33 protein-coding genes (1 of these 33 cut by a window edge) are annotated in these 45,615 nt (G+C 70.3%); 23 read left to right on the top strand and 10 right to left on the bottom strand.

The genetic code is table 11. The features are described 5' to 3' along the window. Positions 1-65: 65 nt before the first annotated feature. Positions 66-1,073: a LacI family DNA-binding transcriptional regulator gene (locus RS82_RS03860; RefSeq protein WP_045297034.1), complete on the bottom strand. Its 1,008-nt coding sequence runs from the start codon at positions 1,071-1,073 to the stop codon at positions 66-68. 119 nt (positions 1,074-1,192) lie between these two features. On the opposite strand from RS82_RS03860, the gene RS82_RS03855 reads away from it, so the two are divergent. Next, positions 1,193-2,548 (top strand): cryptochrome/photolyase family protein, encoded by a 1,356-nt coding sequence (locus RS82_RS03855; RefSeq protein WP_045297032.1) that lies wholly within the window; start codon positions 1,193-1,195, stop codon positions 2,546-2,548. A 21-nt stretch (positions 2,549-2,569) separates the two neighbouring features. Here the strand turns inward: RS82_RS03855 and RS82_RS03850 are convergent, their stop codons facing one another. Then, complete coding sequence (locus RS82_RS03850; protein ID WP_045297031.1) at positions 2,570-3,556, bottom strand: aldo/keto reductase; 987 nt, start codon at positions 3,554-3,556, stop codon at positions 2,570-2,572. Between the two features lie 118 nt (positions 3,557-3,674). On the opposite strand from RS82_RS03850, the gene RS82_RS03845 reads away from it, so the two are divergent. Then, entirely contained in the window at positions 3,675-4,316 is a 642-nt protein-coding gene (locus RS82_RS03845; protein ID WP_045297030.1) for an NADPH-dependent F420 reductase, read from the top strand. A 168-nt stretch (positions 4,317-4,484) separates the two neighbouring features. After that, positions 4,485-5,549 (top strand): LLM class flavin-dependent oxidoreductase, encoded by a 1,065-nt coding sequence (locus RS82_RS03840; RefSeq protein ID WP_045297029.1) that lies wholly within the window; start codon positions 4,485-4,487, stop codon positions 5,547-5,549. 15 nt (positions 5,550-5,564) lie between these two features. Here RS82_RS03840 and pheA read toward each other — a convergent pair whose 3' ends face one another. Next, a complete protein-coding gene (gene pheA / locus RS82_RS03835) occupies positions 5,565-6,545 on the bottom strand; it encodes a prephenate dehydratase (RefSeq protein ID WP_045297028.1) in 981 nt (326 codons plus the stop codon). A gap of 193 nt (positions 6,546-6,738) precedes the next feature. Here pheA and pgm point away from each other — a divergent pair, with 193 nt between their 5' ends. Next, the gene (gene pgm, locus RS82_RS03830) at positions 6,739-8,382 is read left to right on the top strand and encodes a phosphoglucomutase (alpha-D-glucose-1,6-bisphosphate-dependent) (protein WP_045297027.1); all 1,644 of its coding nucleotides are present in this window, start codon (positions 6,739-6,741) and stop codon (positions 8,380-8,382) included. Between the two features lie 90 nt (positions 8,383-8,472). Here pgm and RS82_RS03825 read toward each other — a convergent pair whose 3' ends face one another. Continuing rightward, the gene (locus RS82_RS03825) at positions 8,473-8,754 is read right to left on the bottom strand and encodes a GlsB/YeaQ/YmgE family stress response membrane protein (protein WP_045297025.1); all 282 of its coding nucleotides are present in this window, start codon (positions 8,752-8,754) and stop codon (positions 8,473-8,475) included. Positions 8,755-8,938: 184 nt separating this feature from the next. Here RS82_RS03825 and RS82_RS03820 point away from each other — a divergent pair, with 184 nt between their 5' ends. Further along, entirely contained in the window at positions 8,939-9,853 is a 915-nt protein-coding gene (locus tag RS82_RS03820; protein ID WP_211255852.1) for a DUF6807 domain-containing protein, read from the top strand. A gap of 163 nt (positions 9,854-10,016) precedes the next feature. Here the strand turns inward: RS82_RS03820 and RS82_RS03815 are convergent, their stop codons facing one another. Genes RS82_RS03815 through RS82_RS03805 form a run of 3 tightly spaced genes read right to left on the bottom strand, consistent with a single transcriptional unit; the run spans position 10,017 to position 16,989 of the window. Beyond that, entirely contained in the window at positions 10,017-12,566 is a 2,550-nt protein-coding gene (locus tag RS82_RS03815) for a glycoside hydrolase family 3 C-terminal domain-containing protein (protein ID WP_084695441.1), read from the bottom strand. Continuing rightward, positions 12,563-14,944 carry an alpha-xylosidase gene (yicI, locus tag RS82_RS03810; RefSeq protein WP_045297022.1) on the bottom strand — a complete coding sequence of 794 codons (2,382 nt, stop codon included), beginning with the start codon at positions 14,942-14,944 and terminating at the stop codon, positions 12,563-12,565. The genes RS82_RS03815 and yicI overlap by 4 nt, the downstream gene beginning before the upstream one ends. Beyond that, on the bottom strand, positions 14,941-16,989 hold the full coding sequence (locus RS82_RS03805) for a beta-galactosidase (RefSeq protein ID WP_045297020.1): 2,049 nt from the start codon (positions 16,987-16,989) through the stop codon (positions 14,941-14,943). Before RS82_RS03805 ends, yicI begins: the two co-directional genes overlap by 4 nt. Positions 16,990-17,104: 115 nt before the next feature. Here RS82_RS03805 and RS82_RS03800 point away from each other — a divergent pair, with 115 nt between their 5' ends. From RS82_RS03800 to RS82_RS03790, 3 genes are read left to right on the top strand one after another with little or no spacing between them, the layout of a single operon-like run. Continuing rightward, a complete protein-coding gene (locus RS82_RS03800) occupies positions 17,105-19,762 on the top strand; it encodes a glycosyl hydrolase family 95 catalytic domain-containing protein (RefSeq protein WP_157005375.1) in 2,658 nt (885 codons plus the stop codon). After that, positions 19,756-20,751, top strand: a complete 996-nt coding sequence (locus RS82_RS03795; protein WP_045297017.1) for a LacI family DNA-binding transcriptional regulator — start codon at positions 19,756-19,758, stop codon at positions 20,749-20,751. The genes RS82_RS03800 and RS82_RS03795 overlap by 7 nt, the downstream gene beginning before the upstream one ends. A 7-nt stretch (positions 20,752-20,758) precedes the next feature. Beyond that, a complete protein-coding gene (locus RS82_RS03790; RefSeq protein WP_045297015.1) occupies positions 20,759-21,364 on the top strand; it encodes a YesL family protein in 606 nt (201 codons plus the stop codon). Between the two features lie 206 nt (positions 21,365-21,570). On the opposite strand, the gene RS82_RS03785 is transcribed toward RS82_RS03790, so the two are convergent. The 3 genes from RS82_RS03785 to RS82_RS03775 are packed head-to-tail and all read right to left on the bottom strand — an operon-like array spanning position 21,571 to position 25,335. Further along, positions 21,571-23,322 (bottom strand): type 2 periplasmic-binding domain-containing protein, encoded by a 1,752-nt coding sequence (locus tag RS82_RS03785; protein ID WP_045297013.1) that lies wholly within the window; start codon positions 23,320-23,322, stop codon positions 21,571-21,573. A 43-nt stretch (positions 23,323-23,365) separates the two neighbouring features. Continuing rightward, complete coding sequence (locus RS82_RS03780) at positions 23,366-24,322, bottom strand: carbohydrate ABC transporter permease (protein ID WP_211255851.1); 957 nt, start codon at positions 24,320-24,322, stop codon at positions 23,366-23,368. 11 nt (positions 24,323-24,333) lie between these two features. Next, the gene (locus tag RS82_RS03775; RefSeq protein ID WP_211255850.1) at positions 24,334-25,335 is read right to left on the bottom strand and encodes an ABC transporter permease; all 1,002 of its coding nucleotides are present in this window, start codon (positions 25,333-25,335) and stop codon (positions 24,334-24,336) included. Between the two features lie 329 nt (positions 25,336-25,664). Between RS82_RS03775 and RS82_RS03770 the strand changes: the two genes are divergently transcribed. The 15 genes from RS82_RS03770 to RS82_RS03700 form a co-directional block, all read left to right on the top strand. Beyond that, positions 25,665-26,675: a LacI family DNA-binding transcriptional regulator gene (locus tag RS82_RS03770; RefSeq protein ID WP_045297011.1), complete on the top strand. Its 1,011-nt coding sequence runs from the start codon at positions 25,665-25,667 to the stop codon at positions 26,673-26,675. After that, positions 26,672-28,459, top strand: coding sequence for an ABC transporter ATP-binding protein (locus RS82_RS03765; RefSeq protein WP_045297010.1), 1,788 nt, complete (start codon positions 26,672-26,674; stop codon positions 28,457-28,459). Before RS82_RS03770 ends, RS82_RS03765 begins: the two co-directional genes overlap by 4 nt. 271 nt (positions 28,460-28,730) lie before the next feature. Continuing rightward, positions 28,731-29,825, top strand: a complete 1,095-nt coding sequence (locus RS82_RS03760) for a Gfo/Idh/MocA family protein (RefSeq protein WP_045297008.1) — start codon at positions 28,731-28,733, stop codon at positions 29,823-29,825. Continuing rightward, entirely contained in the window at positions 29,822-30,790 is a 969-nt protein-coding gene (locus RS82_RS03755; protein ID WP_045297007.1) for a glycoside hydrolase family protein, read from the top strand. Before RS82_RS03760 ends, RS82_RS03755 begins: the two co-directional genes overlap by 4 nt. Positions 30,791-31,156: 366 nt before the next feature. Further along, on the top strand, positions 31,157-32,461 hold the full coding sequence (locus RS82_RS03750; protein WP_045297006.1) for an ABC transporter substrate-binding protein: 1,305 nt from the start codon (positions 31,157-31,159) through the stop codon (positions 32,459-32,461). Positions 32,462-32,536: 75 nt separating this feature from the next. After that, the gene (locus tag RS82_RS03745; protein ID WP_045297005.1) at positions 32,537-33,532 is read left to right on the top strand and encodes a carbohydrate ABC transporter permease; all 996 of its coding nucleotides are present in this window, start codon (positions 32,537-32,539) and stop codon (positions 33,530-33,532) included. Beyond that, the gene (locus tag RS82_RS03740) at positions 33,529-34,452 is read left to right on the top strand and encodes a carbohydrate ABC transporter permease (RefSeq protein ID WP_045297004.1); all 924 of its coding nucleotides are present in this window, start codon (positions 33,529-33,531) and stop codon (positions 34,450-34,452) included. The genes RS82_RS03745 and RS82_RS03740 overlap by 4 nt, the downstream gene beginning before the upstream one ends. Positions 34,453-34,496: 44 nt before the next feature. Beyond that, positions 34,497-35,144, top strand: coding sequence for a DUF624 domain-containing protein (locus RS82_RS03735; RefSeq protein ID WP_052676678.1), 648 nt, complete (start codon positions 34,497-34,499; stop codon positions 35,142-35,144). A 47-nt stretch (positions 35,145-35,191) separates the two neighbouring features. Then, positions 35,192-37,270 (top strand): beta-galactosidase, encoded by a 2,079-nt coding sequence (locus RS82_RS03730; RefSeq protein WP_052676677.1) that lies wholly within the window; start codon positions 35,192-35,194, stop codon positions 37,268-37,270. Positions 37,271-37,302: 32 nt separating this feature from the next. Next, positions 37,303-38,586: an ABC transporter substrate-binding protein gene (locus RS82_RS03725; protein ID WP_045297003.1), complete on the top strand. Its 1,284-nt coding sequence runs from the start codon at positions 37,303-37,305 to the stop codon at positions 38,584-38,586. Between the two features lie 83 nt (positions 38,587-38,669). Then, on the top strand, positions 38,670-40,193 hold the full coding sequence (arfA, locus tag RS82_RS03720) for an arabinosylfuranosidase ArfA (RefSeq protein ID WP_045297001.1): 1,524 nt from the start codon (positions 38,670-38,672) through the stop codon (positions 40,191-40,193). A gap of 162 nt (positions 40,194-40,355) precedes the next feature. Continuing rightward, positions 40,356-42,650, top strand: coding sequence for a beta-galactosidase (locus tag RS82_RS03715; RefSeq protein ID WP_157005354.1), 2,295 nt, complete (start codon positions 40,356-40,358; stop codon positions 42,648-42,650). Positions 42,651-42,678: 28 nt separating this feature from the next. Further along, a complete protein-coding gene (locus RS82_RS03710; RefSeq protein WP_045296998.1) occupies positions 42,679-44,040 on the top strand; it encodes an alpha-galactosidase in 1,362 nt (453 codons plus the stop codon). A 141-nt stretch (positions 44,041-44,181) separates the two neighbouring features. Further along, complete coding sequence (locus RS82_RS03705) at positions 44,182-45,384, top strand: Gfo/Idh/MocA family protein (RefSeq protein ID WP_211255849.1); 1,203 nt, start codon at positions 44,182-44,184, stop codon at positions 45,382-45,384. An 11-nt stretch (positions 45,385-45,395) separates the two neighbouring features. Next, positions 45,396-45,615: the 5' portion of a dihydrodipicolinate synthase family protein gene (locus RS82_RS03700; protein WP_045296997.1), read on the top strand. It continues 998 nt past the right edge of the window; the window shows 220 of its 1,218 coding nt (coding positions 1-220); the start codon lies at positions 45,396-45,398; the stop codon falls past the right edge of the window.

Raw genomic sequence — 45,615 nt, 5'->3', positions numbered from 1 at the left:
CTCGCGGAGCCGATCGTCGAGCGATGCGAGCGAATGGTGCAGCCACCACCGTGCGGGGCCGGAGGTCAGGCGGCGGCGGGGCCTGTCGAGGCGCGGAGCACCAGCTCGGGCTCGAAGAGGAGCTCGTCTCCGGCCTCCGTCGTGCCGGCGATCTGCGAGAGGAGCAGGTCGATGACGGTGCGGCCCATCGACTCGATCGGCTGGCGGACCGTCGTCAGCGGAGGCTCGGTGCAGCTCATGAGGAACGAGTCGTCGAAGCCGACGACGCTGACGTCGGCGGGCACCCTGAGGCCCGCGCGCCTGGCGGCCCGCACGGCGCCGAGGGCGAGCGGGTCGCTCGCGCACACGATCGCGGTCGCACCGGCCGCGAAGAGGCGGGATGCCCCGGCCTGACCGGATTCCAGCGAGTACAGCCCGCGCACCACCAGCGAGTCGTCCAGCGGCGAGCCGAGGCGCTCGAGCAGCGGGCGCGCGGCGGCGAGCTTGCGCTGCGACGGGATGTGGTCGAGCGGTCCGAGGAGCAGGCCGATGCGGCGGTGACCCAGCTGATGCAGGTGCTGGATCGCCTGCTCCGCGGCGGCCGCGTCGTCCGTCGAGACGGTGGCGAAGTCGAGCGAGCCGATGCGGGCGTTCACCAGCACCGTCGGCAGGTTCACCTGCCGGATCCTGTCGTAATGCTCGTGCGGGGCATCCGCCTGGCTGTAATTGCCGCCGAGGAAGATCACTCCCGAGACCTGCTGCTGCAGGAGGAGGTCGACGTAGTCCGACTCGGTGATGCCGCCCGCGTTCTGGGTGCACAGCAGCGGCGTGTAGCCGTTCTGCGTGAGCCCGCCGCCGATGATCTCGGCGAGCGCGGGGAAGATCGGGTTCTGCAGCTCGGGGAGCACGAGGCCCACGAGACGCGCGCGCTCGCCGCGCAGCTTGGTCGGCCGCTCGTAGCCGAGCACGTCGAGCGCGGTGAGCACGGCCTGGCGCGTCGCCTCCGAGACGCCCGGCTTGTCGTTGAGCACACGACTGACGGTGGCTTCGCTGACACCGACCTTGCGCGCCACTTCGGCGAGACGCTTCGACATGCGCTCAGTGTACGCAAGAACTTGCAGGATCGCGCAAGTCAGTGCAAGCGCCCGCGTCGAACGTGTCGACGGGCTGTCAAGCCCCGTTCGTGCACGCGTGCGCCCGGCAGGATGGGTCCATGGCCCGACCGTCGATCGTGTGGTTCCGCGATGATCTCCGTCTCGCCGACAATCCTGCGCTGCGCGCGGCGATCGACCGCGGCGAGCCCCTCATCCTGCTGTACGTGCTCGACGAGGAGTCCCCCGGAATCCGCCCGCTCGGCGGCGCCGCACGGTGGTGGCTGCACCATTCGCTCGCATCGCTCGACGATCGGCTCCGCGAGCGCGGCGCGACCCTCGTCCTGCGCCGCGGCCCCGCTGAGCGCGTGGTGCGTGAACTGGTGACGGATGCCTCGGCCGGAGCCGTGTTCTGGAACCGGCGCTACGGCGGCCCCGAGCGCGAGGTCGACGCCGCGCTCAAGGCCGGGCTGCGCGAGGAGGGCGTCGAGGTCGCCTCCTTCGCCGGCTCTCTGCTCTTCGAGCCGTGGACCGTGAAGACCGGCGCCGGGACGCACTTCTCGGTGTTCACGCCGTTCTGGCGCGCGTGCCTGGCGCTGCCGGCGCCGCGCGTACCGCTGCCGGAGCCGCGCGAGGTCGACGGCGTGCGCGGGGGTGCAGCATCCGATTCCCTCGACGATTGGGGACTGCTCCCCCGCCACCCGGACTGGGCGAGCGGGTTGCGCGACACGTGGGAGCCGGGCGAGGCCGCCGCACGACGGCGGCTGCGTGAATTCCTCGACGACGACCTCGCCGCGTACGACCGGGCGCGCGACGAGCCGGCGGCCGGCGCGACGTCGCTGCTGTCGCCGCGACTTCGGTGGGGCGAGGTGAGCCCGCACACCGTGTGGCACGAGACGGTCGAGGCCGGTCACGGCGGGCGCTTCCTCTCGGAGCTCGGCTGGCGCGAGTTCGCATGGCACACGCTGTTCCACTTCCCGCAGCTCGCGACGAAGAACCTGCGGCCCGAGTTCGACGCGTTCCCGTGGCCCCGGCTCGAGCCGACGCACCTCGCGGCGTGGCAGCGGGGGCGCACCGGCGTCCCGCTCGTCGACGCGGGCATGCGGGAGCTCTGGAGGACCGGCTACATGCACAACCGGGTGCGCATGGTGGCGGCATCCTTCCTCGTGAAGAACCTGCTGATCGACTGGCGGCGCGGCGAGGAGTGGTTCTGGGACACGCTCGTCGATGCCGACGAGGCGAACAACCCGTTCAACTGGCAGTGGGTCGCCGGCTCGGGCGCCGATGCCGCACCGTACTTCCGGATCTTCAACCCGCAGCTGCAGGCGAAGAAGTTCGACGCCGACGGGCACTACCAGCGCGCGTGGGCTCCCGAGTCGCTGCGCGACGATGGGCCCGAGCCTCTCGTCGATCTCGGCGAGACCCGCAAGGCGGCGCTCGCTGCGTACGAGCACGTCAAGCGGGCCGCGCGCTCCTGAGCGCACGACCCGCTCGATGCGTCACCAGGCGTAGGCCTCCGGCGCCTGCCCGCCCGGCCCGGGGAACAGCTGGTCGAGGGCCGCGAGATCGTCGTCGCTCAAGTGGATGTCCAGCGCCGACACGGCCGACTCGAGCTGGGCGACCGTGCGGGGTCCGATGATCGGGCCGGTCACACCGGGCTGGTGCAGCAGCCAGGCGAGGCCCAAGGCCGACGGCGTCCAGCCGCGTTCCCGGGCGAACCGCTCGTACGACTGCAGCTGGTCGCGGCGCTGCTCGCGCTGCGACGTGATGCGTTCGGATCCGGACCGGGCTGCGGCATCCGTCGATCCGCCGCTGAGAAGTCCGCCCGCGAGCGGCGACCAGGGCAGGATGCCGAGGCCGTAGTTCTGCGCCGCCGGGATCACCTCGAGCTCGATCGAGCGCTGCGTGAGGTTGTACAGCGACTGCTCGCTCACGAGCCCGAGGAAGTGGCGCCGGGCCGCGATCTCGTTGGCCTGGGCGATGTTCCACGCCGCGAAGTTCGAGCTTCCGGTGTAGACGACCTCGCCCTTCGCGACGAGCACCTCCATCGACTGCCAGAGCTCCTGCCACGAGATGTGCCGGTCGATGTGGTGGAACTGGTACAGGTCGATGCGGTCGGTCTGCAGGCGCTTGAGCGACCCGATCGCCTCGCGCCGCACCTGCCACGCGGACGCGCCGCGGGCGTTGACCACGTCGCCGTCGGCGGTCGGATCGACCATCGGCGAGTGCACCTTGGTGGCGAGCACCACGTCGTCACGGACGCCGGGACGGGCGGCGAACCAGCGCCCGATGATCTCTTCGGTGGCGCCGCGGCCGCCCGAGCCGCCGTAGCCGTTGGCGGTGTCGATGAAGTTGACGCCGAGCTCCAGTGCGCGGTCGAGGATGGCGAACGAGTCCTCCTCCGAGGTGCGGTCGCCGAAGTTCATGGTTCCGAGCACGATCCGCGAGACGGAGGTGCCGGTTCGTCCGAGGTGGGTGTAGTCCATGCCCACATCGTCACACGGACGCACGCTGCGGCGGGCCGAATCACGAAAACGTTTCCTGGATGTCCTCCGATGACAGGAATGCGGAATGGGATGCTGCGCCCCGCGGTTGCGGGTCGACATGACCACGATCGGAATCATCGGTGCAGGACACATCGGCAGCGCGCTCGCGCGGGCATTCTCGGGACTCGGCTACGACGTCGTGATCTCGAACTCACGCGGACCCGAGAGCCTCGCGGGGCTCGTCGACGAGCTGGGGCCGAAGGTGAGCGCGGCGACCGCCGCCGACGCGGCCGCGGCCGCCGACATCGCGGTGGTGACCGTGCCGCTGAAGGCCCTGAAGGACGTGCCGGTCGAACCGCTCGCCGGGAAGATCGTGCTCGACACGAACAACTACTACTTCGAGCGCGACGGCCACATCGACGCCCTCGACCGCGGAGAGACGACGACCTCGGGGCTCCTCCAGCAGCACCTGCCGACCTCGAAGGTCGTGAAGGCGTTCAACCACCTGTACGCGTCCGACATCAATGCCGGCGGCCTCGCTGCGGGCGACCCGCAGCGCCGTGCACTCGGCACCGCGAGCGACGACGACGAGGCGATCGAGTTCGTCACCGGCGTCTACGACGCGCTCGGCTTCGACACTGTGAGCGCGGGTCCGCTGAGCGAATCGTGGCGCCTCGAGCGCGACCGCCCGGCCTACGTCGTCGCGCAGACCGCCGACGAGCTTCGCGACAGCCTCGCGAAGGCCAACCGCCTCCCGTAGCCGGTGTCTGCGGATCCGGAATTCGGACTTTCCGCCGCTTTCCGGCGCTCGGGGCGGTCGTTGCTCCGGAGACGGGAATGCTGTCCGAATTCCGGATCCGCGCGCTGACGGCGAAGAGACCGGCCGGATGCGGAATGCGGATGCCGGGGCGCGGGGTTGCAGAAGACGATGAGCACTGCGACCCCTGCCCCGGCCCTGTCCGTTCTCGACCTCGTTCCGGTGCGCACCGGGCAGACCAGCGCGCAGGCGGTCGCGGCATCCCTCTCCCTCGTGGACGCGGCGGATCGGCTCGGCTATCGCCGGTACTGGTTCGCCGAGCACCACAACATGCCGGCCGTCGCCTCGACGACGCCGCCGGTGCTCGCGGCGGCGGCCGCCGCGCGGACGTCGCGCATCCGGCTCGGGTCGGGCGGCGTGATGCTGCCGAACCACTCTCCGCTCGTCGTCGCCGAACAGTTCGCGGCGCTCGAGGCACTCGCGCCGGGGCGCATCGACCTCGGCCTCGGACGGGCGCCGGGGTCGGATCCGGTCATCACGCAGCTGCTGCGCCAGAGCGGCACGACGAGCGACGTCGAACGTTTCCCCGACCACGTGCGCGACATCCTCTCCCTGGTCGCCCCGGACGGCGCCTCGCTGCGCTTCACGTCCGGCGGGACCTACGACGTGCGCGCGACGCCCGCCGCGACGACGACTCCCGAGGTGTGGCTGCTCGGGTCGAGCGACTACTCCGCACAGCTCGCCGCGTCGCTGGGCCTGCCGTACGTGTTCGCGAACCACTTCTCGGGCGAGGGCCTCGAGCGCGCGCTCGATCTCTACCGCTCGGCGTTCGTGCCGTCCGAGTCGCTCGCCGCCCCGCGCACCTTCCTCACCGCGAACGTGCTCGTAGCCCCGACGCACGACGAGGCCGAGGCCCGCGCCCTGCCCAACCTCCGCATGACGGCGCGCCTGCGCACCAACAAGCCGCTCGTGCCGCTCGAGACCGTCGAGCACGCGCTCGCCAACGCGGCCGACTTCGCCGGCCTCGGCGACACCTTCATGGCCTCGGCCCGCGCGAAGTGGTTCGTCGGCACAGCCGGGGCCGTGGCATCCGATCTCCGCTCCTTCGCCGCGAAGCACGGTGTCGACGAGGTGATGATCTCCCCGATCGCCGGATCGTACGAGGACGAGCCGATGGATGCCGCGCCCGGCCGCCTGCACACCCTCGAGCTGCTGGCGGGCGAGCTCGGCCTCTGACCCCGGCGGGGCTCGTCAGTCCTGCACTTCCGGCTCTCCGGAGATGAGTCCCCGCAGCCAGTCGCGCGCCTCCACGAAGACGTCGTCGGCGTAGCGCTCCGGGTAGCGCACGACGGCGCGATCGGCGCGCGGGTACGACCCGAGGAACGTCACGCGGGGGCTGAAGCGGCGCAGGCCCATCAGGGCGTCGGCCATGCGCTCGTCCTCGAGGTGCCCGTCGGCGTCGACGACGAACCGATAGCGGCCGAGCTCGTCGCCGATCGGACGCGAGGCCAGCAGCGACAGGTTGATGCCGCGGGTGGCGAACTGCTCGAGCATCTCGAGCAGGGCGCCGGGGTGATCGTCGGGCAGCTCGACGATGAGCGAGGTCTTGTCCGCGCCGGTCGGCGGCGGCGGCACGACGGTGCGGCTCACAAGCACGAACCGGGTCACCGCGTTGGGGTTGTCGCCGATGTTCGAGGCCAGCAGCTCGAGCTGGTGATGCTCGAGGATCCCGGGAGGCGCGATCGCCGCATCCGCGTCGCTCGATCCGTCCAGCAGGCCCATCGCACTCGCCACGTTGCTCGCGGCCGGCACGTGAGCGTGAGCGGGCAGCGCGGCCGAGAGCCATTGCAGGCACTGCGCGTACGCGACGGGGTGCGCGGCGATGAGCGAGATGTCCTCCAGTCGCGCGCCGGGGCGTCCGACGAGGACGAATTCGACAGGCACGAGGTACTCGCCGACGATGCGAAGCCCCGGCACCGTCGCGAGGGCGTCCTGCGCGGTCGAGACTCCGCCGTCGACGGAGTTCTCGATCGCGATCATCGCGGCGTCGGAGCGGCCCTCGACGACGTCGGCGAGCGCCTCCCCCACGTTGCGCACCGGGCGCCACTCGTGGCCGCGCGCCTCCGGCACCTGGGCGAGCGCCGCCTCGGTGAACGTGCCCGCGGGGCCCAGGAAGCTGTACGTGCGGCGGACGGGAACGGATGCCTCGGCAGAGGCGACCTCGGAAGTCACGCGTGCCAGCCTAGCCCGGGCCCCGTGGGCCCGATCCCGTCCGTAACTCAGGATGGAGGTCGCGCGACATCGACCCCGCCCGCGGAATTCCGGGGGCCGCGCCCACGGCGCGGCGCACCGGTCCTGAATTGCGCACCGGCGCAGGGTGTCACGGACCGTGCGCGGCAGGCGGAGGACGTGCAGACTGGGACGCATGACTCGCGCAGGACAGCCGGCCGAAGCATCCGACCTCATCGACATCGATGAGCTGATCGCCGCTTACTACGACCTCAAGCCGGACCCCGCCGTCCCCGAGCAGCGCGTCGCGTTCGGGACGAGCGGGCACCGCGGCTCGTCGCTGTCGGCGAGCTTCAACGAGACCCACATCCTCGCCACGACGCAGGCGATCGTCGATTACCGGAAGGCTCAGGGCATCGAGGGCCCGCTGTTCCTCGGACGCGACACGCACGGCCTGTCGCTTCCCGCCGAGCGCAGCGCCATCGAGGTGCTCGTCGCGAACGGCGTCGATGTCCGCGTGGACTCGCGCGACTCCTGGGTGCCGACCCCCGCGCTCAGCCACGCGATCCTGACCTACAACCGCGGGAAGGATGCCGCGGACCCGACCCGCGCCGACGGCATCGTCGTGACCCCGAGCCACAACCCGCCGCGCGACGGCGGCTTCAAGTACAACCCGCCGAACGGCGGTCCCGCCGACACCGATGCCACGGGCTGGATCGCGAACCGCGCGAACGAGCTCATCGCGGCAGATCTCGAGGGCGTCGCCCGCACGCCGTTCAAGGACCTCGACGGCGAGAAGCTGGGCGACTACGACTTCCGTGACGCGTATGTGCGCGACCTCGCGAACATCATCGACGTCGAGGCCATCCGCTCGGCCGGCGTGCGCATCGGGGCCGACCCGCTGGGCGGCGCGTCTGTCGAGTACTGGGCGCTCATCGCCGAGGTGCACGGCCTCGACCTCACCGTCGTGAACCCCGACGTCGACCCCACGTGGAAGTTCATGACCCTCGACTGGGACGAGAAGATCCGCATGGATCCGTCGTCGCCGTCGGCGATGGCCGCTCTCGTCGCGCGCCGCGACGAGTACGACATCCTCACCGGCAACGACGCCGACGCCGACCGCCACGGCATCGTGACGCCCGACGCCGGGCTGATGAACCCCAACCACTACCTCGCCGTCGCGATCGACTACCTGTACTCGCACCGGCCGGACTGGCCGACGGATGCTGCCGTGGGCAAGACCCTCGTGAGCTCGATGATCATCGACCGCGTGGCCGAATCGCTCGGGCGCGAGCTGCTCGAGGTTCCGGTCGGGTTCAAGTGGTTCGTGCCCGGACTGCTGGACGGATCCGTCGCCTTCGGCGGCGAGGAGTCGGCGGGAGCGTCGTTCCTCCGCAAGGACGGCTCCGTCTGGACCACCGACAAGGACGGCATCCTGCTGTGCCTCCTGGCCTCCGAGATCCTCGCGGTCACCGGGAAGACGCCCTCGCAGCGGTACGCCGAACTCGAGGCAGAGTTCGGCGCTTCGGCGTATCAGCGCGTGGACGCCCCGGCGTCGCCCGCGCAGAAGGCCGCGCTGGGCAAGCTCGCCCCTGAGGCGGTCACCGCGACCGAGCTCGCCGGCGAGCCCATCACCGCGAAGCTCTCGCACGCGCCGGGCAACGGTGCCGCGATCGGCGGCCTCAAGGTGCAGACCGAGCACGCCTGGTTCGCCGCGCGTCCGTCGGGCACCGAGGACGTCTACAAGCTCTATGCCGAGTCCCTCCGCGGACCCGAGCACCTCGCGCAGGTGCAGGCCGAGGCCCGCGACGTCGTGTCGCAGGCCCTCGCGGGCGCCTGACCCGCGGTCGCACACAACGACGCCCGGATCCGTGCGAGGGAGCGCACGGATCCGGGCGAAGTGTTGTGCGTGAGAGCCCGGGACAGCCGGTCAGACGCGGTTGACGCCGCGGCGACGCGTGACCAGGACGTAGATGCCCAGCACGATGATCGCGCCCAGGATCGAGCCGATGATGCCCGACGGCTGCAGGAAGCCACCGTTGGGGTCGCTTCCGAACAGCAGGAAGCCGAGGAACCCGCCGACGAACGAGCCGACGATTCCGAGGACGATCGTCAGCAGGATGCCCATGCTCTGCTTGCCGGGGATGATGGCGCGAGCGATGAGGCCGGCGATCAGGCCGATGATGATCAGGCCGAGGATGGTCCAGAGCATGTTCTTCTCCTTCTGTCTCGCGGACGCCGCGGGGGGTGCGGGGTCTCGTATGAGATGACGAAGACGCTATCGCCGCCGCGGCGCGTGGGGATGCCTCTACCGCTCCAGCCTCGGGAGCGGTACATTATGCGTCCGCGCGAACAATGGGCAAGCGTTTTCCATGGATCTGGGCCACAATGGGACCGTGACCGACCTCACCCTCCGCCTCGAACAGACCGATGTGACCGTCATTGCCGCCGGCGTCGATATCGCGCGCTACGCGTTCGAGCCGGGTGGCGAGATCTCCGAGGGCCCCAAGCCCTTCCTCCACCCCCTGCGAGCGCTGGATGGTGCGCTGCTCACCGGCTTCCGCCCGTGGGACCACCGGTGGCACAAGGGCCTCCAGATGACCTGGACCCACGTGTCGGGTCAGAACTTCTGGGGCGGGAACACGTTCCGTCCGGAGCACGGCGACTACGCGCTCCTCGACAACGTCGGCACCATCCGCCACGACGGCTTCACGACGGTGGCCGATGGCGGACCCGAGGTCGCCTTCACCGAAGAGCTCACGTGGATCACTCAGGGCGGCGAGGAGTGGCTCTCCGAGACCCGTACGCACCGCTTCCACGGCGTCGACACCGACCGCGGCCTCTGGATGCTCGACTTCTCGACGACACTGCGCAACGTGTCGGGGCGCGAGCTCGAACTCGGCAGCCCGACGACCGAGGGACGACCCGGCGCCGGCTACACCGGCTTCATGATCCGGATGCCTCGTGCCTGGACCGGCGGCCGCGTGCTGGCCGGCGGCTTCCCCGATGACGCCGGCGACGACGGCGTGATGGGCCATGTCGCGCCGTGGGTGGCCTTCTCGGGCGAGCACGACGACATCGACGGCGGCGCCACCGTGCTCGCGTTCGCGGGCACCTCGACCGGAGCGCCCCCGATCCGCTGGTTCGTGCGCAGTGAGCCGATCCCGGTGCTCGCGCCGTCGCCCTCGTTCGACGAGTACGTCGTCCTGGACCCGGGCGCGGAGCTGTCGCTCGCGCATCGTCACGTCTTCGGCGACCGCATCTGGACTCCGGACGAGACGCGGGCTCTGGCGGAGGAACTCGCACCGTAGTCGAGCGGGACTGCGTTCCCGGCTCCTCGCGCGTCGTCCCTCCGACAGGTCAACCGGGCTTCTACAGGAGCACGTGCACCGAAACGCCCCTGCAGGAGCCCGGTTGACCTGTTGAGGACGGGCGGCGTCGGCTGCCAAGCCCGCAGGGTGGGATGCCGCAGCCTCAGCCCGCAGTGACCTCCAGATCAGCCCGCACGGGCAGATCCCACGCCGACGGCCCCGCGGCAACGGTGTACGTCCCGGGCTGCACGCGCAGCGCACCATCGTGGAGCCAGTCGTCGACCGCGCCGGGGAGGCGCACGGCGTCGTCCCACACGGCGAGGCGCGCGGGTGAGAACGTCAGCTCGACGTCGCGGACTTCACCAGGCGCGAGCCGCACGCGGCAATAGGCCAAGAGCAGGCGCCGCGGCGTCGGCAGCGGCAAGCCCGACGACAGCGCGTAGAGCTGCACGAGCTCCTCGGCATCGCGGTCGCCGGTGTTGCGCACCTGCACGACCGCGTTCACGACGGCCTCGTCTTCCCGCGGCGCGAAGCCGGCGTGGCGGTGGGTCGGCGCGGGCGCGGGGACAGCGGCATCCAGAGTCACCGACTCATAGGCGACCGTCGTGTAGGTGAGTCCGTGGCCGAACGCGAACGTCGGCTCGTCGGGCTGATGGCGGTAGGTCGCCCCCTGGCGCAGGGTGTCGTAGTCGAACAGGTCGCCCGCCTGCGCCTCGGTCGCGGGCCAGCTCTGCGAGAGACGGCCCGATGGCTCGACGTCGCCCGACAGCACGTCGATCACGCCGTGTCCCAGCTCCTGGCCGCCGTGGCTGGACCAGACGACGGTCTCCGCTTCGACGCCCGCGAGCACATACGGGTAGCTCGACACGATCGTGAGCACCGCCCGCGGGTTCGCCTCGCGGGCCGCGCGCCACACCTCGGCCCACGCGTCGGGCAGCCGCAGGTGCGGACGATCCTCCGTCTCGCGACCGTTGAGGTGGGGGTCGTTGCCGACCGCGACGACGACGGCGTCGGCACGCGCGGCCGCCTCTGCCACCGCGGTCGCGCCCGATCGCACCACGCGCACGCCGAAGCGCTCGGCGGCGTCGAGCGTCACGGCCTCCGCGGCGAGCAGCCCGGAATCGCGGAACACCCGCAGCCACCGGCCCGACCCGAGGTGCAGCAGCGACCACGTGCCGTCGGCGTGGAGGTGCTTGCGGAAGCTCTCCTGCACCACCCATTCGCCCACGCGCGTCGCGTCCGCGCGCATCGGCCACTTCGCGCCGGTGAGGAGCAGACCGCTCGCGTGGGAGCGCAGGGTGAGGATGCCGTCGCCCCAGTCGGTCACGTCGAACAGGGCGTCGTCGACGGCGGCATCACCGGCCGCCTCGACCACCGAGCCGTCGGCATTCGACACGACGTAGCGGCCGTTCGACGAGGCACGGAGCGCGATCGTGTCTGCGCCGGTCACGACCTCGGCCTCGCCGAAGCGCTCGGCGGCAGCGGCGCCGAGCCCGACCACGTAGGGCGGAGTGCCGGCATACCAATCGGTGAGCACGAGATCGGCGAGCGGCCCGACGACCGCGACCCGTGACGCCCGGGAGAGCGGCAGCACGTCGGCGTCGTTCCGCAGCACGACGACCGAGCGCGCCACCGCCTCCCGGGCGAGTTCACGAGCCCCGGGCGCGTCGATGGCGTCGGCGCCGATCCCCGCGTACGGGTCGTCGTCGCCGTCGAACTCGCCCGTCCGGATGCGCAGCTCGAGCAGTCGCAGCACGGCCTGGTCGACGTCGTCCGAGGTGAGCAGGCCCTCGGCGAGCGCCTGCGTCACATAGCCGATGGTGGGCGCCGCGTTCGCGTCGTTGTCGGTGAACGAGTCGAGGCCGGAGGTCACGAGGGCTGCCGCGGCGTGCACATGGTCAGGCTGGGTGCGCTGGGTGGTGACGAGGAAGGTCGGAGCACCGGCATCCGAGACGACGGCGATCGACTCGTCGGACCAGCTCCGAGCCTCCGCGACCAGCTCGGGCTGGGTGTGCGCCGGGATGCCGTTGACGCGGTTGTACGCGAGCATCATGCCACCCGCGACGCCCTCCTCGATCGCTGCGCGGAATGCCGGGAGCTCCTCCTCGTGCAGCGTGCGCAGGGACATCTCGGACGAGGTCACCGAGCGATCGTTCTCGTTGTTGTAGGCGAGGAAGTGCTTGAGCGCGGGCACGGTGCGCCACACACGCGGGTGGTCGCCGCGGAGGCCCCGCGAATAGGCGGTCCCGAAGACCGCGGTGATGTGCGGGTCTTCGGAGTAGCCCTCCTCGTTGCGTCCCCAGCCCGGGTGGCGGAGCGTGTTGACGACCGGCGCCCAGACGTTGAGGCTCACCATCGGGTTCTCGGCGCGCTTGGCGCGCACCTCGACCGCGGCGACCTCGCCCACCTTCTCGACGAGGTCGGTGTCCCACGTCGCGGCGAGTCCCACGGACTGAGGGAACACCGTCGCCCGCCCGAGCCACGCGACGCCGTGCAGCGCCTCGCATCCGGTGTGCCACGACGACACCCCGAGCCGTTCGACCGCGGGCGCCGCCTGATGCAGCATCGCGATCCGCTCGTCGGGCGTCAGCCGGTCGAGCAGGTCGCGGGCACGTGCCGCGAGCGGCTGGTCGACCTGCCGGAAGAGCGGCCGCTCAGACGTCTCGTCTTCGGCGACCGCCCGGGTCGCAGCATCCGTTGCAATGTCGGTCATCGCGCAGTCTCCTCATCGAGTTCGACACGGATCTCTCCGGATGCCTCGGCCCGGACGATCCGGTCACCCACCTGCAGCGCCCACGGCGCGTGCGCGTCGTCCGTCGACGCGATGATCGCGGCGCCCTCACGGCGCACGCGGAACGTCGTCGCGCCGACGCCGTCGATGGATCCCTTGCTGTCGTGGCCCGGCACCCGCGTCTCGCGGTCGTAGCCGTCGGGCAGTTCGAAGCACCGGAGCGTGACGCCGTCGGACCAGTCGTAGTCGGGGCGGCTGTCATCCGCGCCGAAGGGCAGCACCGTTCCCGGTCGCACCCGCAGCGGCACCGAATCGTAGCCGTGGGTCTCGGAGATCCACCGGCGGCCGTCGACCACGGATCCGTCGAGGAGGGAGGTCCACTCCCCCTCCGGCACGTAGTACTCGACGCTGCCGTCGGCGGTGAAGATCGGCGCGACCAACAGCGCGTCACCCAGCATGTACTGCGTGTCGGCGTCGAAGCCCGAGCGGTCCCCGGGGAACTCGAGCGCCATCGGGCGCATCATCGGCGTCCCGCAGCGATGCGCCTGTTCGGCGGCGCCCGCGAGGTAGGGCATGAGCCGCATCTTGAGCTTCGTGAACGAGCGGGCGATGTCGACCGCCTCCTCGTCGAAGGCCCATGGCACGCGCACCGATGACGAGCCGTGCAGACGCGAGTGCGACGAGAGCAGGCCGAACGCGAGCCAGCGCTTGAACAGGCCCGGGTCGGGCGTGCCCTCGAACCCGCCGATGTCGTGGCTCCAGTACCCGAAGCCCGACATCGCGAGCGACAGCCCGCCGCGGAGGGACTCCGCCATCGACAGGAACGTCGAGTCGTTGTCACCGCCCCAGTGCACCGGGAACTGCTGCGAGCCGGCGGTCGCGGAACGGGCGAACACGACAGCGTCGCCGACGCCGTGATGCCGCTCGAGCGCGCGGAACACGACCTCGTTGTAGAGCTTCGCGTAGTAGTTGTGCATGCGGTGCGGATCCGACCCGTCGTGCCACACCACGCCCTCGACGGGGATCCGCTCGCCGAAGTCCGTCTTGAACGCGTCGACGCCCTGGTCGAGCAGGCCCTGCAGCTTCTCGACGTACCAGTCCGCCGCGTCGGGGTTGGTGAAGTCCACGAGGCCCATGCCCGCTTGCCACATGTCCCACTGCCACACGCTGCCGTCGGTGCGCTTCAGCAGGTAGCCGCTGTCGGCCGCTTCGCGGAACAGCGCCGAGCGCTGCGCGATGTACGGGTTGATCCAGAGCGACACGTGCACGTCGCGCTCGTGCATTCGCGCGATCTGCCCGACCGGGTCGTGGAACGCGCGGGAGTCCCACTCGAAGTCGCTCCACTGGTACTCGCGCATCCAGAAGCAGTCGTAGTGGAAGACCGACAGCGGGATGTCGCGCTCAGCCATGCCGTCGACGAAGGCGCTCACGGTGTCCTCGTCGTAGCTGGCGGTGAACGACGTCGTGAGCCAGAGCCCGAACGACCACGCGGGCACGCGTGCGGGGCGCCCGGTGAGCGCGGTGTAGCGGCGCAGCACCTCCTTCGGCTCCGGCCCGGCGATCACGTAGTACTCGAGGGACTCGCCGCCCACCGAGAACTGGACGCGCGAGTTGACCTCGCTGCCGACCTCGAACGAGACGTTCTCGGGGTGGTCGACGAACACGCCGTAGCCGCGGGACGTGAGGTAGAACGGCACGTTCTTGTACGCCTGCTCACTGGAGGTGCCGCCGTCGGCGTTCCATGTGTCGACGACCTGGCCGTTCTTGACGAACGCGCCGAAACGCTCGCCGAGCCCGTACACGCGCTCGCCCGGCTCGATGCTGAGCTGCTGGTGCACCCACGTCGGCTTCGTGCCGCCGGCGGCCGTACCGGCGGTGCCGGCGGTGCCGGCCGTGCCCGCGGTGCCGTTCTTGCCCGTGGTGTCGGTGTAATGGCCGATCGACCGCGGGAGGGAGCTGGTGAGCACGCGTCCATCCGCCTCGAGGAAGTCGATGCGCCACTGGCCCGCCGTGCGCGCGACCCGCGCCTTCAGCGGGCCGGCGTCGAGGATCCCCTCGTTCTCGTCGACCGTGATGTCGGGCCGGAAGCCCTCCGCGCCGAAGATCTCGAAGTCGGGCCCTCGGTGCACGGCGCCCGCGTGGCGCTCGACGCGCACCTTGACGACGCCCGGCGCGGGCGCCGAGAACGTGACCGTGAGCATCGCGCGGTTGAGGGTGTCGCCCCGGTCGCGGATCGCCGCAGTCGGGGCGTACACGGTCATCGTGCCCGCTGCCTCGTCGACGCGGATGTCGTCGACCTCGACCGCGTACAACGGCGCGAGGCCGGGCCTGGTCAGCCAGTAGCCATCGGTGAACTTCACTCTGTGTGCCTTTCGATGAGCACCATGGCGGCGCCGGAGGCCAGCATCAGCTGCCCCTCGACGTCCGCGTCCGACAGGAGATCGCGGCGCGGGCCGGGGAGCGTCATCCACCGGTCCTGTTCGCCGTGGTTGAGGAGGAAGAGGGCTTCGCCGCGCTGGACCGCCTCGACGCCTTCCGGCAGCGCGCGGCCGGGCAGGACGCCCACGACATCGGCAGCGTCGAGCGCGTCGTCGAGCACCGCGGCGAGCGCGTCGTCCGAGACGATCGCGCCGAGGTACCACGCGGTGCCGTCGCCGACGCGATGCCGGGTGATGGCGGGCGCCCCGGACAGGTGTCCGGCGCCGAAGCGGGCGAGCACCTCGGCCCCCTCGGCACGGAGGCGCTCACCGAGAATGGATGCCTCGGCCCGAGGCGGTGCGGTGGCCCAGGCGGGGTCGGCCGCGACCGGCGTGGGCGCGTCGGGCAGACCCACCCACTCCTCGCCGCTCACACCGAGGAGGTCGCGCAGCAGCACCGGGGAGCGCCCGGTGAGGATGCCGGCGTTGCCGTCGGCCACGCCCGAGAACGGACCGACCACGAGGCTCGCGCCGCGCTCGACCGCCGCGCGGAGGGTGGCGGCAGCATCCGGCTCCACGATGTACGTGTGCGGCACCAGCACCGTGGCGTACGTCGAGAGGTCGGCGCCCGGACGGACCACGTCGACCGCGATGCCGCGGCGCCAGAGCGCGCGGTGCCACCGCTGCGCCTGCTCGAGCGTGTCGAGCCGCTGGGTCGGGCGGCCCGGTTCGTCCGCTGCCCACCGCGACGGCCAGTCGAAGACGAGGGCGACGGATGCCTCGACCCGCCCGCCGGCCAGGGGGCGAAGTCGGCGCAGGTCGGCGCCGAGCGCGCACGTGGTCTCGAAGACCTCGGTGTCGGCGCCGGCGTGCGGCAGCATCGCGGAGTGGAAGCGCTCGGCGCCGGTGCGGGCCTGTCGCCACTGGAAGAAGCAGATCGCGTCCGCCCCTCGGGCAACCGCCTGCAGCGAGTCGAGACGAGCGCGGTCGCGGCTCTTGGGCAGGTTGTGCGGGCGCCACGAGGTCGCGCTCACCGCCTGCTCCATGAGCACCCACGGCCGCCCTTCGCCGAGCGAGCGCATGAGGTCCTGCACGAGCGCGATGTCGGACGACGACGTGGCGCTCGCATGGTCGGGGTACTGGTCGTCAGCGACGACGTCGACGTCTTCGGCCCACTCCCACAGGTCGGTCAGCGGCTCGAAGCCCATGAAGTTGGTCGTGATCGGCTGGTTGGCGCCGGTCGCGCGGAGGGCGTCGCGCTGCTCGGCGAACACCCGCTGCAGCGCCGACGACGTGTACCGGCGGAAGTCGAGCGAGTGGGCGGGGTTCACGAGGTACGGCATGCGCCGCGGCGGCACGATCTCGTCGAAATCGCGGTACCGCTGCGACCAGACGAGGGTTCCCCAGGCCTCGTTGAGCGCGTCGATCGAGTGGTAGCGCTCACGCAGCCACAGCCGGAACTCGCGCGCCGCCTCATCGCCGAAGTCGATCTGCCCGAACTCGTTGCCGACGTGCCACAAGCGCACCGCGGGGTGCGCGCCGTAGCGCACGGCGAGGGCGGTCGCGATCGCCAGGGCGTGTTCGCGGTAGACGCGCGAGGCCGGCGTGAACTGGTTGCGGGACCCGGCTGCCAGGCGCACACCGTCGGGGTTCACGGGGAGCGTCTCGGGGTGGAGGACGCCGAGCCACGGCGGCGGCGAGGCGGTCGGGGTCGCGAGGTCCACGGCGATGCCGTGGGCATGCAGCAGGTCGAGCACCTCGTCGAGCCACGCGAAGTCGTACTCGCCCGGCGACGGCTCGAGGCGCGCCCAGCTGAACACCCCGACCGTCACGAGGTTGACACCCGCGCGCACCATGAGCTCGGCGTCTTCCTGCCAGACCTCTCGCGGCCACTGCTCGGGGTTGTAGTCACCGCCGAAGCAGATGCCGAGGTCACGGGTGATCTCGGAGAACGCGTCGATCCGACGCGGGTCGGGCGTGGTGGCCATGGAGCGGGGAACCTCTTCGCTGAGTTTCGATCGGACGGTCACGGGTTTGTGGGCGAGAAGAGCGTCGAACTTTCGAAGCGCTTCAACACTGAGACGGTATACTACGACTGTGACGATGTCCACGCGCCGCGATGATGCGGTCCCACCTCCGCCCGGCTCGGACCCTGAGCTCGCCGAAGGGCTTCACACGCTGCGCTCCTCCGCGCCCGCCTCACGGTGGCTCGAGGCCTACCCGGTCGGCAACGGCGTGCGCGGCGCGATGTGCGCGGGGCTCGCCGGCGGCGAGCGGCTGTGGCTGAACGACATCACGGCGTGGTCGGGGCGCGCAGACGCCGACCCGCTGGAAGGCGTCGCGGATCACGGCCCCGAGGCACTCGAGGCCGTGCGCGCGGCGATCGACGCCGACGACGTCGACTCCGCCGAGGCACTCCTGCAGCGCATGCAGGCACCGTGGGTGCAGGCCTACCTGCCGCTCGGCTGGGTCGAGCTGACGGTGGAGACGGATGCTGCGCACTCCGGGTCGCAGCCGGGTCCGGGGCGCTTCGACCCGGTCGCCGGCGCTCCCTCGCTCGACGAGCGAGGGTCCGGCTCCGAACCGGCCGTTGAGCGAGCGAGGAACGAGCCAGTCGAAACGCCTCGGGTCTACGGGCGGCGCCTGGATCTCGCCACCGGCGTCGCGACCCACCACTACGCGCTCGGCGACGTCGACGTGCGGCACCGCACGTGGGCGGACCTCGTGACCGGCGCGATCATGCACGAGGTCACCGCGAACGAGCCGGTGCGCGTGCACCTCGAGATCGGGTCGCTCCTGCGCCCGCGCTCGGCCCCGCGCTCGGCGGGCGGCGATCTCGCGACCGAATGGTGGCTCCCGGTCGACGTCGCACCCGGTCACGAGAGCCCCGCCGAGCCCATCCGCTACGACGAGGAGCACGGGCGCCATGGCGCGATCCTGGTCCAGGCGCGCGGCGCCTCCGAGGTCGTCGACGGGGTCCTCGTCGGCGCGCCCGCGACGACGCACCTCTTCGCGATCGCCACGGCCACTTCGCCTTCGCTGCCCGGCGACCCGGCCGATGCCCGCGATGCGGAGGGGCACGCGGCGGCGCTGCTGCGCGGCATCCGTGGCTCCGTCGACGTCCACGCGACCGCAGCCGACCTGCTCACCGCCCACGAAGCCGCCCACGGTGAGCTCTACGCGCGGTGCGCGCTCGAACTGCCGGCACCGGGCGGCGTGGAGGCACTCGACACCGTAGACCGGGTGCGTCGCGCGCAGGAGCGCGACGACCCCGCTCTCGCCGCCATCATGTTCCACTACGGGCGGTACCTGCTCATCGCTTCGTCGCAGCCCGGCGGGCTGCCGGTCACCCTGCAGGGGCTGTGGAACGCCGAGCTTCCGGGGCCGTGGTCGAGCGCGTACACCCTCAACATCAACACGCAGATGGCGTACTGGCCGGCCGAGACGACCGACCTCGCCGAGTGCCATGAGCCCCTCCTGCGCTTCACGCGGCGGCTCTCCGAGACGACGGGCCCCGCCGTCGCGCGCGAGCTGTACGGCGCGGACGGCTGGGTGGCCCATCACAATTCGGATGCCTGGGCCTTCGCCGCGCCGGTCGGCGCCGGCCACGGCGACCCGGCGTGGGCGAACTGGTCGCTCGGCGGGGTGTGGCTCGCCCTGCACCTGTGGGAGCACTACTCGTTCGGCGGAGACCGCGCGTACCTGCAGGGCGAGGCCTGGCCGGCGCTCGCCTCGGCCGCGGCCTTCGCGCTCTCGTGGATCCAGACGGACGGCGAGCGCGCGTGGACGAGCCCGTCGACCTCGCCCGAGAACCACTACATCGACGCCGAAGGGCGCGAGCGCGGGGTCGCGGTGTCGGCGGCGATGGACGTCGCCCTGCTGCGCGAGCTCGCCGCGGTCTGCCGTGCCGCCGCGGCGGTGCTCGACGTCGACGACCCGTGGATCGCGGAGCTGACCACTCTCACGGATGCCCTCCCCGACCCGCAGGTGTCGGCACGCGGCGATCTCCTCGAGTGGGACCGTGAGCGCGTCGAGGCCGAACCCGACCACCGCCACCTCTCGCACCTCATCGGCCTGTTCCCGCTGGCGCGGATCACGCCGGCCGCGACACCCGGCCTCGCGCGCGCAGCATCCGAGTCCATTCGCCTCCGCGGTCCGGAGTCGACCGGCTGGGCGCTCGCCTGGCGTGCCGCGATGCAGGCGCGCCTGGGCGACGGCGCGGCCGTGCACGCGCAGCTGCGGCTGGCGCTCCGACCCGCGGAAGAGGGCTCCGATGCTCATCGCGGCGGGGTCTACCCCAACCTCTTCAGCGCGCATCCGCCGTATCAGATCGACGGCAACCTCGGACTGACCGCAGCGATCGCCGAGGCCCTCGTGCAGTCCTTCCTCGAGCCCTCACGCCCTGTCACTTCCGGGTCTGGGGCGCAGAACCTCCGTTGGGGCGCAGAATCTGCGCCCCAACGGAGGAATGACGCCCCAAACCCCGTCGACGACCGGGAGGTGCCCAGCGTCACGCTGCGACTGCTGCCCGCGCTGCCGCCGGAGTGGCCGGATGGCCGGGTGCGCGGCATCCGTTCCCGTGGCGACGTGTCGGTCGACGTCGAATGGGCCGGCGGACGACTCGTGCGGGCGCGGCTTCGCGCGCGGGCGCGAGCAGTCACAATGAGTGTGCACGGGCCGGACGGTTCGATCGGAACATACGAGCTCGCACCCGGAACCACACGGGTGATCGAACGAGGAGAGCGGGGGATCTCATGGTGACGATCGCGGACGTCGCGCAGAAGGCGGGCGTGTCGATCTCGACGGTGTCGTACGTCATGAGCGGCAAGCGGGCCATCTCGCAGGAGACGCGCGACCGGGTCGAGAAGGCGATCGACAGCCTCGGCTTCAGCCCGCACGCGGGCGCGCGCTCACTGGCATCCCGCTCGACCAATGTCATCGGCCTGCAGGCTCCGCTGCGCACCGGCGTCGACGTCCACGTCGTGATGCAGATCGTCACCGGCGTCGTCACGCAGGCGCGCAAGCACGGCTACGACATCCTGCTGCTCGCGAGCGACGACTCGAAGGCGCTGCAGCGTGCGGCGAAGGGGTCGATGGTCGACGCACTGCTGGTCATGGACGTCGAGTCGGACGACCCGCGCATCGACACGCTGTCGGGGCTGGGGCATCCGAGCGTCCTCATCGGTCTTCCCGAGGGGCGTCGCTCCGTGCCCTGCGTCGACTTCGACTTCGAGGCCGCGGGCTGGCTCGCGGTCGACCGGCTCGTCGCACTCGGCCACGAGCGCATCGCGCTCATCGGCTCGCCGCCCGAGGTGATGTCGCGTCACACCTCGTACGCCGACCGGCTTGCACGCGGGTTCCTGGCGGCGTGCGAGGCGAACGGCGTGACGGGCAGCGTCCACGCGTGCCCGAGCACGTCCGAGTCCATCGCCACTGTCGACGGCGTGATGACGGAGGACCCGGGCATCACGGGCTTCTTCGTGCACAACGAAGGCGCGCTCCCCCACGTCGCGACGACGATCACCCAGCGCGGCGTCCGGCGCGGGGACGAACCCGCGATCGTCGCGCTGTGCCCGGACGACGTGGCGCGCTCGGTGCCGGGTCTCGCCGACAGCATCGCGGTGCCCGCCGAGGCGATCGGCGCGGCCGCGACCGACATGATCTGCGAGATCCTCTCCAGCGGTGCGAAGCCCGCCGTGCGCCTGCTGCCGCCGGCGCTCACCGGAGCACCCACGGCGCCGCGATCGTGACGCACGCATGAGGATCGATCCCGACAGCCGCGCGCTCGGCGGCTTCTCGACGTTCCTGACGTTCGTCGCGCTCAACCTGCTCTACATCCTCGTGTGCCTGCCGATCGTCACGATCGGCGCGGCCACGAGCGCGCTGTACGAGGTCACGATCCGCTACTCCGACGATGAGAGCGGACGCCCCCTCAAGGACTTCTTCCCCGCGTTCCGGGCGAACTTCGGCCGCGCCACGGTGTTGATGCTGTGTCTGCTCCTGCCCGCCGCGCTGCTCGGATTCTCGAGCGTGTTCTGGTTCGCCTATCCCGCGCTGTTCGCCGGCGTGGCCGGGGTGGTGGCGGTGATCGGCGCGGTGTACCTCTTCGCGGCGTTCCTCTACGCGATGGCGCAGGTCGCTTACCTCACGGGGCCCGTGCGCCAGACCCTCAAGAACTCGCTGCTGCTCCCGGCGGCAGAGCCGGTGCGCACCCTCGGCGTTCTCGTGATCCCGGTGACCGCGGTCGCGCTGACGATCCTGTTCCCTCCCGTCGCGATCCTGATCGCCACCATCGGCTTCTCCGTCGGCGCCTACGCCACGGCCTTCCTCTTTCGCAGCGTCTTCGCCCGCCACGAGGTCTGACCCCTCCGGGCTTCGCGGTGACGGATGCCGCGGCCCGCAGCATCCGTGATCCTCAATCGAGGACGAGTGCCCCGCTGCGGACCCCTCCCGACGCCGGGCTCCTCATCTCGGCAGACCTCCTCGGATGAGGACGCGCGCGCGAGCAGCGGACACGACGAAGGGCTCGGGATGCTGCATCCCGAGCCCTTCGCGTCGTACCGGTGCGGCTAGTTGGCGAACTCCTTCGCCACGGCCACGCGCGCGTCGTTCTGCGACTTCGCGTTGGTCATGTCGAACTCGAGCACCTTGTCGTAGCCGAGGCCCTCAGCGGTCTTGATCAGCTCGTCGCGGAGCGAGTCGAACTGCGCCTCGTTCGAGGCGAACACCATCTGCCACGAGTACTGCTTGATGATCTCCTTGACCTGGTTGCGCAGTGTCTCGATCTCGGAGTCGTCGGCCGGTGCCGCGTAGCTGGCGCCCGGGGCCACGAGCACCTGGTCGTTGGTCTGCAGGTACTCCATGGTCGAGGTCGCGTCGCCCATGTTCGCCGACCAGTCGACGGTCAGCGGGTTGGCGATCGCGGCCTGGTAGGTGGGCCAGAACGTGTAGCTGTACGGCAGGCTCGTCTCAGGGTCGGTGTCGATCGGAAGCACCGCGCTGAGGTTGAGCGCCGAGACGCCGTCGGCGTACTCGCCGCCGCCCCACTCCTCGGGAACTGTCGCGCCGCCCTGGAGGAAGGCCTCGTTGCCGAAGTCGGTGAGCTCGGGCTCGCCGGCGTCGTTGACGTCCCACGTGAGGCCCTTGGGTCCCGCCGATGCACCGGTCTGGCTGCTGTTGGCGTACGCGCCCTCGGGCGAGTAGAGCCAGTCGATGAACGCCGCGATGCGCTCCGGGTCCTCGGCCTTCGAGCCGATCGCGAACACCTGCTTGCCGCCGTACGCCTCGGCGCCGTACGAGAAGATGTTCTGGTCCGCCAGGGGCACCATCTCGAAGCCCTTGCCGGCGGCCATGTTCTCCTCGGTGTTGAAGGCGGACTGGCCCAGCCACGGCCACCACGAGAACAGCACCTGGCCGTTCTGGAACTTCGAGAAGAGCGTGTCGTAGTTCTGCGTCGTCGACTCAGGGTCGACGAGGCCGAGCTGGTTGGCGTCGAAGTAGAGCTTCAGGTTGCGGATGTACTCGCCGTCCGGGTCGAGGATGCTCTGGTAGTCCGAGCCGTCGGCCTTGGCCAGCACGAACCCGATCTCGTCGTAGCCGTAGAAGCAGGCGGGCTGCTTCGCGGTGACCATCATGTTGCCGTCCCAGTCCTTGAACAGCGAGAAGGCGTAGGTCGGCTGACCGTTGTCGGCGGTGGGGTGCGCGGCCTGCATGTCGGCGAGCACCGGGAGGAGGTCTTCGAGGGTGCCGATCTCGGGGTAGCCGGCCTCCTTGTAGTAGTCCCAGCGCAGGTACGGGCCGAAGGTGGGGTTGAGACCCTCGGAGGGCTCGGTCGGCTTGAGCGACGAGACCGCCGACGGGAAGCCGTAGACGCCGTCCTTGCCGTCGTTGAGGTGCTCGACCGCGGCGTCGAACTTCGCGAGGTTGTCCATCGCGCCGTAGTAGTTCGCCGAGTCCTTCACCAGGCCGCCCTCGATGAGCTCGTCGAGCTTCTGGCCCTTGTCGGTGATGATCAGGTCGCCGAGGTCGCCGGCCGCGACGCGCGTGTTGTAGAGGGTGTCACCGCCGCCCGCGACGTTCGGGGCGATGATGTTCAGCTTCATGTTGAACTTGTCTTTGACGATCTTGGCGAACCAGCCCTGCTGGACGCCCATGTAGTTGGCGAGACCGTCGAACACGTCGATCGTGATCTCCTGGTCCCACTTCTCGGGGAACTGATCGATCGCGCCCTGGTCGTCGCCGCCGCCGGCGCTGCAGGAGGCGAGCGAGCCCGCGGCGAGCAGCGCCACGAGAGCCAGGGACACCTTCTTTCGAAGCGTCATTGCTTTCCTTTCTTGGTGGTTCTGTGGTGGTTCGTGGCCGCCGTCAACCCTTGACGGCGCCCAGCATGATGCCCTTCACGAAGAAGCGCTGGAACAGGGGATAGATGAAGATGATGGGCAGCACGACGAGCACCGAGACGGTCATGCGTATCGAGGTCGGCGTCTGCTCGGTGGCGAGCCCGGCGATCTGGCCGATGTTGCCGCCGGCGTTCTGCGCCGCCTGAGCGAGGCTCGATGCCTGGTTGATGAACATGTAGAGCAGGTACTGCAGCGTGTACAGGCTCTGGTCGGTGATGTAGATCAGGGTGTCCTGGAAGCTGTTCCACTGTGTGACCGCACTGAAGATCGCGATCGTCGCGAGGATCGGCGTCATGTTCGGCAGGTAGACCTTGAAGAAGACCTGCAGGATGTTGGCGCCGTCGACCTCGGCCGCTTCCTGCAGCTCCTTCGGCATCGACTCGACGTAGGTCTTCGCGAGGATGACGTTGAACGGCTGCACCACGAACGGGAGCACGTAGACCCAGAAGTTGTTGGTGAGACCCAGCGTCTTCATGATGATGAACACCGGGATCAGGCCCGCGCTGAAGTACATGGTGATGATGAGGAAGCGGTACCAGAACTTGCGGCCCCACATGCGGGTCTGCGTGAACATGAACCCGAGGAAGGCGGAAGCGAGCACCGTGAGGGCCGTTCCGATCACGGTGCGGCCGATGCTGACCACCGTCGCCATCGGCAGACCGGGCAGCTGGAACACCTGGGCGTAGTTCGACAGGTGGAACCCGACCGGCCACAGGCGCACGTCGCCGAGCGCCGAGATGTCGTTGGCGCTGACGGAGTTGATGATCAGGTAGTAGAAGGGGTACGCGCAGATCAGCGCGAAGAGGAAGAACAGCGCGTAGTTCGCGAGGCGGAACACCACATCGCCGACGGTCCCGCCATAGCGGGCCGAGGTGTCGCCCTTCTTCGTCGTGGTGAGCGTCTTCGTCATCGTCGTGGTCATGTCCTGGCCTCTCAGACGATCGATTCGCCGCGGACGCGCTTGGAGACCGCGTTGACGGTGAGCAGCAGGGCGACCGAGATGAGGCTCTTGAGCATGCCGATCGCGGTCGCCATCGACAGGCTGTTGCCCGTCATGCCGATGTTGTAGACGTAGAGGTCGAGCACCTGGATCCACTGCTTGTTGAAGGCGTTCTGGAACACGTAGTACTGCTCCATGCCGTTGTTGAGGATGTTCGCGATCGACAGCAGCAGGAGCACGAGATAGGTCGGCATCAGCTGCGGCACCGTGATGTACCGCATCAGCTGGAAGCGGCCGGCGCCGTCGATGCGGGCCGACTCGTACAGCGACTGGTCGATGCCGGCGATCGCGGCGAGGTAGATGATCGCGCCCCAGCCGAGCCCCTTCCAGATGCTCCAGAGCGTCATGGTGATCCACACGTTCTGGTCGGTGTCGAGGAACTTGATGGGCGCCGTGATGAGTCCGGCGTCGTTGAGGACGTCGTTGACGAGGCCCGAGCTCGAGAAGAGCGAGAAGGCGATCATGTAGACCAGCACCCACGAGATGAAGTTCGGGAGGGCCGTGAGGGTCTGCACGGAGTTGCGGAACCAGGGCGCCTTGATCTCGTTGAGCAGGATCGCGAAGAACAGCGGCAGCACGGATGTCGCGATCCCGAGGAAGCTGATCGCGAGGGTGTTGAGGAGCACTTGGCCGATCTGCGCCATCTGCGTGGGTGAGCTCACCAGCATCTGGAACCACTGCAGGCCCACGAACTCGCTGCCCTCGAGGCCGAGCGCCGGCTTGTAGTCGTACAGCGAGTAGATCCAGCCGTACAGCGGCAGGTACGAGAACAGGAACGCCAGAACCAGGAACGGCACGATGCAGAGGAACAGCGTGAACGACGTCCGGCTGCCCGCCGGACGCAGGCGTCGGCCGCGCCCCTTCTTGGCGTTGTTGTCGAGGTTGTGAACCGCCGCCTCCTGGAAAACGACCTGCGACTGCGCCTGAGTGGTCATCGGAGCGTGCCCTGGTTCGCGGCATCCGCCGAGGGGACCGCCGGGTGAGCACGCCGTTCCATGTCACTCCTTCGTGTACGTGGCTGCCGCTCTGTCGAGGGGCGGGATCCGAGGTTCGTTCGTCGAACCGCTTCGATTTCGAACCGCTTCGATTGAAGAGTAGGCGGCACTGCTCGATTCGTCAAATGTCTCCTCGTAACGCGGGGGTAACGATCGACCCCGTCGCCGGGACTCTCCCGGGGTCAGGAAAGCGCCTACCATAGTCGGATCGGGCGCGCGGGGGCGTCCGGCCCGGACCCGTGCCGGGTGAAGATGACGGGACGAACGACATGAAGCGAGTCGGCATCCGCGATGTCGCCGAGCGCGCGGGCGTCTCGATCAGCACGGTCTCGAACGCGCTGAACCGCCCTCACATGGTGAGCGAGCGCCTCGTCGACCGGGTGCGCTCGGCCGCAGACCAGCTCGGCTACGTGCCGCTGCAGGCCGCCCAGCAGCTGCGCGCCGGGCGCTCCGGGCTGCTGGGGATGACGGTCATCAACATCGCCAACCCGTTCTTCGGCGACATGGTCGCCGGCGCCGAGGACGCCGCCGCGGCAGCCGGGATGCGCGTCCTCGTCGGCAACTCCAGCGACGACGTCGGCAAGGAGCGCGACCACCTCGAGCTGTTCGAGCGGGTGCAGGTCGAGGGAGCGCTGGTGAGCCCGTTCGGCCCCCTCGAACCCTGGCTGCAGCGATTGCGAGGCCGCGGCATCCCGGTCGTCCTCGTCGATGCGATCGACGACACCGGCGAGCTGCCCTCGGTGTCGTTCGACGACGTCGCCGGCGGTCGGCTCGCCGCCGAGCACCTGCTCGCGACGGGACGCCGGCGGCTCGCCTTCGTGGGCGCGCGCGAGGAGGTGCGACAGGTGCGCGAACGCCTGCAGGGCACACGGCTCGCCGTCGCCGCCCAGCCCGGCGCAACCCTCGAGCCGATCTGGACCGCGCGCACGACGTCCGAGCTCGGCGTGGCGTTCGGCGAGCAGCTGGCCGCTCGCTCCCCCGCCGATCTCCCGGACGGGATCGTGACATCGAACGACCACCTGGCGATCGGCCTGGTGCACGGACTGATCTCGCGGGGCGTGCGGGTGCCGGACGACGTCGCCGTCGTCGGCTACGACGACATCGAATTCGCGGCGATCGCGGGCGTGCCCCTCACCTCCGTGCGCCAGCCCGCCCGCGAGATGGGACGCACCGCGGCCGAGCTGCTGCTCGCGCGCATCGGCGGCACCGCTGGTTCCGACCTCGGCAATGTCGTCTACCGGCCCGAACTGATCGTCCGCGCCAGTACCATGTCTGCATGACGCAGAAAGCGTTTACCGGAGCCATCCGCATCATCTCGATCGCCCAGAACCCCCGACCGGGCCGCTCTGTGCTGAAGCTGCTCGCTCGTCGGCCCGGGCGCATGACCGTGGCGATCCTCGCGTTCGCGTGCAAAGAGATCCCGCTGTGGTTCCTGCCCGTGGTGACGGCGAAGATCATCGACATCGTCGCGACCGGCGGCGAGGTCTCGACCGTGCTCATCTGGTTCTCGGTCGCTGCGGTGCTGCTCGTCCAGAACTACCCGATGCACATCGTCTACACGCGCAACTTCATGACCGTCGTGCGCGACACCGGCGCGGACCTGCGCAACGCGCTCGCGGCGCGGCTGCAGAGCCTCTCGATCGGCTACCACACACGGGTGAGCTCTTCGATCGTGCAGACGAAGGTCGTGCGCGACGTCGAGAACATCGAGCTCATGCTCCAGCAGGTGACCCACCCGCTGCTGTCGGCCACCATGGTCATGATCGGCGCCATCTCGATGACCGCGATCACGGTGCCGCAGTTCCTCCCGGTCTACGCGCTCGCGATCCCGATCGCCATCGGCATCCGCTACGGGCTGCGCAACCGCTCGCGTGAGCGCAACGAGGTGTTCCGCCGCGAGGTCGAGACCCTCTCCGCACGGGTCGGCGAGATGGCCTCTCTCATCCCCGTCACCCGCGCGCACGGCCTCGAGCAGACCGCCGTCACCCGCGTCGCCTCGGGCGCCGACGGCGTGCGCCGTGCCGGCCTGCACCTCGACATGCTGAACGGCCACGTCGCGTCGATCTCGTGGGTCGCGATGCAGCTGCTGGGCGTGGGATGCCTCGTGCTCGCGGCCGTCTTCTCGCTGACGGGCTTGCTCCCCATCACGCCCGGTGAGGTCGTGCTGCTGTCGACCTACTTCACGCTGCTCACCGGCGGCCTGACGCAGCTGCTCATGCTGATCCCGGTGGGAGCGCGCGGCCTGGAGTCGATGCGGTCGATCTCGGAGGTGCTGCAGGAGCCCGACCTCGAGCAGAACGAGGGCAAGCGCGCCGCCCTGCACGTCGGCGGCCATCTCGAGTTGCAGCACGTGTCGCACCGCTACGACGAGGCGGAGCGGGATGCCGTGCACGACATCTCGCTCGACATCTCGCCCGGCGAGACCGTGGCCTTCGTGGGCTCATCCGGCTCGGGCAAGTCCACGATGCTCAACCTCGTGCTGGGCTTCGTGCGCCCGACAGCGGGCCGGATCCTGCTCGACGGCGTCGACATGCAGGACCTGGACCTGCGCACGGTACGGCAGTGGGTCTCGGTCGTGCCGCAGGAGTCGGTGCTCTTCGAGGGGACGATCCGCGAGAACATCGCGTACGGCCTCGACGACGTCTCCGACGACCGCCTGCGTGCCGCCCTGCGCGACGCGAACGCCGCGGAGTTCGTCGACCGGCTGCCCGACGGGTGGGACACGGTCGTCGGCGAACGCGGCGCGCGACTGTCGGGCGGCCAGCGCCAGCGGCTCGCGATCGCCCGCGCTCTGGTGCGCGACCCGCGCATCCTGCTGCTCGACGAGGCGACCTCGGCGCTGGACCCCGAGTCGGAGGAGCTCGTCAAAGAGGCGCTGAACCGCCTCATGAAGGGCCGGACCACGCTCGTCGTCGCCCACCGCCTTTCGACCATCCGCCAGGCCGACCGCATCGTCGTGCTCGAACACGGCGAGGTCATCGAGGTCGGCGGCCACGACGCGCTCGTTGCCGCCGGGGGCCGCTACGCCCACCTCCACGCGACCCAGGCCGGCCTCCCCCGCTGACGTCCACACGTCTTCGCCCGCTCGCCGGCTCGCGCACCGGGTCGCGAGGTCAATGCCGAGCCGATCCGGAATTCGGAGATCCCGAGGTTTCCGGACCCACGCGTCCGCCCGGGCCCGGAAAGGGCGCGCGAGTCCGAATTCCGGATCCGCGAACGCCGCGAACGACGCGGGGCTGCGGCGGGATAGCGCTTTCCGTCTCTACCGCCTACCCTGGAGGAGCGGATGCCGCGGGGCTGCAGCATCCGTTCGCGATCCACCCGAAGGAGCCACCGTGACCGAGACCCTCCGCTGCGCCATCGTGGGCACGGGAGCGATCGCCCACTCGCATATCCGAGCCATCGCCGCCTACCCGCACGCCGAGCTGATCGCGGTCACCGATCTCAGCCGCGCGTCGGCCGACGCATTCGCCGAGACGTACGGCGCGCCCGCCGTGTACGACGACCTCGAGTCGCTGCTCGCCGCCGAGCACCCCGACGTCGTCCACATCTGCACTCCCCCGGGCGCGCACACCGCGCAGACCCTCGCGGCGTTCGCGGCCGGCGCGCACGTGGTGGTCGAGAAGCCGCCGGCACCGTCCCTCGACGAGCTCGAGCAGATGACGGATGCCGCGACCGCCGCCGGACGGCAGCTCGCGGTCGTCTTCCAGCAGCGCACCGGCACCGCGCCCGCCCACGTGAAGCGCCTCCTCGACTCCGGAGCGCTCGGGCGACCGCTCGTCGCGCAGTGCCAGACGCTCTGGTACCGCGACGCCTCGTACTTCGCCGTGCCGTGGCGCGGCAAGTGGGAGACCGAAGGCGGGGGCACCACCCTCGGGCACGCCATCCACCAGCTCGACCTCCTGGCGTTCCTGCTGGGCGACTGGACGCGCGTCGAGGGACGGCTGTGGCGGCTCGACCGCGAGACGCAGACCGAGGACGTGTCGACGGCGACCGTGGTGTTCGAGGGCGGCATCGTCGCGCAGGTCGTCTCGAGCACGCTGTCGCCGCGCGAGACGAGCTCGATCCGCATCGACACCGAGAAGGCGACGATCACGGTCGACCACCTGTACGGGCACGGCCACGAGAACTGGCGCATCACACCGGCTCCGCACGTCGACCCCGCCGACGCGGCGACGTGGGACATCACCGGCCCCGAAGAGCGGAGCGACCACGTGTATCTGCTCCGCGACGTGTTCGACGCCCTGCGCACGGGATCGCCGCTGCCGCCCACGGCAGCGGCGCCGGCGCGCTCGATCGAGCTGGTCGCCGCGATCTACGCGTCGGCCGACGCCGATGGCGCCGTGGTGACCCCCGCCGACCTCGCCGCGCACCCGACGCACCGCAAGAGCTTCGCGAGCGCCGTGATCGACCTGCGTCCGGCCCGATGACGGTCGACGCGTCACTCGACCCCGACGCCGCAGCGCCCCGCGAGATCTACCGCGATCCCGTCTACGACGGCGCGACCGATCCCGTCGTGGTGCGCGACGCCGACGGCTGGTGGATGTTCTACACGCAGCGCCGCGCCACGCATCCGCACCCCGGCGACGGGGTCGCCTGGGTCCACGGCTCGCGCATCGGCGTGGCCCGCAGCGAGGACGGCCTGCGCTGGAGCTATGCCGGGACGCTGGAACCGGATGCCGCGGGCCTCGGCCTGGCGGACGGGCCGCCGCCCGCGGCGGTCGGTGAGACGCATTGGGCACCCGAGATCATCCACGACGGAACGCGTTGGCGGATGTACCTCACGGAGATCGACGGCGTGCCGACCCGGTGGGAGGGGCACACGCGCCGGATCGTCGAGTACCTTTCGGACGACCTGCGCACCTGGAGCCGCCGTGGTGTCGTCCCGCTCGCGAGCGACCGCGTGATCGACGCCGCCGTCACGCGCTGCCCCGATGGCCTGTGGCGCCTCTGGTACAAGGACGAGGCGGCCGATTCGACCACGGCGGTCGCGGTGTCGGATGATCTCGACTCGTGGCGGCTCGACGGCACCGCCGTCGGCGGGCGCCCGCACGAGGGCCCCTTCGTCTTCGCGCTCGACGGCACGTGGTTCCTTCTCACCGACGAGTGGCGCGGCATGGCCGTGCACCGCAGCGCCGACGCCGTCACGTGGCAGCGGCAGGGCGGGACGGATGCCGTCATCCTGGGCGAGAGCGGCGCTGCGCGGGACGGCATCCAGATCGGGCGGCACGGCTCGGTGGTGGTCCTCGGCGACGAGGCACGGCTGTACTTCTTCACCCACCCCTGGTGGGACGGCAGCGAGCTCGCCGACACCGGGGAGCGCAGTCATCGCCGCAGCGCCGTCCACGTCGCGCGCCTGCGCGTCGTCGACGGCACGCTCGTCGCCGAGCGCTGACTCGAGGCATCCCTCCCCCGCCCTTCCGCTCACCCTCCTTCAACAGGTCAACCGGGGTTCCGCACGATCCGGGAGAGCGAATCTCTCCTGCAGAAGGCCGGTTGACCTGTCGGAACCGGGCGGCGGCGGCGCGTCGAGGGCTGGGACCGAGCACAGTCCGTAATCACCCCAAGATCGCTGCTGTTACTGAATCGTTTAAAAAACTCATCCGAACGCCTTGCGAAACGTTTTTAGACGGAGTACCGTAGCGGGCAAGCGCTTTCCAACATCGCAGGATCTGCACCACAGAGCGCCCCACACCGCACACACAGACGACGAACGTCTCACGCGGAACAGCGAACGCAGACGTTCACAAGGAGGACAAGGATGTTCAGCAAGAAGCGGGCACTCGCCGTCGCCGCGGTCGCGGCCGGCGCCGCCCTCGTGCTGGCCGGCTGCGCCGGCGGCAGCGACGAGACCCCCGACGCCGCACCCACATTCGACCCCGACGAGAAGGTCACCCTCGACCTCGCATTCTGGGGCAACGACGTCCGCGCCGGGCTCTACAACGAGGCCATCGCGGCGTTCAACGAGGAGTACCCGAACATCACGGTGAACTCCACGTTCCTGACCTTCCCCGAGTTCTGGGAGAAGCGTCAGACCGAGGCCGCCGGCGGCAACCTCCCCGACGTCATGCAGTTCGACTACTCGTACCTGCGCCAGTACTCCGAGAACGGCCTGCTGCTCGACCTCGACCCGTACCTCGGCAACATCATCGAGACCGACCCGCTGCCCGAGAACATCCTCAACATCGGCGTCGTCGACGACACCACCTACGGCATCACGACCTCCACCAACGCGTGGGGCCTGTTCACCAACCCGGTCCTGCTCGAGAAGGCCGGCGTCGAAGAGTTCGAAGGCGGCAGCTGGGACGACTACACCGACTGGATGGGCGAGGTCACCGACGGCTCCGGCGGCGAGTTCTGGGGCGGCGGCGACTACACCGGCCGCATCCAGAACTTCGAGCTGCAGCTGCGCTCGGAGGGCAAGAACCTCTTCAACGAGGACGGCACGCCCGGCTTCGACGAGGAGCGCCTCACCGAGTTCTGGGAGTCCGGCGCCCCGATCCGCGAGGACGGCATCGGCATCCCGCAGCAGCGCGTGGAAGAGGTCGCCCCGAAGGGCGCCTTCGACAGCGCGCTGACGGCGAGCGAGCTGACCTGGGACAACTTCGGCGCGGGCTACCTCGCGGGTCTCGGCGCGGACTACACCGAGCTCGGCCTCATCGCTCCCCCGGTGACCAAGGAAGGCGCGAAGGACCTGTACCTCAAGCCGTCCATGCTGCACACGATCTCGGCCAACACCGAGCACCCCGAGGCGGCGGCGGCGCTCGTCAACTTCCTCGTGAACTCTCCCGAGTCCGGTGAGATCTTCGGCACCAACCGTGGCCTCCCGGCCTCGGAGACCGCCCTCGCGGCTGCCGAGCTCGACCCGCTGAGCCAGCAGGTCAAGGACTACGAGGCCTCGATCGCAGACCGCCTCGGCGACGCCCCGCCGGTTCCGATCGTGGGCTACGGCACGCTCGAGGAGAAGTTTCGCCAGCTCGGCACCGAGCTCAACTTCGGCACCGTCACGGTCGACGACGCGGTCTCGCAGTTCTTCGCCGAGATGGACGTCGTCCTCAACCAGTGACAGCTTCCGGGTCCGGGCGTACGATGCGCCCGGGCCCGGAGAACCACTACTCCACAACCCGTATCGGAGAGTCTCGTGAGCACCACAGCGACCAGAGTCATCGTGACCGGTGAGAAGTCCTCACGCCGGTCCCTGTTCCGCCGGAGCAGCCCTGAGCACGTGAATCGGCCGGGTCAGCGCCAGCGTGTCATGAAGGAGACGCTGGCCGGATACGGGTTCCTCGTCCCGTGGATGGTCGGCTTCTTCGGGCTCACGCTGATCCCGATGGCGTACTCGCTGTACCTGTCGTTCACGAAGTACAACATCTTCGCACCGCCGAAGTGGATTGGTTTCGACAACTACATCCGGATGTTCACCAACGACCCGGCGTTCATGCAGTCCGCGCAGATCACCCTGATCTACGTGCTGGTGGGCACCCCGATCACCCTCGCCGCGGCCCTCGGCGTGGCGATGCTGCTGAACTACCGCGACAAGGGCGCCGGGTTCTTCCGCTCCGCCTTCTACGCCCCCTCCCTCATCGGCGGCTCGGTCTCCGTCGCCATCGTGTGGCGGGCGATGTTCGCCTCCGACGGTCCCGTCGACAACGCCCTCTCCGCGATCGGCATCGACCTGGGCGGCTGGATCGGCAACCCCGCGCTGGTGCTGCCCGCGATGATCCTCCTCGCGATCTGGATGTTCGGCGCCACCATGGTGATCTTCCTCGCCGGCCTCAAGCAGATCCCCAAGGAGCTCTACGAGGCCGCGGAGATGGACGGCGCCGGACCCTGGCACCGCTTCCGCGCGGTCACCCTGCCGATGCTCTCGCCGGTGATCTTCTTCAACCTGCTGCTCGGCCTGATCGGCGCGTTCCAGGTGTTCGCGTCGGCCTACATCATCTCCAACGGCACCGGCGGCCCCGCCGGCATGACCAACTTCATCACCCTCTACCTCTACAAGCGCGGCTTCAGTGACGGGCAGATGGGCTACGCGGCCGCCATCGCGTGGGTGCTGCTGATCGTCGTCGCCGTCATCGCCTTCATCCTCTTCCGCACCCAGCGCAGCTGGGTCCACTACGCCGGAGACAACCGATGAGCACCACAAGTTTCGGCGAACCCGCCATCGCCACCCTCGAGAACCAGGTCGACGCCACCCCGCAGCAGCCCCGCCGCAAGGTCAAGCGCGGCACGTGGCAGACCGTCATCTGGTTCGTCGTGCTCATCGCGGTCACCGCGGTCGTGCTCTACCCGCTGGTGTGGCTGCTGTTCTCCACGTTCAAGCCCAACAGCGAGTTCGGCTCCAACATGGGGCTGCTTCCGAACAACCCGACCATTGCCAACTACGCGAAGGTGATGGAGGGCATCGCGGGTGTGCCGATGTGGCGGTTCTTCCTGAACAGCTTCATCATCGCCGCCGGCTCCGTCATCGGCGTGCTGCTGTCCTCATCGCTGGCCGCCTACGCGTTCGCCCGCATCCAGTTCAAGGGCCTCGGCATCCTGTTCGCCGCGATGATCGGCACGCTGCTGCTGCCGTTCCACGTGGTGATCATCCCGCAGTACATCATCTTCCAGCGCCTCGACATGATCGACACGTTCTGGCCGCTGCTGCTGCCGAAGTTCCTCGCCACCGAAGCGTTCTTCGTGTTCCTGCTGGTGCAGTTCATCCGCCAGATGCCGCGTGACATGGACGAAGCCGCCCGCATCGACGGCGCCGGCCACATCCGCATCTTCTGGTCGATCATCCTGCCGCTGATCAAGCCCGCGCTGATCACCTGCTCGATCTTCGCGTTCATCTGGGCGTGGAACGACTTCCTCGGCCCCCTGCTGTACCTCACCAGCCCCGAGAACTACCCGCTGCCCATCGCGCTGCGCCTCTACAACGACCAGACCTCGGTCAGCGACTACGGCGCCACCGTCACCGCGTCGTTCATCGCGCTCCTGCCCGTCCTCCTCTTCTTCCTGGTGTTCCAGCGCTTCCTCGTCGACGGCGTCGCCACCCAGGGGCTCAAGGGCTGACGGCCCGCCGAGGCTCACCGCAACGACAAGGACGAGGACATCCCATGGACCGCCGAGAACTCCGCGCCGCACGTCGCGCCGACGCGTCCGGCGCCGGGCCGACCCTGGACGAGCGGGCCCCGGCCCGCTACCCGGGCGCCAAGGGAGCCTTCGCCCTCTTCGGGGAGGTGCTGCTGACGGGGCTGCTGGTCACCGCGGCAGGCCTGCTCGTCGTGACACTGCCCGCGGCGCTGGCCGCCGGCATCCGTCATCTGCGTCGCTACGTGAACGCGGAGCAGTCGCACGTCAAGACTTTCTGGCAGGACTGGCGTCGGGCGCTGCCCGGCGGTCTGGTCGTCGGCCTCGCCGCGGTGCTCCTGACGTTCGTGCTGACGCTCGACATCTACCTCGCCAACTCCGGGGTCCTCCCCGGAGGGGCATTCATCTCGATCGTCGGCTGGGCCGGGCTCGTCGTGGGCGCGGTGGCGCTGCTCGTCGCCGCGGGTGCGTGGACACCCGAGGCCGGCTGGCGCGCGGCGGTGCGCAGCATCCCGTCGTCCCTCGCCGCCGATCCGATCGCCGCACTGTACCTCGCGGCCGCTGCGGTGCTGGTCGGCGTCATGACGTGGATGCTCGTGCCGCTCATCGTCGCAGGGCTCGGCTGCGCCGCCTTCGCGGTCGTCGCCCTCCCGGCGCGACGCGGCCGCCGCTGAACCCACCCCCCTCTCGAAGCAACACCAGCCAGAAGGAGCTGCTCGACGTGCTGTACGGCGCCGATTACAACCCCGACCAGTGGCCCGAGGAGGTGTGGGACGACGACGTCCGCCTCATGCGCGAGGCCGGCGTCAACATCGTCAGCCTCGGCATCTTCGCGTGGTCGCGCATCCAGCCCGCCGAAGGGGTGTGGGACTTCGCGTGGCTCGACACGGTGATCGACAAGCTCCACGTCGGCGGCATCGCCGTCAATCTCGCGACAGCGACCGCCTCTCCCCCGCCGTGGGTGAGCAGGACGTACCCCGAGACGCTTCCGGCGAACGAGTCCGGCGCGTCGTACTGGCCGGGCAGCCGCCAGCACTTCGCCCCGTCGTCGCCCGTCTACCGGCGACTGGCCGGCGAGCTCGTGCGCCGGCTGGCCGAGCGCTACGCGCACCATCCCGCCGTGGTGATGTGGCACGTCGGCAACGAGTTCGGCTGCCACCTCTGGATGGACTACTCGGATGCTGCGCGCGACGCTTACCGCGATTGGCTCCAGAAGCGGTACGCCACCGTCGACGCGCTCAACGACGCCTGGGGCACGAGCTTCTGGTCGCAGCGCTACGGCTCGTTCGACGAGATCTTCCCACCGCGCCTCGCCCCCTACAGCCACAACCCGTCCTCGATGCTCGACTGGCGCCGGTTCACGAGCGACATGCTGCTCGAGTGCTACCTGATGGAGCGCGAGATCCTCCTCGAAGCCGGCGCGACGCAGCCGATCACGACGAACTTCATGGGTCCGTTCAAGCCCGCGGACTACCGCAAGTGGGCGCCGCACATGGACGTCATCGCCGACGACTGCTACCCCGACCCCGCCAACCCGAACCGCGTGCGCGACGCCGCGTTCCAGCGCGATCTCGTCCGCTCGCTCAAGCCCGGCGTGCCGTGGCTGCTCTGGGAGCAGGCGACGGATGCCGTCAACTGGCGTCCCGCGAACCCCGGCAAGCGCCCGGGGGCCCTGGTCGCCGAGACGGCGCAGTCGGTCGCACGCGGTGCCGACGGCATCATGTTCTTCCAGTGGCGGCAGTCCCGCGCCGGCAGCGAGAAGTTCCACTCGGCGATGCTCCCCCACGCCGGCACCGACACCCGCACCTGGGACGCGGTGACCGAGCTCGGCGCGCGCCTGACGGCGCTGCCCGAGCTCCCGGCGCCAGGCCGCGACGCGCAGGTGGCGCTGGTGTTCGACTGGGAGAACTGGTGGGCCGTCGAAGAACGCGACCACCCCACCGAGATCGACTACCTCGCACTCGTGCTCGAGTGGTACGGCGCCTTCCACGGGCGGAACATCCAGGTCGACATCGTGGGGCCCGAGGAGGTCGACCACGGCTACGCCCTCGTGGTCGCGCCGGCGCTGTACCTGCTGCGCGACGAGGGCGCGTCGGCGCTCGCGCGCTTCGTCGACGACGGCGGAACGCTCCTCACCGGTCCGTTCACCGACATCGTCGACGCGCACGACCACTTCCGCGACGGCGGCTTCCTGACGCAGCTCGGCCCGGTGCTGGGCCTGCGCTTCGAGGACTTCGGCGCCCTCGCGGGCCAGTCCTCCGGCGGCGCGGGCGTCGGAGCCCTCAGTGCCGACGCCGTCCAGGCCGCGCGCGACGCCGCCGGCCGTGGCGCGGTCGCGTTCGACTTCGACGGGGCGGAGCTGTCCGGACGCCTGGTCGCCGAGGCGGTGCACGCCACCGGCGCGACGGCGGTCGCCAGGTTCTCCTCGGGCCTGCAATCCGGCTCGCCGGCGCTCACCCGCCACCGCTTCGGCTCGGGCGAGGCCTGGTACACCGCGACCCAGCCCGGTGCCGACGCGATCGACGCGATCGTCGCAGCCGTGGTCGAGGCATCCGGTGTCCGTCCCGTCGTGGCCGACCTGCCCGCAGGCGTCGAGGCCGCGCGCCGCGGCGAACTGGTCACCCTCATCAACCACGGCGACGCGCGCGTCGAGATCACGATCGACGGGACGGATGCCGAGACCGGCGTCGCCGTCGAGCGCGTCGTGCTCGACAGCCAGGGAGTCGCGTTCGTGTCGGCTCCCGTCGACACCGCGGGGACCGCCGCGCACTCCGGACGCGCCGCCGTCGCCGACTCCTGACCCCCATCAGAACAGAAGACTGGAGCATCTCCATGCCTGCACCCCGCACCCTGCTCGCGGCCGCCGCCCTGACCGCAGGCGCCGCACTCGTCCTCTCGGGCTGCTCCGGCGGCGCCTCGGACGACGCCGCCGCGTTCGACCCCGACGAGAAGGTCACCCTCGACTTCGCCTTCTGGGGCAACGACGACCGCGCGAGCCGTTACAACGACCTGATCGCGGCGTTCAACGAGGAGTACCCGAACATCACGATCAACACGTCGTTCACCGACTTCCCGAGCTTCTGGGAGAAGCGCCAGACCGAGGCGGCCGGCGGCGGGCTCCCGGACGTCTTCCAGTTCTCCGACAGCTACCTCCGCCAGTACGCGGAGTCGGGCAACCTGCTCGACCTCGCCGACGTGTCGGACTACATCGACACCACCACGTTCGAGGAGTCGCTGCTCGGCACGGGTGCTCTGGACGGCGTGCAGTACTCGCTTCCGACCGGCTACAGCCTGTGGGCGAACTTCGTGAACGACGACCTCGTGGCTCAGGCCGGGGTCGAGGCGCCCGAGGGCGGCACGCGCTTCGCCGACTTCGACGACTGGATGGCCTCGGTCACCGACGCCACCGGCGGCGCCGTGTACGGCGGCACCGACTACACACAGCGCATCCAGGTCTTCGAGCTGCAGCTGCGCGCGAATGGAGGCAACCTCTACACCGAAGACGGCGAGCTCGGGTTCACCGAGGACGATCTGCGCGAGTTCTGGGAGTCCGGCGCCGAGATCCGCGACGGCGTCACCGTGCCGCAGCAGAAGCTCGAGGAGCTCTCTCCGAAGTCCGGCTTCGGCGCCGCCATCACGGCGAGCGAGATGAGCTGGAGCAACTTCCTCGGCGGCTACCTCGCCGACTCGGGCGCGTCCTCGATCTCGCTCGTGGCCCCGCCCACCGCCAAGGAGGGCTCGAAGGACCTGTACCGTCAGGCCGGTCTCCAGGTCGCGATCGCAGCGAACACCGAGCACCCCGAGGCCGCGGCCCTCTTCCTCGACTTCGTGGTCAACAGCCCCGAGGCCGGCGAGATCTTCGGCACCACGCTCGGCTTCCCCGCGTCGTCGTCGAAGCTCGAGGGCACGACCCTCGAGGGCGCCGACAAGCAGGTCGCCGACTACATCGAGTCGGCCGCAGACCGCATCGGCGACGCCCCGCCGGTGCCGGTCGTCGGCTACGGCTCGCTCGAGCAGGCCTTCTGGGACGCCGGCAAGTCGATCGGCCTCGGCGTGCTCTCGGTCGACGACGCCGTGACGCAGTTCTTCGCCGAGGCGGACGCCATCCTCGGCTGACGCCGGACCGAATGACGGAGACGGATGCCGCGGCACGAGGCTCGTGCCGCGGCATCCGCTTCTCCCACCCGAGAGGACTTCCCATGACCGACGCCACCGCGCGGCTCGATCCGCACTACGAGATCGCCGACATCGACCGCCGCCTCTTCGGCGGCTTCGTCGAGCACCTCGGCCGCCACATCTACGACGGCATCTTCGAGCCGGGGCATCCGTCCGCCGACGCCGACGGCTTCCGCACCGACGTCATCGAGCTCGTGAAGGAGCTGGGCGTCTCGACGATCCGCTACCCCGGCGGCAACTTCGTGTCCGGCTACCGATGGGAGGACGGCGTCGGCCCGGTCGCCGAGCGCCCGCGCCGTCTCGACCTCGCGTGGCACTCGACCGAGACCAACGAGGTCGGGCTGCACGAGTTCCAGACGTGGCTCGACCGCGTGGGGAGCGAGCTCATGCTCGCCGTCAACCTCGGCACCCGCGGAACGCAGGAGGCGCTCGACCTGCTCGAGTACGCCAACGCCGACACCCAGACCGCCTGGACCGACCAGCGCGCCGAGAACGGCCGCGACACGCCTTTCGGCGTGAAGATGTGGTGCCTCGGCAACGAGATGGACGGCCCGTGGCAGGTCGGGCACCTCAATGCGGAGGACTACGGCAAGCTCGCGTCGCGCACCGCGAAGGCCATGCGGATGATCGACCCGGGTGTCGAGCTCGTGGCCTGCGGGTCGTCGGGTCGCGGCATGCCGACGTTCGGCTCGTGGGAGCGCACCGTGCTCGAGCACACGTTCGACGACGTCGAGTTCATCTCGTGCCACTCCTACTACCAGGAGCACGACGGCAACGCGCAGGAGTTCCTCGCGTCGGGCGTCGACATGGCGCGCTTCATCGAGTCGGTGGCGGCGATCGCCGACACTGTCGCGGCGACCAAGAAGAGCGACAAGCGCATCATGATCTCGTTCGACGAGTGGAACGTCTGGTACCTCCACAACGCCGACGGCAGCGAGTCGGGCCACGAGTTCAAGGGCGGCGCCTGGCCGGTCGCGCCGCGACTGCTCGAAGACAAGTACCACGCCCTCGACGCCGTGGTGTTCGGCGACCTCATGATCACGCTGCTGCAGCACGCCGACCGCGTGCGCTCGGCGTCGCTCGCGCAGCTCGTCAACGTGATCGCGCCGATCATGACCGAGCCGGGTGGGCCGGCATGGCGGCAGACCACGTTCTTCCCCTTCTCGATCACCTCTCGCCTCGCCCACGGCCGCGCCGTGCGCGTGCCGGTGTCGGCAAGCACCTTCACGAGCGAGAAGCTCGGCGAGGTCGAGACCGTGAACGCCGTCGCCACGATCGACGACGAGGGCGTGTCGCTGTTCGTCGTGAACCGTTCGACGACGGATGCCGCAAACCTGCGTGTCGATCTCGCTCCGCTGGTGCGGGCGCTCGGCCGCGAGGTCGCGGTCGTCGAGTCGCACCTGCTGCACGAAGACGATTTGTACGCGGCCAACACGCTCGAAGACCGCGAGCGTGTCGGCGTACGCGAGGCCGAGGCATCCGTCGACGGCGAACTGCTGTCATTGGCGCTGCCGGCCGTGTCGTGGACGGCGATCCGGCTCGCGTGAACCGCGACGGGCGGAGGAGATGTGACCGGCGGAGGACCCTCGGCCGGCATTCTCTCGTGCGCTCCTCGCATTCCCTCCTTTCCTGACCTGACCCACTGAACGGACACGCGGATGCTGCAAGCCGACGCCACGGGAGCGCCCCGCGAAGCGCTCCTCCCTGCCATGGCCAACACGGAGGACGTGCGCCGCGGACTCGCCCTCACGACCCGCGCGCTCCTGCGGGACGGGCGACCGTGGCTGCCGGTGTCGGGCGAGCTGCACTACACGCGCGTGCCGCGCGAGCGGTGGACCGAGCGGCTGCGGCTGATGCGCTCCGGCGGCATCTCGGTCGTGTCGACCTACGTGTTCTGGCTGCACCACGAGCCGGTACGCGGCGAGACCCGCTTCGACGGGCGCTACGACGTCGCGGCATTCGTCGACGCGGTGCGCGCGGAGGGCCTCGAGATCATCCTGCGGATCGGGCCGTGGGCTCACGGCGAGATGCGCAACGGCGGGTTCCCCGACTGGGTTCAGCAGATGCCCGTGAAGCATCGCACCGACGACCCCGCGTATCTCGAGCTGGTCGCGGAATGGTTCGCCCGTCTTGCGTCCGCGCTCGACGGCCGCTGCAACCCCGAGAACGTGCTGGGCATCCAGCTCGACAACGAGCTGTACGACCAGCCCGGCCACCTCGTCAGCCTCAAGCGCCTGGCGCGGGAGGCAGGGTTGTCCGCTCCGCTGTGGACCGCGACGGCATGGGGCGGCGCGGATCTTCCCGACCCCGAGGTGCTGCCGCTGTGGGGCGGGTACGGCGACGGCTTCTGGGTCGACCCCGGCGAGCCGTGGGACCCGACCTTCCGCACGCACTTCTTCTTCTCCGACACCTGGGACGACCCCGGCATCGGCGCGGACGTGCGCGGCGAGGAGGCCGGTCACCGCGCCGAGCTGTCGCCGTGGTTCCCCGCCGCGACGTGCGAACTCGGCGGAGGCATGGCCACGGCCTACCACCGCCGCCCGCGCCCCGACGCGCTCGACATCGCCGCGGTCGCGCACGCCAAGCTCGGCAGCGGATCGGCGTGGCAGGGCTACTACATGTACGCCGGCGGCACGAACCCCGGGCCGGGCCTCGAAGAGACGCAGGCCACGGGTTACCCCAACGACATGACGCGGCTGAGCTACGATTTCCACGCGCCCATCGGCGAGTCCGGCCGCATGGCGCCGAGCCACGCGGCCCTGCGCCTGCAGCACGCGTTCATCGAGGCGTTCGGCGAGCGGCTCGCACCGATGGCGTCGTACCTGCCAGATGTGCGACCGTCGGGCGTCGACGACGCCGAGACCCTGCGCTGGGCGGTGCGCGCCGAGGAAGGCTCGGGGTTCGTCTTCATCGGCCAGCACCAGCCGCACGTGCCGCTGCCGATGTATCGCGGCGCACGCCTCCGCGTCGGCACGCGCCACGGCACCCTCGAGCTGCCGAGCGCACCGGTCGACATCCCGCCCGGCACCCTCGCGCGCTGGCCGCTCGGGCTCGAGGTCGGCGGCGTCACGATCGACTGGGCGACGGCGTCCGCGGTCACCGTGCTGCCGGGGTCGGCGAGCACCCCGCCGACGCTCGTCCTCATCGAGGACGCGGGCATCCCCGTCGAGGTCGCGCACGACGGCGTCGCCGGCACCGTCACGCCGGGCGCCGCGGCGGTGCGGATCGACGAGGCGGAAGGTGCCGCGCTCGACGTGCTCGTGCTCCCTTCCACGGATGCTCCGCGGGCGTGGGTCGTCGACGCCGCGGCGGGGGGCCGACGCCTCTTCGTCGGATCGGGCGAGCTGACGTGGGATGGCGCGGGCCGGGTGTCGGTGCGCACGAACGCCGCGGTGCCCGACGTGCGGGAGTACGTCGACGGCGCCTGGCACACGCCCGAGTGGGAGCATGTGGACGGCGCCGCGGCCGCAGCCGAACCCACGCGCCCAGATGCTCCGCGCGGCCCGTCTGGGCCCCCGCAGCCGGAGGCTCCGCTCGACGCGCCGGCGCCGCGCGGAAGGGGCGTGGGGGCCGTCCCCGTCAGCCTCATCCGCGAGGCGACGTCGCCGTCCGGGGACTACGGCTCGCGCGACGGCCGGCAGGCGGCGCCCGACGACGCCGTGGTCGACGCCCACGCGGGGGTGTACCGGCTCGAGGTTCCCGAGGGGCTCGATGACGATGCCGTGCTCCGCGTGCGATGGGCGGGCGACGTCGCGCAGCTGCGCGTAGACGGCGTGACCGCGACCGACCGGTTCTGGGACGGCTCCGAGCTCGTCGCGAACCTCCGTGACATCGGCGTCGGGCCCGGCGCGAGCGTCGAGCTGCACATCCTTCCGCTGCGGCGCGACACAGGCGTGCATCTGCCGGAGGACGCCGCGGCCCGCCTCGCGGCGTCCGCCGACGGGCTGTGCGAGCTCGACGACGCCCGCATCGACCAGCGCGCCCTCTGGCGCGAGATCCGCTGAAGAGTCACGACAGGAAGACGAGACGGCGATGACGCTGCGAAAGACCGCCGCCCCGCCGATGGGCTGGAACAGCTGGGACTCCTACGGCACCACCGTGACCGAGGCCGAAGTGCTCGCCAATGCCGAGTTCATGGCCGAGCACCTGCTCCCCCACGGGTGGGACACGGTCGTCGTCGACATCGACTGGGCCGATCCCACCGCCCGGTCGCACGGCTACAACGAGTCCGCGCCGCTGGTGATCGACGAGTTCGGGCGCGTCCAGCCGGACCCGGTGCGCTTCCCCTCGGCGTCCGGCGGTGCCGGCTTCGGGCCGCTCGCCCAGCGCATCCACGAGCTGGGACTGAAGTTCGGCATCCACATCATGCGCGGCATCCCGCGGATCGCGGTCGATCGCGACCTGCCCGTGCGGGGCGCCGAGGCGACAGCGGCGGGCATCGCAGATCCCGCGAACGTCTGCGAGTGGAATCCGCACTACCTCGGTCTCGACCACCGCGGGCCGGGCGCGGCGGCCTACTACCGCTCCCTCGCCGAGCAGTACGCGCAGTGGGGCGTCGACTTCATCAAGGCGGACGACATGCTGTGGCCGTACCAGGCCGCCGAGATCGAGGCCCTCTCGACCGCGATCGAGGCCGTGCCGCGCGAGATCGCACTGTCGCTGTCGCCCGGCCGCGACCTGTCGACCGCCCACCTCGAGCATCTTCGCGCGCACGCCACGATGTGGCGCATCTGCGACGATCTGTGGGACCGGTGGGAGGACGTCGAGGCGAACTTCGCGCGACTGGCCCGCTGGGCGCCGCTCGCCGGCCCCGAGGGCTGGCCCGACGCCGACATGCTGCCGCTCGGCCGCATCGGCATCCGCGCCGAGCGCGGGGAGCCGCGCGAGGGCGCGCTCACGCTCGCCGAGCGTCGGACGCTCGTCACGCTGTGGGTCATGGCGCGATCCCCGCTCATGATCGGCGGCGATCTGCCGACGAGCGCGCCAGAGACGATCGCGCTCTTCCAGAACGACGACGTGCTCGAGATCCTGCGCGACTCTCACGGCAACCGCGAGCTGATGCGCGAGCGAGACCTCGTGATCTGGACCGCCGAACGCGGCGATAGGCGCTGGGTCGCCGTCTTCAACACCGCCGACGAGGCGCGCGAGGTGCCCTTCGACACCCGCTCCCTCGGGCTCGGTCCCGAGCCGGCGGTCGTCGTGGACGTGTGGAGCGCGACTGCGCCCACACGGTCAGAGGCTCCGCACGACGCCTCGGCAGCATATGAAGGGGCTGGGACGATTCCGGTCGAAGCCGTGCACGAGCAGTCCGATGACGCGCGCGGCGTCGCACCCGGCAGCTCGGTCGTGCGGGTCTCGCTCGAGCCTCACGGGTGTGTGCTCTTGCGCGCCTGACCAGACGGTGGTCGGATGCTGCTGGGAAAGCGCTTGCGCCGCACCCGATCCCGTGTCACACTATTGGAAAGCGTTTACCCGCTCCTGGTCCCGACGCCGGAGCCGGGTACCCACAGCCTTCAGAGCAGAAAGCAGGACCCCATGACTGACACGACTCTCGCCCCGGCTTCGGCCGAGGCATCCGTCCGTCCCACCGTGCGTGAGATCGGCATCATCATGAACGGCGTCTCGGGCCGCATGGGGTACCGCCAGCACCTGGTGCGCTCGATCCTCGCGATCCGCGAGCAGGGCGGAATCGAGCTGCCCGACGGCACGAAGGTCACGGTGAAGCCGCTCCTCGTCGGCCGCAGCGAGGCCAAGCTCGCCGAGCTCGCCGCCAAGCACGGCATCGAGGACTACACGACCGACCTCGACGCCGCCCTCGCCGACCCGCGCTGGGAGATCTACGCCGACTTCCTCGTCACGAAGGCCCGCGCGTCGGCGCTGCGCAAGGCGATCGCCGCCGGCAAGACGATCTACACCGAGAAGCCCACCGCCGAGACGGTCGACGAGGCCCTCGAGCTCGCGAAGCTCGCGCAGGAGGCCGGCGTCAAGACCGGCGTGGTGCACGACAAGCTGTACCTCCCGGGCCTGCAGAAGCTCAAGCGCCTCATCGACTCGGGCTTCTTCGGCCGCATCCTCTCGGTGCGCGGCGAGTTCGGCTACTGGGTCTTCGAGGGCGACTGGCAGCCCGCCCAGCGCCCGTCGTGGAACTACCGCGCCGAGGACGGCGGCGGCATCATCGTCGACATGTTCCCGCACTGGAACTACGTGCTCGAGAACCTGTTCGGCGAGGTCAAGACCGTCTACGCGCAGGCGGCCGTGCACATCGCCGACCGCTGGGACGAGAACGGCGAGCACTACACCGCCACCGCCGAGGACGCCGCGTACGGCATCTTCGAGCTCGAGGGCGACATCGTCGCGCAGATCAACTCGTCGTGGACCGTGCGCGTGAACCGCGACGAGCTCGTCGAGTTCCACGTCGACGGCACGCACGGCTCGGCCGTCGTGGGCCTGTTCGGCGCGAAGATCCAGCACCGCAACGCCACGCCGAAGCCGGTCTGGAACCCCGACCTGGCCGACGACCACGACTACGACGCCGACTGGGCCGAGGTTCCCACGAACGACGTGTTCCAGAACGGCTTCCGCCAGCAGTGGGAGGAGTTCCTCGTCTCGTACGCCCTGGGCACCGAGTACGAGTTCGACCTGCTGTCGGGCGCGCGCGGCGTGCTGCTCGCCGAGGCCGGCCTGCAGTCGAGCCGCGAGGGTCGCAAGGTCGAGCTGCCCACGCTGTCGCTGGACTGATCGGACGACGGATGCCGAAGCTCACCCTTCTCTCCGACGCCGGGGCCCTCTCCGCCGTCGAGTTGAACGAATCCCCGGGCTACACCAGGCCCGAGGGCCCGCTCCAGAGCCGCGTGGCGTACGCCGCCGCGCACGTCGTGCCGAAGACGTGGGCCGACAACACGCCGGGCCAGCCGGCCGAGGTCGACTGGGACGCGACGCTGGACTTCCGCCGCGCCGTGTACTCGTGGG

Source organism: Microbacterium trichothecenolyticum, from assembly GCF_000956465.1.
Lineage (GTDB): Bacteria > Actinomycetota > Actinomycetes > Actinomycetales > Microbacteriaceae > Microbacterium > Microbacterium trichothecenolyticum.
The sequence above is the reverse complement of the archived record's forward strand: the minus strand, read 5'-3'. Positions and strand labels throughout refer to the sequence as shown.

What these genes read in the sequence shown, in the direction of transcription:
- RS82_RS03860 (WP_045297034.1), bottom strand. Translation starts at nt 1,073, where the DNA reads ATGTCGAAGCGTCTCGCCGAAGTGGCGCGCAAGGTCGGTGTCAGCGAA.
- RS82_RS03855 (WP_045297032.1), top strand. Translation starts at nt 1,193, where the DNA reads ATGGCCCGACCGTCGATCGTGTGGTTCCGCGATGATCTCCGTCTCGCC.
- RS82_RS03850 (WP_045297031.1), bottom strand. Translation starts at nt 3,556, where the DNA reads ATGGACTACACCCACCTCGGACGAACCGGCACCTCCGTCTCGCGGATC.
- RS82_RS03845 (WP_045297030.1), top strand. Translation starts at nt 3,675, where the DNA reads ATGACCACGATCGGAATCATCGGTGCAGGACACATCGGCAGCGCGCTC.
- RS82_RS03840 (WP_045297029.1), top strand. Translation starts at nt 4,485, where the DNA reads ATGAGCACTGCGACCCCTGCCCCGGCCCTGTCCGTTCTCGACCTCGTT.
- pgm (WP_045297027.1), top strand. Translation starts at nt 6,739, where the DNA reads ATGACTCGCGCAGGACAGCCGGCCGAAGCATCCGACCTCATCGACATC.
- RS82_RS03825 (WP_045297025.1), bottom strand. Translation starts at nt 8,754, where the DNA reads ATGCTCTGGACCATCCTCGGCCTGATCATCATCGGCCTGATCGCCGGC.
- RS82_RS03815 (WP_084695441.1), bottom strand. Translation starts at nt 12,566, where the DNA reads ATGACCGACATTGCAACGGATGCTGCGACCCGGGCGGTCGCCGAAGAC.
- RS82_RS03805 (WP_045297020.1), bottom strand. Translation starts at nt 16,989, where the DNA reads ATGGCCACCACGCCCGACCCGCGTCGGATCGACGCGTTCTCCGAGATC.
- RS82_RS03800 (WP_157005375.1), top strand. Translation starts at nt 17,105, where the DNA reads ATGTCCACGCGCCGCGATGATGCGGTCCCACCTCCGCCCGGCTCGGAC.
- RS82_RS03795 (WP_045297017.1), top strand. Translation starts at nt 19,756, where the DNA reads ATGGTGACGATCGCGGACGTCGCGCAGAAGGCGGGCGTGTCGATCTCG.
- RS82_RS03790 (WP_045297015.1), top strand. Translation starts at nt 20,759, where the DNA reads ATGAGGATCGATCCCGACAGCCGCGCGCTCGGCGGCTTCTCGACGTTC.
- RS82_RS03785 (WP_045297013.1), bottom strand. Translation starts at nt 23,322, where the DNA reads ATGACGCTTCGAAAGAAGGTGTCCCTGGCTCTCGTGGCGCTGCTCGCC.
- RS82_RS03780 (WP_211255851.1), bottom strand. Translation starts at nt 24,322, where the DNA reads ATGACCACGACGATGACGAAGACGCTCACCACGACGAAGAAGGGCGAC.
- RS82_RS03775 (WP_211255850.1), bottom strand. Translation starts at nt 25,335, where the DNA reads ATGACCACTCAGGCGCAGTCGCAGGTCGTTTTCCAGGAGGCGGCGGTT.
- RS82_RS03770 (WP_045297011.1), top strand. Translation starts at nt 25,665, where the DNA reads ATGAAGCGAGTCGGCATCCGCGATGTCGCCGAGCGCGCGGGCGTCTCG.
- RS82_RS03765 (WP_045297010.1), top strand. Translation starts at nt 26,672, where the DNA reads ATGACGCAGAAAGCGTTTACCGGAGCCATCCGCATCATCTCGATCGCC.
- RS82_RS03755 (WP_045297007.1), top strand. Translation starts at nt 29,822, where the DNA reads ATGACGGTCGACGCGTCACTCGACCCCGACGCCGCAGCGCCCCGCGAG.
- RS82_RS03750 (WP_045297006.1), top strand. Translation starts at nt 31,157, where the DNA reads ATGTTCAGCAAGAAGCGGGCACTCGCCGTCGCCGCGGTCGCGGCCGGC.
- RS82_RS03740 (WP_045297004.1), top strand. Translation starts at nt 33,529, where the DNA reads ATGAGCACCACAAGTTTCGGCGAACCCGCCATCGCCACCCTCGAGAAC.
- RS82_RS03735 (WP_052676678.1), top strand. Translation starts at nt 34,497, where the DNA reads ATGGACCGCCGAGAACTCCGCGCCGCACGTCGCGCCGACGCGTCCGGC.
- RS82_RS03725 (WP_045297003.1), top strand. Translation starts at nt 37,303, where the DNA reads ATGCCTGCACCCCGCACCCTGCTCGCGGCCGCCGCCCTGACCGCAGGC.
- arfA (WP_045297001.1), top strand. Translation starts at nt 38,670, where the DNA reads ATGACCGACGCCACCGCGCGGCTCGATCCGCACTACGAGATCGCCGAC.
- RS82_RS03715 (WP_157005354.1), top strand. Translation starts at nt 40,356, where the DNA reads ATGGCCAACACGGAGGACGTGCGCCGCGGACTCGCCCTCACGACCCGC.
- RS82_RS03710 (WP_045296998.1), top strand. Translation starts at nt 42,679, where the DNA reads ATGACGCTGCGAAAGACCGCCGCCCCGCCGATGGGCTGGAACAGCTGG.
- RS82_RS03705 (WP_211255849.1), top strand. Translation starts at nt 44,182, where the DNA reads ATGACTGACACGACTCTCGCCCCGGCTTCGGCCGAGGCATCCGTCCGT.